Raw genomic sequence first — 56,123 nt, forward strand, 5'->3', positions numbered from 1 at the left:
CGCTCGCCGGTGGGCAGGCCGGACAGGTAGGCGCGCAGCAAGTAGCGGGCCAGGGGCGCGGATTCGGGCTCGGAGTCGAGGCGCGCGACGAAGGGGCGGGGGCGGGGGCGGTGGGTTTTGAGCATGGTGATGTGCCTCAAGGGGAGTGCTGGGGGTGGTGGTCAGCCGAGGGGGCGGGGGTGCCCTGGAAGGCGGAGGTACTTGTGCTCAACTCTGCTCTGGGTGTGGCGGGTTGAATTTCACAGCGAGCGGGGATCTTCGCCGGATCAGGGCGGCCAGGGAGGCCGGTGCAGGGTAGGGCGCAGTGGCTCATGCATGGGAAACCCCCGGCGGGCACGGCAATAGAACAGATCACCGAGGGTGCTTGCATGGCAACTCTTGGTGAGCGCGCTGCTACGGTCTCGCACTCGGGGCGGAATTGCAACACGTGTCGCTACCGTCAATTGACGGTAGCGACTAACTGGCGCTCAGCGCTGGCGGACGGCAGACTTGACGAGGCATCAGTGACAGCTGATAGGGGTGAGGCATGGACGAAGAGGTCACAAGCGAAGAGCAGGACGAGCGGCCCTCCGGCGTGCCGTTCCTTCGACATCTCCTTGGCGGCCGGCTCCGCCGGATCCGCGAGCGCAACAAGCTCACCCGCGAACAGCTCGGCGATGCCCTCGGCCTGTCGGCTGCGATCGTTCGCCGTCTGGAGACCGGCCAGAACATCATCAAGGTCCACGATGTGAACTCGTGGGTCACGCAGTTCAGCCTGGACCAGGCCACTGCCGACTCGCTCAGGGCGATGGCCAAACAGAGCAAGGAGCACGGCTGGTGGTCGGCGCTCGATGTTCATCCCTCGTTCGGTGCCCTTGTCGAGGCCGAGAAGCTCGCCAGGCTCGTCAAGAACTGGGAGCCAGGCATCATTCCGGGCCTGTTGCAGACCGCGGACTACACCGAGGCGGTCATCGCCAGCGCCAGGTTCCGCTGGAAGGAAGACAATCCGCTGCCGCTCGACAAAGCCGTCGAGCGCGCGGAGCGACGCAAGCAGGTACTTTTCGGGGAAGGTTCGCCGAAGGCCTGGTTCATTCTCGGCGAGGCCGCGCTGCGGATGTGTGTCGGTGACGCCAACCTGATGCGTGCCCAGATCGAGCATCTGATCGAGGTGTGTGCGTTGGACAACATCACGATCCAGGTTCTCACTGATAGCTCCGGCTACCACGTGGGAACCACTGGGCCGTTCGCCGTTTACCTGTTCAGTGACTTGCCTGGTGACGGCGTGGCCTATGTCGAGCAGGAAATGACTTTCAAGGACCAACCGGCAAAGCTCGCTCGCCATAACCGTCAGTTCGAGCTGCTTATGTCCCAAGCGCTCGACCCGCAGGCGACGCGGTCATACTTGCAGGCAACCCTGACGAACAGTACGAGTTGGGGACAACTGAGAGGATGACCATGCACGACGGCACCACCCTCGACCAGGGCGGCTACGGCTGGGCCAAGTCCAGCTACAGCAGCAGCGAGAATGGCAACTGCGTCGAGGTCGGGGTGACCCCGGCCGGCACCATCCCGGTGCGCGACACCAAGCAGCACCGGCGTGGCCCGGTCTTGGAGTTCACCCCTGCGGCGTTCCAGAACTTCCTTGACGCCGTCAAGGCGGGCGAGTTCCCGATCCAGCCGTAGCGGTGAATGACGGGTGGGTGGGCCCCGGCGAAAGCGCCGCCGGGGCCCACCCACCTCTTACATACCACCTGTCAGCGGCACTGAACGCAAGTAGCCCCACAACAATTTCGGCAAGCCCACCTAAATCGTCAACTGACGCATAGCCGACGCTCTCTGGGCGTTGGCCGAGTCATGGGCGGGTAGAGAAGTCCGGAAACGCGATCGACTCCAGCCTGAGAGGAACGTCGTGACCCCTGGTGTGGATCTGTCTGGCGCTGCATGGTTCAAGAGCAGTTTCAGCAACAACGGCGGCAGTTGCGTCGAGGTGGCACCCGGCTTCCCCAGCGTGGTGCCAGTCCGCGATTCCAAGGACCCTCAGGGCCCGGCCCTGATCTTCGCTGCCGAGGCCTGGGGGTCGTTCGTCACCGCAATCCGCAGTGGCGAGTTCGGTGAACTCTGAGAGGAGCATCATGGCTGACGGCGTAAACCTGTCCGGCGCCCGGTGGTTCAAGTCCTCCTACAGCGACAACGGCGGGACTTGCATCGAGGTGGCCCCCGACTTCCTCGGCCTGGCCCCCGTCCGCAACTCCAAGGACCCCCACGGCCCGGCCCTCACCTTCCCGGCCGAGGCCTGGAGTTCGTTCGTCGCCGCAGTCCGCAGTGGCGAGTTCGGCGACCTCTGATCCTCAGTCACCGCAGGCCCGGACCGTCCCTCGGTCCGGGCCTGCGGTCCGTTCAGCGGCCCTGCGCCATCCGGATGGTGTTGCGGCCGACGAGGCTTAGACATCGAGGCGAGCACGCAATCAGATGGTTGCATGTGGTCCCACGCGAGCGGCTCCTCATTCCGCATTCGCAGCCTTCCCCCTTTCTCAGGAGAAGCGTTGGAACCAATGACTCGACGGCGGCTTCGCCGCGTCGGCCTGCCCGTGGCGGTTGCCGCCCTCCTCGCCACCGCGTTCACCGTGGACGCCCAGGCGGGCGGTGGATCCGGCGGCGGCCACGGCTGCGACCACCCCTGCTCCAACCCCGGGGTGCCCGGACCTCCCGGACCTCCCGGACCTCCCGGACCTCCCGGTCCGCCTGGTCCGCCCGGCACCCCCGGTGCGACCGGCCCGCAGGGACCCGCCGGCCCGCCCGGTCCGCCCGGTCCGCCCGGCCCGCCTGGTACCGGGGGAGCGATCCAGCCGACCCAGATCGTCTCCCAGACCTTCTCGACGGCAACCACCCTCACCGGCTCCGTGCAGTGCCCCGCCGGCACCACCATCACCGGCGGCGGCGTCAACTCCAACGGCATCGAGGCAGGCGACAGTTACCCCTCGGGTAACAACACCTGGACCGCGACCGTCTCCACCATCAGCGGACTCGGGGACATCACGGTCTACGCGGTGTGCCTGCCGCTCGCGACGTAGACGCTCCGACCGAACCCGCAGGCCCGGACCGTGCATGCGGCCCGGGCCTGCGACCCTCCCCGTCAGGGCACCGTCACCAGCGCGGCGACCAGGCGGCGGACCAACTCCGGGTTGTCATCAGGCAGCGCGCTGCCGTGCATCCGCAGATGGTGCACCGTCCCCGTGATCGCCAGCGCGAGCATCGCCCCGTCAACCTCCGCCGCCATCCGGCCGAGGCGCTGCTCCGCCTCCACGTACCGCGCCATCGCCTCCTCGACCGCGCCCGGCCCCGGCGCCCCGCCCTCCCACGCCTGGCGCACCCGCTCCGCGACCGCGCTCCGCGACAGCGCCGCCGCCGCGACCGCCGGCCCGTTCGTCCCCAGCAGCGCGAGCGCCGCGCCCGTCAGGTTCTCCCGAACCTCCCCGCTCCCCGCCCGCTCCGGCAGCCCCGCGACCTCGGCGGCGATCGCCTCGAAGCGGTCCAGCACCAGCTGCGCCACGAAGTCGTCCAGGTCCGCGAAGTGGCTGTACAGCAGCCCCTTCGCGAGCCCCGCCTCCTCCGTGACGGCCCGGTTGGTCAGCCCCGCCGCCCCCTCGCGGGCGAGCACGCGCTCGGCCGCCGCGAACAGCCGCTCCCTCACGTCCGGGATCGCTACGCCGCGCGGTGACATCAGGGGACCTCCAGAACACGCTTGCCAGTATGGGCGATCGCCCATACCTTGAATGGGCAGATGCCCATACTAGCTCTCCGGCAGGAGCGACCCACCATGCGTCAGCCCGTCAACTCCGCACAGTCCCAGGCCTGGAACGGCGACGAAGGCCAGTACTGGAGCGACCACCACGACCGCTGGAACGCCGTCAACGAAGGCTTCGACCAGCCCCTGCTCGCCGCCGCCGCGATCGCCCCCGGCGACCACGTCCTCGATGTCGGCTGCGGCGCCGGCCAGACCACCCGGCTCGCCGCCCGCGCCGCCGCACAGGGCGCCGCCCTGGGCCTGGACCTCTCCGCGCCGATGCTCGCCCGGGCCCGCGCCCTGGCCGCCGAGGACAACATCTCCTTCGAACAGGGCGACGCCCAGGTCCACCCCCTGCCGCCCGCCGCCTTCGATGTCGCGATCAGCCGCTTCGGGGTGATGTTCTTCGAGGACCCCGTCGCCGCCTTCGGCAACATCGCCCGCGCCCTGCGCCCCGGCGGCCGGCTCGCCTTCGTCTGCGTCGCCGACCCGAAGCGGTGCGAGTGGATGCGCGCGTACGACGCGGCGTACGCCGCCCTGCCCCTCCCACCGCAGGAGGCCGCCTCGGGGATGTTCTCGCTCGCCGACCCCGCCGAGATCCGCCGCGTCCTCGGCGCGGCCGGCTTCACGAAGGTGCGCACCGAAGCTGTCGACGCCGCCGGGCACTTCGGCCGCGACGCCGCCGACGCCGCCGGGCACCTCCTCGGCTCCGGCCCCGGCCGGCACCTGGCGAGCCGGCTCGGCGAAGCCGACGTCCGCGCCGCCCTGATGGCCGCCCTCGCCCCGTACGAACGGCCCGCCGGCGTCCACCTGCGCACCGCCGCCTGGCTGGTCACCGCCACCCGCCCGTGAACGCCCACCGCCCGGGCCGACGAAACCCCTTGGACGGAAAGGGAATTCGCCTGCTGAAATGACAGAAGACCGAGCGTGGGAGCCGAAGGGGGAGCGGCGATGACCGAGATCAGGTTCCGGCTGTCGGTCCGCGACCTGACCCACGCGGACCTGCCGTCCTGCGGCTGGGCCGGCGACGCCCTGCACGTGCGCCAACTCGCCGACCAGCTCCGCCGCGCCGAGGCCGGCGAGATCGACTACCTGGCGGTCTGCACGCCGGTCGGCTTCCCGGTGGCGGTCTGCGGCGTCGACTACACCGTCAAGCCCGGCGCCGGCGAGATCTGGCAGCTCGGCGTCCACCCGGCGCTGCGCTCCTGCGGCATCGGCACCCTGCTGATCCGCTCCGCCGAGCGGCGGATCACCGCCCGGGGCCTGGCCCGCGCCGAACTCGGCGTGGAGGAGGACAACCCGCGCGCCCGCGCCCTGTACGAGCGCCTGGGCTACCGCGAGTACGGCCGCGAGCCGGACTCCTGGAACGTGGTGGCCGAGGACGGCACGGTCCGGCGCCACGAGACGGTGTGCGTCCTGATGCGCAAGCGCCTGCCCTGACGCCGCAGCCTGGCCGGTAACCGCCGGCCGCTGTCACCCCGGATGAACCCGCGGGCCCGGACCGCACGTTGTCGTAGCGGTCCGGGCCCACAGCCTTACGAGCCGGCGGTGGCCGCCTCCAGCGTCGTCGCCATCACCGGGCTGGTGAAGGTGTTCGTCGCGTCCCCCGAGGAGAGGTGGTACGAGCCCCACTTGAGGTAGTTGCGGTCGCCGTCCCAGGTGGTGCCCGTGAACGTCCCCGAGCCCGTCGTGAAGGTCTGCTTCACCCCGTCGAACCAGAAGTCGATCGTCCCGTCCGTGCGCCCCAGCCGGATCTTGAGCGCGTACGAGTGCCATGTGTTGTTGGCCGTCTGCGCCGTCCACAGCGAGTGCGAGGCGTGGTTGATGTCCCACTCCTGGAGCCGCAGGCGCCCGTTGAGGATGTCGATCTCGATCGGGTGGTTGGCCGTGTCGGTGCTCGGCGAGCACTTGAGCTGGAAGACGTAGCGGCTCTCGGTGTCCTTGACGTCCATCTTGGACGACCAGCCCAGGTAGAAGGTGTCGCCCTCCTTCAGGTCCGGGCTGAGCGTCTCGCAGCGCTCCTCGCCGGCCGCCTGGAAGGCGTGCCACACGCTGCCCTTGACGGAGTCCTTCACCACTCCGAAGTTGCCGGCCGCGCACTGGACCGCCGAGAACGAGGACGGGCCCTTGCCGGTGCTCGGCGTCCACAGGACGGTGCCGGCCGCGCTGCTGGGCGTCACCCCGGCCCAGGTGATCGCGAAGGTGGCGACGGCGGCCGCGGCAGCGGCCTTGCGGCGGTGGGACAGAAGGGACATGCCTCTCCCCGGGGGATGAGTGCCGATACGGACGGGCAGTGATTCGACCACCGACCGACCCCGCCCGACCAGACGAAGAGGCCGGCGGAAGATCCTTTTCGGACACTTCCGCCGGCCTCGTTCGACCCCGCCGCGAAAACCGGCTACGAGGGCTTCTCCTCGTCGTACGAGGAGGTGCCCTCGTCCAGCAGCGGCTCCTGCGCCTTGAGGTGCGCCGGGGCCAGCGCCCGCAGCGTGTGGTAGCCGGTGATGACCACCAGGGTGCCCAGCGCGATGCCACTGAGGCTGAAGGTGTCGGTGAACTTCATGGTGACGTTGCCGATGCCGATGATGATGCCCGCCGCGGCCGGCACCAGGTTCAGCGGATTGCGCAGGTCCACCTGGGCACGGGTCCAGATCTGCGCGCCCAGCAGGCCGATCATGCCGTACAGGATGACGGTGATCCCGCCGAGCACCCCGCCGGGGACCGCGGCCACGATGGCGCCGAACTTCGGGCACAGGCCGAACAGCAGCGCGAAGCCGGCCGCGCACCAGTAGGCGGCCGTCGAGTAGACCCGGGTGGCGGCCATGACGCCGATGTTCTCCGAGTACGTGGTGTTCGGCGGGCCGCCGACCGCGGTGGAGAGCATCGAGCCGATGCCGTCCGCGGAGATCGCGGTGCCCAGCTTGTCGTCCAGGTTCGAGCCGGTCATCTCACCGACCGCCTTGACGTGCCCGGCGTTCTCGGCGACCAGCGCGATCACCACGGGCAGCGCCACCAGGATCGCCGACCACTGGAAGGACGGGCCGTGGAAGGTCGGCAGGCCGAGCCAGTCCGCCTTGCCGACGCCCGACAGGTCCAGGCGCCAGTGGTCGGTCATGTGCCCGCCGCCGTCCACCGAGTGGATCTTCCCGAAGACCCGGTCGAACAGCCAGGAGATCCCGTAGCCGAACAGCAGGCCCAGGAAGATCGCCACCCGCGACCAGAAGCCGCGCAGGCACACCACGGCCAGACCGGTGAACAGCATCACCAGCAGCGCCGTCCACTGGTCCTGCGGCCAGTACGTCGAGGCGGTCACCGGGGCCAGGTTGAAGCCGATCAGCATGACCACCGCGCCGGTGACGATCGGCGGCATCGCGGCGTGGATGATCCGCGCCCCGAACTTCTGGACCGCCACACCCACCAGGAACAGCGCCACACCCACCACGAACACCGCGCCGGTCACCGTCGCGCTGGTGCCGCCCTGCGCCCGGATCACCGCCGCCACGCCCACGAAGGACAGCGAGCAGCCCAGGTAGCTGGGCACCCGGCCCTTGGTGGCCAGCAGGAAGATCACGGTTGCCACGCCGGACATCATGATCGCGAGGTTCGGGTCCAGCCCCATCAGCACGGGCGCCACGAAGCTCGCCCCGAACATCGCCACCACGTGCTGGGCGCCGAGCCCTACCGTGCGGGGCCAGGAGAGCCGTTCATCGGGGCGGACCACCGCCCCCGGTGCGGGCGTGCGCCCGTCACCGTGCAGCTTCCAGCGCACGCCGAGATCCATGGTGAGGTATCGCTTTCTCTGTACTTCCGAAGAACCGTTCGCACCATTTTCCCGGCCGCCGGGAGTTCCGGCGATCACACGCACCCGCGTGAGCTGCGCAGACGTGCGGTGGGGGCCGGACGGGGCCTGATGCTTGGGGGATCTTACGGCCACCACACGCGGACCACGGCCCCGGCTGCGCCTCAGCCTCCGCGATGGCTACGGCCCGGCCCCCACAGAGCCTCGGGCCCGGCCCGCCGCGCGACACCGACCGCGCGACGCTCCGCGTTCGCCAGATCGCCTACTGTCATATGCTTGTCGTCTTTCACCTGGGGGGTGCGTGGAGTTCCGACTGCTGGGCTCGGTGGCCGTCCTGGCCGCGGACGGCCGGGAACTCGCCGCCGGATCCGCCAAACGCCGCAGCCTGCTGGCCATGCTGCTCCTCAACCCCGGAGCGCCGGTCACCGTCGAACGGCTCACCGAAGCCCTCTGGGACGAAGACCCGCCCCGCCACTCGCGCACCGTCATCCACAACCACGTCTCCGCCCTGCGCGCCCTGCTCACCACCCACGACGCCCCCGCCGCCGGCATCGAACTCGTCACCGCGGGCGGCGCCTACCAGCTGCGCACACCCGACGCGGCGGTGGACACCACCCGCTTCGAGCACCTGACGGCCCGCGCCCGCACCCAGAGCGACACCCAAGCCGCCGCCACCCTGCGCCAAGCCCTCGCCCTGTGGCACGGCCCCGCCCTGGCCGGCACCACCGCCGGCCTGCCACTGCGCTGCGCCGCCCGCGCCCTGGAAGAACAACGGCTGACCGCCACCGCGGACCTGGCCCGCGCCCACAGCCGCCTCGGCGACCACGGCACCGCCGCCCACCTGCTGCACACCGAAGCCACCGCCAACCCGCTGCGCGAGCCGCTCGTCGCCGACCTGATCCACGCCCTCGGCCGCGCCGGACGCCGCTCCGAGGCCCTGGACTGGTTCCACCGCACCCGCAAGGCCCTGGCCGAGGAACTCGGCATCGACCCCGGGCCGGAACTCACCCAGGCCTACGACCACCTGCTGCGCACCGGCACCCCGACGCCCCGCCCCGCCCCCGCACCGCAACCCGGACACCCCGCCACCCCCGTACGGCCCCCCACCCCCTGGCCCTTCCCCCGCCGCCCGCGCGGCTTCGCCGGCCGCCAGGACGAACTGGACGCCCTCGACCGGGCCACCGCCACCCCCGGCGCCGTCGCCGTGCTCACCGGCGGCGCCGGCGTCGGCAAGACCACCCTCGCCGTCTACTGGGCCCACCACCGCCGCCAGGACTTCCCCGACGGCCGGCTCTTCGTCGACCTGTGCGGCCACAGCCCGCTGCCCGAACGCGACACCGCCGCCGTCCTGCGCGAACTGCTGCTCGCCCTCGGACTGCCCGCCGAGCAGATGCCCGCCACCCCCGAGGCGATGGCCGCCCGCTACCGCGAACTCACCGCCACCCGCCGGATGCTGATCGTCCTGGACAACGCCCGCCGCTCCGAACAAGTCCGCCCGCTGCTGCCCGACGGCGACCACTGCGTCACCCTGGTCACCAGCCGCGACCGCCTCGGCGGCCTCGTCGCCTCCGACGCCGCCCGCCCCGTCCCACTCGCCGAACTCTCCTCCCCCCAGGCCGTCACCCTGCTCGCCGCCACCCTCGGCCCCGACCTGGTCGCCGCCGAACCCGAGGCCGCCGAACGCCTCACCCGCCTGTGCGACGGCCTGCCGCTCGCCCTGCGCCTGGCCGCCGCCCGCCTGGCCACCGGCCCCGCCCGCGACCTGGCCGCCCTCGCCGACGAACTCGCCGACGAACAGGACCGCCTGGACCTCCTGGACGTCGAGGACACCAGCGTCGCCGCCGCCCTCGCCCTGACCGTCCAACACCTCAGCGAGGACGCCCGCCGCACCTTCCGCCGCCTGGGCGCCCACACCGGCACCACCCTCGACAGCCGCACCGCCGCCGCCCTGGCCGGCTGCCGCCCCGACCAGGCCGCCGACGCCCTCGCCCAACTGGCCACCGCCCACCTGATCGTCCAGATCGGCCGCGACGCCTACACCCTGCACGACCTCGTCCGCCTCTACGCCCGCAGCCTGCCCGGCGACACCGACACCGACGTCCTGCCCCGCCTGCTCGACCACCTCCTCAACACCCTGCTCACCGCCTGCGCCGCCGCCGAACCCGGCAGCGAACCGTGCTGCGCCCTGCCGCCCGGCACCCGCCGCCCCGCCGAGGTGCGCCCCTTCCCCGACCGGGCGAGCGCCCTGGCCTGGTACGCCGCCGAACGCGACACCCTGCGCGGCGCGGCCCTGGCGGCCGTCGCCGCCGGACTGCACGACCGCGCCTGGCGCCTGGTGCTGCTCCAGTGGCCGCTGATCGTCTGGCAGGTCCGCGACGGCTGGGTACCGCTGCTCGAACACGGCCTGGCCGCCGCCGAAGCCGACCGCGACCCCGGCGCCCAGTCCCGCGCCCGGGCCCTGCTGGGCTGGGTCCTGCTGGAGGAAGGGCACCCCGAGCAGGCCCTCGTCCACCTGGAACGCGCCCCCGACCTCGCCGCCCGGGCCGGCGACACCACCGCCCAGGCCGTCGCCCTGGTGAACCTCGCCCTCGCCCTCGCGCGCCACGGCGAGGCGCACGCCCGCACCCGGGTCGCCGGCCTGCTGACCCAGGCCCTCACCCTCGCCGAACACGCCGCACGCGCCGACCTCGTCGCCCTCGCCCGCCTCCACCTGGCCGGCCGCTGCCTGGCCGACGGCGCCCCCGAGGAAGCCGCCCACCACGCCGCCCACGGCCTGGCCGTCGCCGACCCGCCCTTCCCGGTCACCCGCCGCATCGTCCTCCAGACCCTCCACGGCCGGGCCCTGGCCGCCACCGGCCACCACCGGGAAGCGGCCCGCCAACTCGACGCCGCCCTGCGCCTGGCCCAAGCCCACCAGTACGGGGAGGGCGAGGCCCAGGCCCGCGCCGCCCTGGACGCCCTGCCCGCCCCGCCCGCCCTCACGGACCGGGGGAGGCCGGCGCCCCCGCCGTGACCAGCCCCGTCTCGTACGCCGTCACCACCGCCCGCGCCCGGCCCTTCTGTCCGCGCCCTGCCCTTCCGCCCCATGGCATGTGCAGCACTGGCGGGGCGGCGGGGCGGGAAGGATGGAGGCATCGGGGGAATCCGGCACACCATCTGCCGAGGGAGTGTGCGATGACCACGCCGCCGGAGCCGGGCCGTCGGTCCGAACTGATGGAGCTGTACCTGCTCGCCGTGGAGATGACCGACCGGGTCTCCGAGCGCCGGGGCAGCGCCAACACCTTCTTCCTGTCCGTCCAGACCGCGCTGGTCACCCTGATCGGCTTCGGCATACCCAAGCTCTCCGAGTCCCCGTGGTGGGTGGCGACGGCCGTGGCGCTGGCCGGCATCACCCTCTCCGGCGCCTGGTGGATGCAGCTGCGCAGCTACCGGGACCTCAACGGCGCCAAGTTCCTGGTCATCAACCGCCTGGAGAAGAAGCTGCCGGCGCAGATCTACACCGACGAGTGGGACATCCTGCGCAACCCCGAGGCGCCCGGGCGCCTCCACCACCGGCACTACACCGAACTGGGCACCACCGAACGGGCCGTGCCGATCATCTTCGCGGCAGCCCACCTGATCCTGCTCACCGGCACCCTCGCCGGCGGCACACTGGCCGCATGAGCCACCTCGACCCGATCGCCGACCTGATCCGCGCCTGCCTGCCCGCGGAAGCCAGACCCCCGGCGGGCTGTGACGACCTGTTCCGCATCTACGCCGTGCTGCTCCAGGCCAAGGGCGAGCAGGTCACCGACGAGGACGTCCACAACGCCTGGACGGCCTGGACCCAGACCACCGACGACACCCACAAGTCCCTGGTGCCCTTCGACGACCTCGACGCCGCCACCCGCGCCCTGGACGCCCCGTACACCCTGGCCATCCGCACCGCCGCCCGCCGGCTCCGACAACCCTAGGACTCCGCAGGCTCCGGGTCGTACTGGGCCAGGCCGTGGCCCAGCGACCAGTCGATCGGCGCGTTCTCGGTGAGGACGACGAACACGTTGCGCGGCTCGGTGCCCGCGTACGCGTGGGCGAGCTCGGCGATCCGCCGGTACAGGGCCCGCTTGAGCTCCGCCGGGCGCCCGGCCCGCAGCGTGATCGACACGTACACGATCCCCTCGTCCCGCCGCACGCCCAGGTAGTCGCCGAAGCGCAGCGTGCCGGTGACGCCGTCGTGGCCGACCAGCACCTGGAAATGGTCGTCGGGCGGGATGCCGATCGTCTCCGTCAGGGCCTGGTGCACGGCGCGCCCGAGGGCGTCCAGCCGCTTCGGGTCGGCTCCCAGCGCATCGATGCGGACGAACGGCATGGAACGGCTCCCTCTCCGAGACTCACCCGTACATACCAGTAGGTACAGGCCCCGGGCCGGGCACCGGCGGCGGATTCACCAAACCTCCACGCGGGTGGGCTGCATCGATCGGCCCGTACGGGGTAGCCGGGGCGTTCGACCGTGCCGACCCCCGAGGAGAGGAAACCCATGGCCGCGACCACCGGTGAACTGCCCGCCTGCGCCGCTTCCTCGGCGCAGGACCCGTCCCGCACGGCCGCCCCCGCCGAGGCGGCGCCCGACCTGCCGCGCGATCAGCTGCGCGACCTGCTGCCGCCCGAGCTCGCCGCGGCCGACGACCTGACGGAAGTCACGCCCGCCGACGCCCGCGAACTCACCCGGGTACTGCTGCGCCGCCTGGCCGCGCTGGAAGAGGGCACCCGGGAGTACTCCTACGTGCGGGCCACCCTGGTGGAGATGAACCTGTCCCTGGTCCGGTTCGCGATCCGCCGCTTCAACGCGCACCGCGAACCGCAGGAGGACCTGCTCCAGGTCGGCGCGGTCGGCCTGATCAAGGCCATCGACCGCTTCGACCCCGACGTCGGCGTCGAGTTCACCACCTTCGCCCTGCCCACCGTCCTCGGTGAGATCCGCCGCCACTTCCGCGACACCACCTGGGCCGTGCACGTGCCCCGCCGCCTCCAGGAGCTGCGGATCGTCCTGGCCAAAGCCCAGGAACGCCTCGCGCAGGAGCTGGACCGGGCCCCCACGGTGGCCGAGCTGGCCGCCCACCTGGACATCCCCCAGGAGGAGGTGGTCGAGGGCCTGACCGCGGCGAACGGGCACACCGCGGGCTCGCTGGACACCGGCACCGAGGACGACGACCGCCCCGGCCCGCTGGGCGAACGCCTGGGCGAGGACGACCCGGAGCTGTCCCGGGTCGAGGACCTGGTGGCACTCAAGCCGCTGGTCGGCGCCCTGTCGGAGCGCGAGCGGCTGATCCTGTCGATGCGCTTCTGCGAGGACCTGACGCAGTCGCAGATCGGCGCCCGCCTGGGGCTGTCCCAGATGCACGTCTCCCGCCTGCTCGCCCGCACCCTGCGACGCCTGCGCGAGGGCCTGGAAGAAGACTGAGGCGGGGCCCCTGCTTGGCCGCCGGGCGCCGCCTTTCGTAAGGTCGGAGGGCACGGACATGGAGGGGACGACGATGATGCCATCCGACGACGACCAGCGGGGCTTCGCGCCGGCGGCCTCCCCCTACCGCGCGGAGCTGGCCGTGCGCACCCGCCCCGCCGCCGCCGGCGCGGTGGTGTGCGCCCTGGCCGGGGACCTCGACATCGAAACACTCGCCCCCGCCGCCGACACCCTCACCGCCCTGCTCGCCCAGCGGCCCGGCACCGTGGTGATCGACCTCGCCGACGTGGGCTTCTGCGACTCCTCCGGCCTCAACCTCCTGCTCAAAACCCGCATCGCGGCGGGGGAGGAAGGCGTACGGCTGCACCTGGCCGCCGTGCCGCCCACCGTGATGCGGGTCCTGGAACTGACCGGCACCCGGGCGGTGTTCTCCATCCACGAGACCGCCGAGTCCGCCCTGGCCGCCTGAACCACGCGCACCGCACGGGCGTCCACCCGGCCCACGGGCAGGCATAATCCCGAAAGCGCCGGGAAACCGACCATGCGAACCGCCGTCGATCCGAAAGGGTGCCCTCACATGACGATGAGCCGGGGAACCCTGGACGGCGACGCGCACCAAGCAGGCCCCGCGCTGCCGCCCGGCGGCCAGCGCCGACGCCTGCCCCTGGCCGGGCTCCCCAAACCGGTCGCCCGAGCCCGCGCCTTCACCACCGAGGCCGTCGGCGACTGGTACCCGCCCCACGCCGCGATGGACGTCGTCCTCCTGGTCGCGGAACTGGTCGCCAACGCCATGCTGCACGGCGACGGCCCCCTCGAACTCGTCCTGGACGCCACCGCCCGGCGCCTGCGGGTGGAGGTCAGCGACCGCAGCCCGGCCCTGCCCGCGCTGCGCCTGCCGCACGAACCGGCCCTACCCGGCGGCCACGGCCTGTTCATCGTCCAGCGCACCGCCGACCGCTGGGGCGCCGAGCCGCACGGCCAGGGCAAGACGATCTGGGCCGAGTTCGACACCGGGCGCCTCACCCGCGACTGACCCGCGCCCACCCCTCCTCCCACGGCAGGCACGACTACCGCCACGACCACCGGGGCAGGACACCGGCAATGACCGACACCACCACACCCGCCGGCCGCGCCGTCCACCTCCACGACCGCTACCCCACCCTCACCGAACTCACCGACACCGCCCACCAACTGGCCCACCGACGACCCGACCGGTGCCGGGTACGCACCATCGGCACCTCCCGCGCCGGCCGCCCCCTCACCCTGCTCACCGTCGGCCACGGCCCCCACCACATCCTCGTCGTCTCAGGCGCCCACGCCGACGAATTCGCCGCCCGCGCCGCCACCGCCGACCTCGCCCACCACGCCCTCACCACCCCCCACCCCGACCTCACCTGGCACTTCCTGCTCTGCCTCGACCCCGACGGCGCCCACCTCGCCGAAGCCAGCCGCCACGCCCGCACCCTGTCCGCCTACTACGACCACTACTACCGCCCCGCCGCCGACGAACAGCCCGAATGGGCCCCCGCCATCGGCATCGACCTCCCCGAAAGCCGCACCCTGCTCGACCTGATCGACGAACTGCGCCCCACCCTCCAGTTCTCCCTCCACAGCACCGACATCGGCGGCACCTTCCTCCAGGCCACCGACGACCCCACCCCCCTCACCGCCCCCTTCACCCGCTCCGCCGCCCACCACGGCATCCCCGTCGAAGCCGGCAACTACGACACCTTCCACCTGCACGAATCCGCCCCCGGCCTCTACCTGATGACCCCCCACCACATCGACCACCAGGAGAGCAGCACCGGCATGCTCACCCCCACCGCCCACACCGACGGCGGCCGGGCCGGCACCTGGTTCGCCCCCCGACGCCACGGCGGCCACAGCGTCCTGATCGAAGTCCCCGCCTTCACCAGCACCCGCCTCGGCGACACACGCCCCGCCGAAGCCGCCCCCCACCACCTGCGCACCCACGCCGACCGGCTACGCCGACGCGGCGCCCACCTCACCGCCCTCCTGGACGCCGCCCGACCCCACCTGCCCACCCCCGACACCCCCCTGCTGCGCGCCGCCCGCACCCCGCTCACCGCCCTGGACCAACTCGCCGACGCATGGGACCCCGACGTCCACGGCCACCGCCTCCTGCGCACCCCGATGACCGACTCCCGCCTCACCGGCATCGACCTGTGGTCCCACCGCCTGCCGGTACGCGCCGCCGCCCTGCTGCGCCGCGCCCTGCGCGCCGCCCACGCCCCCCAGGCCGCCCTCTTCGACCACCTCCTGAACGACTGGCGCACCCGCTACCAGCAGCGCTTCCACCCCGTCTGGCTCCCCGTCGCCCGCCAAGCCGCCCACCAGGCCACCACCGTCCGCGCCGCCGTAGCCCTGCGCCACCCGAGGCGCTGAACGTCCGCGCCCTCGGTGTCGATATGCGCCTGCACCCGCCCGACCGGCCCGGCGCGCTCTTCCCGAACGGGACCCTCGCACCAGCGGCCCGGACGCCGCAGCGCCCCGGACGCCGCAGCGCCCCGGACGCCGCAGCGCCCCGGGGGAGGCCGGGGCGGAGGGGGCCGGGGGGAGGGGCGGGCGGACGGACGGCGGCATGGACGGCTCCCGGGTCTCCTGCGCGGCGGCACGCCGATCCGGCGCGGCATCCCCGTCCGCCCGCTCCCGTCCCACCGGTGGCGGCGGGTGGTCGCCCCTCCGGCTCCGGAAGCCCCGGAAGCCCCCGGAGGCCCTGCGGCCCCGGGGGTCTGCGGCGGGGTGTCAGCCGATCAGGCGCAGCGCGGCGGTGGCGAAGGCGTGGTCCTGCTCGGGGGCGGCGCCGCCGATGCCGATGGCGCCGATCAGGCGGCCGTCGCGGTGGACGGGGACGCCGCCGGGGATGAACAGCAGCGGGCGGTCCAGGGCGGTGGGCAGGGTGTGGAACGGGCCGTCGGGCTTGACCAGCTCGACCAGGTCGGCGGTCGGGGCGTTCGTCTGGAGGGCGGTGTAGGCCTTGCGGGTGCTGGTCTCGCCGGATATCAGCACGGCCCGGTCGTCGCGGCGGAAGGCGAGCAGGTGGCCGCCCGCGTCCAGGACGGTGACGCTGACCGTGACCCCGGCGGCCTCGGCGGCGGCGTGGGCGGCGGTGACGAGGGTCTCGGCGTCGGCGGTGGTCAGCGGGGCGACGGCGGTGGCGGTGTTCACGAGTGGTTCTCCTGGTGGGGTGTCAGTGGTGGGCGAGGACGGGGGTGGCCTCGGCGGCCTCGGGGGCGTGGCCGCGGCGCTCCAGGGCGGCGGACCACAGGGCCAGTACGAGGGCCGAGGCGGCGAGGGCGGCGCCGACCCAGTTGGGGGCGGTGTAGCCGAGGCCGGCGGAGATGACGAGCCCGCCGAGCCAGGCGGCCAGCGCGTTGCCGAGGTTGAAGGCGCCGATGTTGACGGCGGAGGCGAGGGTGGGGGCGCCGTGGGCCTGGTCCAGGACCCGCTTCTGGAGCGGGGGGACGGTGGCGAAGCCGAGGGCGCCGACCAGCAGGATGGTGACGGCGGCGAGCACCTTGTTGTGGGCGGTGAGGGTGAACAGCGCCAGTGCCACGGTGAGTCCGCCGAGGGTGGTGTAGAGCATCGGCATCAGCTTGCGGTCGGCGTAGCGCCCGCCGAGCAGGTTGCCGAGGAACATGCCGACGCCGAGCAGCACCAGCAGCCAGGTGACGGAGCCGTCGGCGTAGCCGGCGACGTCGGTCATCATCGGGGCGATGTAGGTGATCGCGGCGAAGACCCCGCCGAAGCCGAGGACGGTCATCGCCATCGCGAGCAGTACCTGCGGGTTGCGGAAGGCGGTCAACTCCCGGCGCAGGTGGGCGCCTTCGGGGCGGGGCAGGTCGGGGACGAGCCTGGCGATGCCGAACAGTCCGATCAGGCCGAGCGCGGCGACGGCGGCGAAGGTGGTGCGCCAGCCGACGGCCTGGCCGGTGAAGGTGCCCAGCGGCACGCCGACGATGTTGGCGACGGTCAGCCCGGTGAACATGGTGGCGATGGCGCCGGCCTTCTTCTGCGGGGCGACGAGTTCGGCGGCGACGACGGAGCCGATGCCGAAGAAGGCGCCGTGGGCGAGCGAGGTGACGATGCGCCCGGCCAGCATCACGGCGAAGGAGGGGGCGGCGGCGGAGAGCAGGTTCCCGGCGGTGAACAGGCCCATCAGCAGCATCAGCATGGTCTTGCGGCCGATCCTGGTGCCCAGGGCGGTCATCAGCGGCGCGCCGAGGACGACGCCGAGGGCGTAGCCGGTGACCAGCAGGCCCGCGTGGGGGATGGAGACGCCGTAGTCGCCGGCGATCTCGGGCAGCAGACCCATGATCACGAACTCGGTGGTCCCGATCCCGAATGCGCCGATGGCCAGGGCGATGAGAGCGAGAGGCATGGGCCCAGCCCTTCCTGTGATTGCTTGAGTAAGCGCCTTGCGTGCTTGAACAATAGTTGCACACGCGCGATAAGTGCAAGCGCAGGTAAGGGGTGCGCGGTACGGGAAGGGTGGGTGAACGCGACCGGGCCCGGCCCGTCCCGAACCATGCGGTTCGGGGCGGGCCGGGCCCGGGGGAGGGGCCGGTGCCGGCTACGGCGCGGCGTCCACCGCCTCCACCGCCCTGACCAGCGAGGCCAGTTCGGGGTTGCGGGCGGCCTCGTCGAGCGCCTCGCGCAGGGCGGCGTCATTGGTCGGCCGGGCCCGCTCCAGCAGCTTCAGGCCGTCCTCGCTGACGTCGGTGTAGATGCCGCGGCGGTCGGTCGGGCACAGGTAGCGCGCCAGCAGGCCGCGGTCCTCCAGCCGGGTGACCAGGCGGGTGGTGGCGCTCTGGCTGAGCACGACCGCGTCGGCGACCTGCTTCATCTGGAGGTGCCCGCCGTCGCCCCCGTGCTGGCGGCTGAGCACGTCCAGCAGCGAGTACTCCCGCACGCTCAGGTCGTGCTCGCTCTGGAGGGCTCGCTCGATGTGGGACTCGATCCTGCCGTGCAGGAGGGACAGGGCGCCCCAGCCACTGGCGAGGGCGGTGAGCGCGGGGTCCGTGGCGGTCATGGCCTGGCCTCCTTGCAGGTGCGACTGGGGCCAGGATAAGCCATGGGGCGAAATACCGGCCAGAGCGCATAATGCGCTCGCACAAGCACCTCTCGTGTCGGGCACTGCCCAGTAACCGCGGGGTTTTGGCGCAAATGGTTCAGACCATTGACGCGAGGGGAAAGCAGATCCTACGGTGTCGGGCAACCGGCCTGGCGCGGGCATGCCATGTCTTGGGCAGGCCGCCGTGCGCACCCCCACGCGCACGCGCACGCCCCGCGCCGGGCGCACACTCCATCCACCCCCACGGAGGAGCACCATGCGCAAGCGCCACCTGTTCGCCACCGCACTGGCCGCGGTCGTCCTGCCGGTCGCCGCCGCCCTGCCGGCCCAGTCGCACGGCTTCATCAACCTGCCGCCGAGCCGCTCCGCGCTCTGCGGCGCGGGCGCCGTCCCGTGGGACTGCGGCGACATCCAGTGGGAGCCCCAGAGCGTCGAGGGCCCCAAGGGCTTCCCGAGCCGCGGCCCGGCCGACGGCACCATCTGTGCCGGCGGCGACGCCCGCTGGGCCCCGCTGGACAACCCCCGCGCCGGCGCCTGGCCGACCACCAAGGTGACGGCCGGCCAGCAGCTCACCTTCACCTGGGAGATCGAGGCCCGGCACTCGACCACCAACTTCAAGTACTACCTGACCAAGCCCGGCTACGACGCGAGCCAGCCGATCACCCGCTCCGCCCTGGACCTGACCCCGTTCCTGACCGTCCCCTACAACGGCCGCCAGCCCGACGCCACCACCACCCACACCGCGACCCTGCCCACCGGCCGCACCGGCCACCAGGTGATCGTCGCCGTCTGGGAGATCGCCGACACCGCCAACGCCTTCTACTCCTGCACCGACGTCCAGTTCTGACGGCTCCCGCCGCCACGACGGCCCCGGCCACCCCCCCCGCCGGGGCCGTCACCCCCGCAAGAGCCCCCGCCGTAGACCCCGACCCCGTGCTCGCGCGCGCCGCAAAAGCCGTAAATGGGTACATTGACGACATTTGGCAGCGCTGCCCGCCAGGCTCCGCGCCCCCAGGCTCCGCGCGTCCACGAAAGAAGGCCGACCGCCTTCGGAAAGGGTCTCCATGCGCCCCGACCTCAGCCCCGCCGTCCTCGCCGAGCTGCGCCGGCCGCGGCCCTACCCGGCGGTGTCGATCCTGATGCCCACCCACCGCCGCGAGCCGGACAACACCCAGGACCCGGTCCGGCTGCGCAACCTGCTGGCCGAGGCGAAGGAGCGCGTCCAGGCCGACCCGAAGGTCTCCCGCGCCGTACGCATCGACGTGCTGGAGCAGCTCGACCAGGCCCTCGCCGAGGTCGACCTGGTCCACGCCGAGGACGGCCTGGCGATCTTCGCCGCACCCGGCGAACACCAGGTCTGGTCACTCGGGCGCACCGCCCCCGCCCGGGTGGTCCTCTCCGACACCTTCCTGACCCGCAACCTGGTCGCCGCCCACGCCGCCGAACGCCCGCACTGGGTGCTCGCCGTCGCCGCCGACAAGGTCGTCCTGTGGGGCGGCACCAGCGAGAAGGTCACCGAGGACAAGGACCACGGCTTCCCCCTGGTGCGCGTCTTCGACAACCCCGACCCCGAACGCCAGGAGCAGATCGGCGACACCCCCAGCACCTTCCGCGACGAGGCCACCAAGACCTTCCTGCGCCAGGCCGACACCGAGGTCGGCAAACTGCTCGCCGCCGCCCCCCGCCCGCTCTACGTGGTCGGCGAGGCCGCCGCCCTCGCCCTGCTGGACGCCGTCGGCCCGATCGCCAGGGAAGCCGCCGCCCAGCTCCCGCACGGCGGCCTGGCCCAGGCCGACGCCGAGACCGTCCGCAAGGTGGTCGAACCCGCCGTCCGCGCCCAGGCCGAACGCGAGGTCGCCGAGAGCCTGGCCCGCCTCGACAAGGCCCGCGGCGCCCAGCAGTACGCCGCCGGCCTGGACGAGCTCTGGCAGACCGTCGGCGAAGGCCGCATCGACCGCCTGGTCGTCGAGGAGAACTACCGCGCCACCGTCCGCGACGACGGCGACCACCTCGTGCCCGCCGAGGCCGACCAGGAAGGCGCCCGCGAGGACATCGTCGACGAGGTGATCGAACGCACCCTGGACACCGGCGGCCAGGTCGGCTTCGTCCCCGACGGCACCCTCGCCGACAGCGACCGCATCGCCGCCGCCCTGCGCTACTGACCCACCCACGGGCGGCCGCGCACCCGCAACCGTCGCACAGCGCGACCGACACCGCCGGCGCGGCCGCCCCGCGAACCGAGCCCCAACCCCACCCGCCCCACCCGTACGGAAACGAACCGGCCAACCATCGCAAGGAATACGCCAATGTCGCCCACCGCACGCGCAATGGTCACGAACGGTTTTCGAATACGTGGCACCCGGTTCGGCCATCGTCCCTAGCCTGCGCGCATGACACAGAGTCACCACGCCCCCGCGGGCCGCCGCACCGGCCCGCTCGCCGCCGCCGTCGCCGCCTGCCTCGCCCTCACCGCCGTCGCCCTGAACGCCCCCAGCGCCGTGTCCGCCGAACCCGCAGCACCCGCCCCCGCCGCGACCGCCGCCCCGGCCCCCGGCCAGGTCGTCCTCGACGAGCACTTCGACGGCCCCGCCCTGCCCGCCGGCTTCACCGCCGTCGAAGGCGACTGGAAGGTCGAGAACGGCCGCCTCGTCGGCACCTCCGCCAACGCCGGCCAGCAGAGCCGCATCACCTTCGGCCGCCACCTCGACGACTTCCGCATCGAGGCCACCGCCCGCTTCGAGACCGCCCAGGACACCGCCCGCTGGACGGCGCTCGGCCTCGACATCCCCGCCTCCGGCGCCACCCCCTGGTCCATCGCCACCATGCGCACCGGCACCACCGCCGGCAACGGCCTCGAATTCGCCCAGCGCACCCCCGCCAACGCCTGGAACGTCACCAACACCGCCGCCGCCCCCACCGCCGCCGGCACCGGCCGCGACGTGCGCATCGCCATCGAGGTCCACGGCACCACCGCCCGCTGGATCTTCGACGGCAAGGAGGCCCTGCGCACCACCCAGGTCGCCCGCACCCCCGACGGCGGCCAGGCCTTCATCGTCAACGGCGCCAAGGTCTCCTTCGACGACCTCAAGGTCACCGCCCTGGCCCCCGGCGGCTGGCTGCGCCCGGCCGGCTCCCCGCTGACCGTCTTCGCCCACCGCGGCGCCTCCTCCGCCGCCCCCGAGAACACCCTGGTCTCCGACGAGATCGCCCGCCGCGGCGGCGCCGAATGGATCGAGAACGACGTCCAGCCCAGCAAGGACGGCGTCCCCTACGTCCTGCACGACGACACCGTCGACCGCACCACCAACGGCAAGGGCCGCATCCGCGACCTGACCGCCACCCAGCTCGACTCCCTGGACGCCGGCTCCTGGTTCGGCCCCGTCTACGCCGGCACCCGCATCCCCACCCTGGCCGCCCAGCTGGAGGACCTGCGCACCCGCGGCGGCAACCTGCTGCTGGAGATCAAGGGCCCGCACAGCCGCGACGAGGTCGCCCGGATCGTCAAGGAGATCCGCGACCACCGGATGACCGGCCGCGTCTTCGTCCAGAGCTTCGAGGTCGACGCCCTGCGCCACACCCGCGAACTGGCCCCCGAACTCCCGCTCGGCCTGCTGCGCGGCGACCTGGACGCCGACCCGGTCGCCATCTCCAAGGAACTGGGCCTGTCCGCCTACAACCCCTCCGACGGCGGCCTCGCCCCGCGCCTGAACGTGGTCAAGGACCTGCACGCCGCCGGCGTCGCCGTCAACGTCTGGACGGTCGACTCCGCCACCCGCTGGAAGGCCCTGGAGGCCGCCGGCGTCGACGGCGTCATCACCAACCGCCCCGCCGAACTGGCCGGCTGGAACACCGCCTGGCTCCAGGGCACCACCACCCCCGTCCAGCCCGCCGCGCCCACCGTCGCGATAACCTCCCCGGCCGCCGGCGCCACCCTGGACCGCGCCCAGCAGCCGGTCACCGCCGTCCAGGCCACCGGCGCCGACACCGTCCGCCTCACCCTGGACGGCAAGGACCTGGCACCCGGCACCGCCCTGGACACCACCGCCCTCGCCCTCGGCAAGCACACCCTGCGCGCCGAGGCCACCGGCCCCGGCGGCCGCGCCGAGACCACCGCCGAGTTCACCGTCGCCGCCACCCCCACCGGCCTGGCCGCCCTGGTGCTCACCTCCGGCGCCGACCGCAACGCCGTCGCCACCCTGACCGTGATGCTCGGCCAGGGCCAGTACCAGCCGCTCGCCCAGTGGGCCGACAACCAGTCCGGCCGCGGCATCCCCGCCGAGCGCGCCCGCCTGATCGCCGCCGAGGCCCGCGCCCTGGACACCGCCACCCGTAGCTGACGCCCCCTCGGCGCCGCTTCGGCACCCCCTCGGCACTCCTTCGGCCCCGTACCGTCCGCGCCGGTGCGGGGCCGTTCGTCCGCTGCCAAGCAGTAGGTGGTAGACGATCGATCAACGCAGACGGACCGCATCGCGACGGCCGCCCCGCGCCCGCCCGCCGCACCGTCCACCACGCGTCTACCGCCGCCCGCCAGAGTCATGCCCGTTCCCGAAGCGGGCCGCCCGACGGCGCCCGGCAGACAACCCCCAAGAGAGACGCACATGTTGCTTCGCAAGGTTCTCGGAACCGTGGCCGCCGCCGTCACGGCGGCCGCCGGCCTCACCTTCGTCACGCCGACCACGGCCTCCGCCGACATCACCAGCGGGGTGCAGTGCCGCCAGTTCTTCGGCGGGATCAGCACGCCCGTCGTCTCGCAGTCGGGGCCCATCACGAGGAGTTCGGGAGGAGCCGGGGGCATGGACCCGGGCGCGCTGCTCGGCGGCATCTTCTCGGGCGCCCAGTTCATCAAGTCGCTGATCGACGAGGCCAACAAGGCCGCCCAACTCCGCGAGAACCAGGCCGGGTTCGTGGAGAGCCTGGAGAAGAACCTGGAGTACCTCACCAGGGGCGAGTACAACATCAGCATCGTCCGCGCGGGCAAGGGCTTCTCGGAGAACATCCTCCAGAAGGCCAACTGCTTCGGCACCGTCAAGTACGAGGGCGGCTCCGAGGAGACGGCGCTGTACGACGTGTACGTCTTCGACGGCGACGGCCAGGTGTGGAGCAACAACGGCGCCTACGGCTACCAGAACTGGCGGCACTACGGCTTCACCCACTCCACCGGCACGGCCGGCAGCACCACCGACAAGTACACCTACTGGTTCCCCACCACCATCCAGAAGTCCGCCCACGACGCGGCCGACGCCCGCAACCGCGGGTCGGCCGGCAAGCCCGCCCACGGCAAGGTCGTCTCGCTGATCTCCGACAACGGCCTCGCGGTCGACCTCGCGGACGGCAAGACCTTCGCCGGGAACAAGATCCAGGCCTACGGGCCGAACGGCTCCCAGGCCCAGAAGTGGGCGCTGTGGGACAAGGGCAACGGCAACTGGCAGATCGAGACCGACTTCCGCGGCAAGATGCTGGTCGACGTCATCCCCAACAGCTGGTACACCCACCTGGTGCAGGACAACGGCGGCACCAACCAGCTCTGGCGCTTCGAGGACTACGGCAACGGCTGGTACCGCATCCGCGGCGTCTACAACATGCAGAACGGCTACCCCAACGGCGGCTGCCTCACCGCCGACTCCCAGGGCGTCCAGCTGGCCGCGCTGGACTGCAACCGGCCCACGGGCGGCGGCCAGCTCTGGAAGCTGATGTAACACCCCCCTGTCAGACCCTGGGCCCCGTACCGTCCGCCGACGGTACGGGGCCCGGGCGCGCGCCCGGCAGATGCCGACACACCGTCAAATGACGGATGCCGGACCGCCACCGCGCGGACCACACTGGGCGGCGCACGACGCCACCGCACCAGGAGGAACCGGCATGATCGACAGGCGCACCTTCACCAAGGCCGTCGGACTCGGCGCGGGCACCACCGCCCTGTCCCTGACCGCCCTGCCCCAGGCCGCCGAAGCCGTCCCGGGCGAAGTCGCCCTGACCGCCCCGGCCGCCCCGGCCGTCTCGGTCGCCTCGGCCGCCTCGGCCGTCGAAGCCGCCCCGGGCACCCCCGTGGTCCGAGGCGGCTTCGCCCGTACGGCCCACATCCGGGCCGGCCTCCTGGACGTCGGCTACGCCGAGGACGGCCCCGCCGACGGCCCCGCGGTGATCTGCCTGCACGGCTGGCCGTACGACATCCACAGCTACACCGACGTCGCCCCGCTGCTCGCCGCCCGCCCGAAGACTGCGGTGCCCACCGTCGCCCTCGTCTCCAGTCGCGACCCGTTCGCCGTCCCCGGCTACCACGACTTTTTCACCTGATTCCGGCGAGGAATCAAGGGCTTCAGTCTCGGGTGGAATTGGCTCCTTGGGCTGGCGCCACGAAGGTGGCGGAGTTGTCTTTTCTATGCTCTGACCTGCCGATTTGATTGTTCGATTTTGGGCGAACTATCTTTCCCTACATGAAGGTTGTCGTCCGGGTGAAGCTTGAGCCGTCGCCGTGTCAGGCGGACGCGCTCGCTGCGACGCTGCGGGCGTGCAACCGGGCCGCGAACCACATCTCCCGCGTCGCCTTCGAGAAGAAGGAGACCCGGCGCAACGGCTTGCAGCCGCTGGTGTACCGGCACGTCAAGGACGAGTACGGTCTGGGCGCGCAGGCTGCTGTCAGGTCGGTGAAGAAGGTCTGCGACGCCTACGCCACCCTGCGGGCGAACCTCAGAGCCGGCAACCTGGGCCCGAAGGGATCGAAGCGCCGGAACAAGGCCGAGTCCAAACCGATCGGCTTCCGCGACGACGCCGCGCAGCCGTTCGACGACCGGATGCTGACGTGGAACACCGATATGAGGACCGTGTCCGTCTGGACGACGGCGGGGCGGTTGAAGGGCATCGGGTTCCGCTGCTCGCAGGATGCGCTCAAGATGCTCGTTGACCATCGGCGGGGCGAGTCGGACCTGGTGTTCCGTGACGGCCGGTGGTACCTGTTCGCGACCTGTGACATCCCCGAACCTCCGGTCGCCGAGCCGGTCGACTGGCTCGGGGTGGACCTCGGGATCGTCAACATCGCCACCACCTCCGACGGCGTGGTCATGTCCGGACGCCGCCTGGAGCGCTACCGCAAGCGCATGCGCGCGGTGACGGCGAAGCTCCAGGCCAAGAAGACCAAGAATGCGAAACGCCGGCTGAAGGCGATCCGCCGCCGCGAAGCCCGGTTCGCCACCGACACCAACCACCGCATCTCCAAGACCCTCGTCACCACCGCTGAACGCACCTCGCGCGGAATCGCCCTGGAAGACCTCACAGGCATCCGCGAGAGGGTCACGGCCAAGCACGACCAGCGGTACCGCCTCCACTCCTGGGCGTTCGCCCAGCTCGGAGCCTTCGTGGAGTACAAGGCCCAGCGCGCCGGGGTCCCCCTCGTACGCGTCAACCCGGCCCACACCTCCCGCCAGTGCTCCACCTGCCGACACATCGACCGGCGGAACCGAGTGGACCAGGCCACGTTCGCATGCCGCTCCTGCGGAACGACCATGCACGCGGACATCAACGGCTCCCGCAACATCCGCCACCGCGCGGCTGATGCGTGGCAGCGGGGCGCAGTCAACCGCCCCAGCAGCGTCTGACACTGCTGAGACGAGGTGGCCACCGGCGGGGCAACTCACCGGACACACGGCCAACCTCAAGCCCGGCCCTTCAAGGCCGAGTCGTTGACCGGCCCCTACCTGCACCGCACGCTGCCCGAGGTCGGCCACAACGTGCCGCAGGAGGCGCCGGAGGCCTTCGTCCGGGCTGTTGTCGACGCCGACCACCTCTGAGCGGCGGACGGCTCAGGACCAGTACAGGGACCACAGCTGCTCGTACCCGCTGTCGCAGGTCCACTGCAACACCGGCGCGCCGACGGCCGCGCACAGGCCGCTGTTGAGGTTCTTGAGAGGGGAGTCCTCTACCAGCGCCTCGGGGCTACCGGTTGACCGGTTGCGCCCCTCGCCCCGGACAGGGCGAGGGGCGCCGGGCCATCAGGAGTGGTGGTCGAATTCGCCGGTCTTGATGTCGCGGAGGAGGGCGGCGAGGGCAGTTGGAGTGCTACGGAGGACGAGGTGGCCTTCGTCGGACTCGCGGAGTTCGAGCGTGCCGCTGACCGCGCGGACCTCCAGGCACGCGTTGTTTGAACCGGAGTAACTCGACTTCTGCCACACGGAGTTATTCATACTTGATCTCGATTTCCTTCTTGATTTGCCGGATGAACTCTCGTGACTCTTCCTCCGAGAGTGCGACGGACGCCATCCGGGCGAGCATCTCGCGATAGTTCGCGAGTGGTGCAGGAGAGTCGAGAATCAGACTGCTGTGGGTGGTGTCGATCTGAGCTGAGTCCAGCTCGGGTACAGCACCTTCTGCGTAGTTGAGGTTCTCGCTTGGGCCGGGCAGGGACTCGATGTCGAACGGGACTGCGCGGATCGAGACCTCCGGGGTCTCGGAGTGCCTGATGAGGGAGTCGAGTTGGTCGGCGAGAACCTTCGGTCCACTGAACTGCATGCGGAGTGCCGCTTCGTGGATGAATGCGCGGTAAGGCACCCCGCCTGGGCGGATGACTTGTTGCCGCTTCATCCGAAACTTCATTCGGACGTCGACCTCATGGTGAGGCAAGGGTGGGATTGCTCTTGCAAAGACTGAGGCAGCGTAGGCATCAGTTTGTAGAAGTCCTGGGACGAACGTGATCGTGTAGGCGGTGATCCTTGCTGCGGAGTGCTCAAACTCTGCGAGATCGAGCACGTCTGAGGCGATGGATCCGCGGAACTCCTCCCACCATCCTTTCGTGCGTTCAGTGGTCAACTCGGCAAGTGCGTCGATCAGGGGCTGGTTGCCGCACATGCATGCAGCGGCGATGGTTCGCAGTCGCTCGACGCTGATCCCGCCCTTCCCGCTCTCCATCTGCGTGATCTGTGCGGGCTGGATACCGAGCCTGCGAGCCAGCTCGCTGCCGCCGAGGCCAGCCTGCTCCCGCATCCTCCGCAGTTCGGTCCCGATCCGCCGCTGGCGAAGGGTTGGGTTTGGTCGTAGCGCCATGATTACCAGTTTGCCGCAGGTCGGGGCGGTGAGGATGCCACGATCGGGGGAACCTCCCGGACATCGGCTCAATTTTGAGACCACCTGCGCTAGGGTCGATCTCACCTCGATCCGACGGATCGTCAGTAATGCCTGCCAGCAGGCACCGCAGAGCAGCCATGTCCGATTCCTCCTGGCCTGGCTCACGGCGACATGTGTTCCGCCGGTTCCTCCCTATCTACGCCTCGGGAGATTTCCCATGCGTCACATCAACACCCCCACCATTGCCCTCGCCCGGCAGACCCTCCACAACGCCATGACGGGCATCGGCTGGTCCCCCTCCCCGATCTTCGACGCGCAGCTCGCCCTCGTCGAACTCCTCGTCAACGCCTGGCGCCACGGCGACACCCCCGCCCCGCTCGTCGAGATCGTCTCCGTCAACGACTCGCTGCGCGTCGCCGTCACGGACGAGAGCCCCGTCATCCCCTCCGCCCCACCCCTCTCCCTCCTCGCCGAGTCCGGCCGGGGCCTCCAGCTCGTCGCCGGTCTCACCCGCAGTTGGGGCGTCGACTCCCACGAGCGCGGCAAGTCCGTGTGGTTCACGATGGGACCGGTCGCGTGAGGCGCCCCCTGATGCTGCCGACCGATCCGCAGATCCGGCACTACACCGAGGACCACATCCGCACCCTCCTCGCCGAAGTCCAGGAGCGCGGACGGAAGTTCGGCCTGATCTTCCCCTCCGCGACCACCGGCCAGACCATCGACGGCCGCGTCCTGGTCTGCTTCAACACCGCCCCGGCCTCGACCCTCCTCAACCTCCTCGTCCTCCTCCTCGACGCCGAACGCGAATTCTTGTGAGACCGGTTCAGAGCTCGGCGGGCGGCAGACCGAGCTGCTCGTGCCACGCCCGGCGGCCTGCGGGCGTCACGAGGAGCGCGCGGCTGGTGCCGATGCGCGTCATCCATCCTGCGTCGAGTGCGTGGGCGCACAGGGCAGCGCCCACGGCGCCGCCCAGGTGGGGACGGCGCTCGGTCCAGTCGAGGCACGCACGCACCGGCGGTCGGCGTGAGCCGGCGGGCACCGCCACACCGGCCTCGGTGAGCCAGCGGGCGCCCTTGCCGGTCAGGCCCGGCTCGGGGCCCCACTCCAGCAGTCCGCGCTCGACCATCGCGTCGGTGACGGCCAGCGCGACGGTCCCGGCCAGGTGGTCGTAGCACAGCCGTGCACGGGCCAGCGCCTGCTGCCGGCCGGAGGCCGCGAGCGAACGCGGTGGGGCGCTGCGCCGGGGAGCCAGCGCGGCGAGGCTCTCGATCAGCTCGACCACCCTGGGGTCGGCCACCCGTACGTAGCGGTGGCGTCCGTGCCGCTCCTCGACGAGGAGTCCGCCGCCCACGAGCAGGTTCAGGTGCGAGGTCGCGGTGGACGGTGCGACGCCGGCGTGACGCGCGAGTTCGTTCGCCGTCCACGCCCGGCCGTCGAGCAGGGCCAGGCAGAAGGCGGCCCGGGTGTCGTCGGCCAGCAGCCTGGCCACGCCCGCCAGGTCCACGCCCACATCCCGACCTGCGCGCTGAACGTCCACGGTGCCCATTGTCGTCGACGTTCCTTCGACGTCCGTCGAAGTGTCCCCGTCCTAGCGTCGGTACCTCGTGCGGGGCCCGCCGGCCCCGCACCTGAATCCGCGCCCACGCACTGGAGCAACCATGCCCTCGTCCGACCCGACCGCCACCGCCTTCCACCCTCCAGGGCCCGGGCGGGAGCTGGTGGTCACCGACGCTCCCACCCCGGCGGACATCGCGGTGATCTCGGACGCGCTGGACCGCTTCAACACCGAGCACACGGGAGTCGCGGACCGCAGACGGCTCGCCGTCCTGGTCCGCGATCCCGGGACGGGCCAGGTGGTCGGCGGGCTGACCGGGCGGACCTCCCTCGGGCTGTTCTTCCTCGACCTCTTCCACCTGCCGCCCCGTCTGCGCGGCGGCGGGCTGGGTGCGGAGGTCCTCCGGCAGGCCGAGAACGAGGCCCGCGCCCGCGGCTGCCGCACGGCCGTGCTCTACACGATCACCTTCCAGGCCCCCGGCTTCTACGAGAAGCAGGGGTGGAGGCGTCTGGGAGAGGTGCCCTGCGACCCGCCGGGCAGCAGCCGGGTCTTCATGACCAAGGAACTCGCCGCCCCGAGCGGCGAACCGGTGCGGCCGCGGTGACGTCCGGCGCGCAGGAAGTCGGCGGGTCCGACGTCCTGCGCGCGGACCTCCCGTACGGACTACCGGCCGGCGCCCCTGGCGCGCAGGAGGTCCGCTATGCGGGCGTCGACCTGTTCGCGGTCGTAGCCCCGCCACCTGATCTGGAACGCCGGAGGGGCCGGCGGGGGACCGGCCTGGGACAGGGCGGCGAGATAGCTGTCGACCTGAGGGCGGTCGTAGCCGCGCCGCACCAGGTCGAAGCCGCGGAACTCGGATGGTGTCGACACGTCGTGGGTCCTCCGATCCGGCCTTCCCGACAAAGGCCTCAGGACTCCCGATCCTCACACGGATCGCGCCGGGAGCCGAGAGGCGGGGAGACCCGGTGCCCGCCCAGGCGGCACCCGGAGGCCTACGAGATCGCCGGGGAGAGGACGACACCGCACACGGAGTACCGTCCCGCCTGATCGATGATCGTCCGTATCCTCCGTGCGACCCCGCGGCCACCCACGCGCCGGGGGCTGCGGCACTGCGCCCACCCCGAAATGCGTCACGTCAACTCCGAGCGCAAGAGTGCGCAAACTGCGTGACAGGAGGGATGCCAATACCGCTACGGTTCTTTGGCATTGACCCGGAGACTGGCCGGGGGAACTCAGGAGGGCGTGTGATGAGTCAGAGCGTTCCCGGCTTTGCCGAGATGCTGAGCTCGGCGAAGAACTCGGCGGTTCACCTGGAACTGCGTGACCAGTACAGCGTCGCCGAGGAAGTCTCCGAACTCGCCAAGTGGCGTCGTGGCGAAGCCGTCGATGTGGACCCGGACTCGGAGTACTGGAGCGGGTGGAGCGACCTCATCCGCAGCGCCGTCGCCCGAGGGGTGCGGGTGCGTCGGGCCCGTGTCGTCTCGGTGCCTGTCACGGATTACGTTCGGTATGAACACCACATCACGGTCGTGAACCTGGCCATCGGTGAGCAGGTGCGTTGGCTGCCTCGCAGCGAGACATCGGGACTCGCCTTGCCGGGCAACGACTTCTGGCTGGTGGACGGGCGTGCCGTTCGCTTCAACCTGTTCGATGGTCCCGGTGCCGCGTTGGACCCGCAGTATTCCGAGGACCCTGCGGTGATCGAGCTGTGCGCCGGTGCCTTCGACGCGGTGTGGGAACGCGGCGTGGATCACAAGAAGTTCGCCGTCTGATTCTGCGGATACTGGACAGCCAGCTCATGTCGTCGTCACCGTCTTCCAGCACTGTCGCGGCACGGAAGGCCATCGCCGACCAACTGGTCGAGATCCGCAAGGACGCCGGAATCAAAGGGGGAGAGCTCTCCGCCATCTGCGGTTGGCACCCGGCCAAGACCTCCCGCATTCAGTCCGGCAAGTCCGCTCCGTCGGAAGGCGACATCAGGGCCTGGTGCACCGCCTGCTCGGCCGACGACCGGATTCCCGACCTGATCGCGGCATCCCGCGCCGCCGAATCGATGTACCAGGAGTGGCGGCGCCGGAACAGCTCCGGCCTGAGGCTCGCCCAAGAACGGGTCATCGGCGACTACGAGCGCACGAGGCTCTTCCGGATCTACGTCTCGAACGTGCTCCCCGGCTTCTTCCAGACCGCCGAGTACGCGACGGCGCTCATGCGGTCCATCACGGACTTCCAGGGCACCCCGGACGACGTCGCCGCGGCCGTACCGGCACGCCTGGCACGGGCGCAGCTCATGTACACGGGGGCGCACCGGTTCGCGGTCCTGATCGAGGAGTGGGTGCTGCGGACCAGGATCGGCAGCGCGCAGGACATGGCCGCTCAACTCGGCCACCTGCTCACCCTGATGTCGCTGCCGTCCGTCTCGGTCGGCGTCATCCCGCTCGGCCGCCCGCGAGTGATCTGGCCCCTCGAAGCCTTCTACCTGTTCGACGATCGCCGGGTGGCGGTGGAGAACCTGACGGCGAAGGTCAACGTGCTCCAGCCCAGGGAGATCACGGACTACCTGCGGGCCTTCATGGGCCTGTCCGGCATGGCCGTGTACGGGGCGAAGGCCAGAGCGCTGATCGCCGCCGCCATTGACTCTTTGGAGTGATGGCCCGCAAGAAGGCGCAAGTTCGTTGAGCGCGCGGCGCCAGGGTCCCTACGGTCTGTCATATATCTCCGCTGCGGTCCAGATGGGATCGCGCGGCCTGAACTCCCTTACCACCAGCATGAATTGGAGCACCGATGGCAATCGCACCGTGGGGCACCACCCGCATGGAGCCGTTCGCGGCCACCGTCCCGGTCCCGCAGTTCACACCCGTCATCGACCCCGAGACGCAGGTCGCCGTGTTCGTGGACGAGCGCGGCCGCACGGTGGACATGGGCGGTCACGGCACCAGCACCCCCGGTTTGACGCCCACGCAGACCACGCCCGACGGAAACCCGAAGAGCCCGACCGACGTCGACACCACCGAGTCCTACGACCAGGACCAGAGCAGCGACTGATGGGCGGCCGAAGCGGGTCGGTGCTGGTGCTGACCAATCCCTTTGACGTGACGGCGGACGTGGTACTGCGGGCGCTCGCCGAGCGCCGGGTCCCGGTGGTCCGTCTCGATCCCGGCACCGACCTGCACGCGGGTGCCTCGCTGACCGCCGCCTACCGCACGGGCGGTCGGCGGGGCATCCTGCGCACGGCTGATCGGGACCTCGACCTGTTGGCGGTCCGGTCCGTCTGGGTGCGCCGGGCCTCGCCCTACGAAGGCCCGTCCGAACTGGGCGGCCAGGAGCGCCGGTTCGCCGCCTCGCAAGCTCTGTGGGGCGCGGGCGGCATCCTCGCTTCGCTCCCCGCCGCCCACTACGTGAACCATCCGTGGGCCAACCGTGCCGCCGAGAACAAACCGGCGCAGCTCGCGGCCGCGCAGCGCTTCGGGTTTCCGGTCCCCGACACGGTGATCACGAACAGCGCGGACGAGGCCCGGGAGTTCGTGGCGGCCCAGGACTTCGGGGCGGTGTACAAGCCCCTGTGGAACACCCCCTACGCGGTCGACGGGCGCCCTCACGCCGTGTGGGTGCGCGAGGTCGATCCCGCCGACATCACCGGCGCCGTGTCCGCCTGCCCGCACCTCTTCCAGGCGAAGGTGCCGAAGGCGTTCGACGTGCGGGTGACGGCCGTCGGCGACCGTCTGTTCGGCGTCCGGATCGACAGCCCCGACCTCGACTGGCGGCGCCGCCAGGACCGGATGGCGTGCACGCCGATCGACGTACCCGAGCAGGTCGCCCGCCCGATCGCTGCTTACCTGGCCGAACTCCGTCTGGTCTACGGCGCGTTCGACTTCGCGGTGACCGCCTCGGGCGCCTGGTACTTCCTCGAATGCAATCCGAACGGCCAGTGGGCGTGGCAGCCGGCCGAGACCACCGACGCCATCGCCCACGCCCTCGCCGACCAGCTCCAGAAAGGGCCGTGACACGTGAGCACACCGGCCGAACTCCGCACCGCGCTCGCCGACCGGCTCGCCGGGGACGGCGTGCTGACCGAACCCGGGTGGGAGAGCGCCGCGAGGGCCGTTCCGCGGGAGCTCTTCGTCGGACGCTACTTCGCCCCGGTCGCCGGCAGTGTCCCGACCGCCTACCGGCCCGTGCGCGAGGGCGAGCCCGGGTGGCTGGAGGGGATCTACTCCGACGAGACGCTGGTCACCCAACTCGACGGCCGTATCAGGCCCGACGACGTGGCCGGAGAGGCCGCGACCGGCATCCCGTCCTCGTCGTCCACCCTGCCGTCCGTGGTGCTGCGCATGTGGCAGCAGCTCGGCGTCGAGGCCGGGCACCGGGTGCTGGAGGTCGGCACCGGGACGGGGTACTCGACCGCGCTCGGCGCCCACCGCCTGGGGGACGCCGACCTCACCAGTGTCGAGTACGACCCGGTGGTGGGCGCGGCCGCCGCGGCGGCGCTCAAGGCCGCCGGATTCTCCCCTCGGCTGGTCATCGGCGACGGGCTGCGCGGCGATCCGGAGGGCGGGCGGTACGACCGGCTCATCGCGACCTGCTCGGTGCGGTACGTCCCGTTGCCGTGGCTCCATCAGGTCAGGCCGGGCGGCCGGATCCTGGTCACCCTCTCCGGCTGGAGCTACGCGAACGCCCTCGCGCTGCTGGAGGTGACCGGCCCCGGCGAGGCCACCGGCCGGTTCCTCGCCGACCAGAGCAGTTTCATGATCGCCCGCCCGCACGACCGGCCGCCCCGCCCGACGCTGGACCTGCTGCCCGGCGAGGAGCGTGGGACCGGCCTCGACCCGGCGGTGCTCGACGGTCGGACGGGCGGCTGGGTGGCCCAACTCGCCGTACCCGGGGCCATCCGCACGGGAGTGGGGGAGCGGCAGATCCTGTGGGACCTCGCCACCGGATCGCAGGCCCGTACGGCACCCGGCCCTGACGGCGGGTGGGCCGTGACGCAGCGCGGGCCCGTGCGGCTGTGGGACCGGGTCGAGCGCGCCCTCCGGTGCTGGCAGGCGGCCGGTGCGCCGCCGCAGGACGGCTTCGGGCTCACCGTGTCGGCGGCCGGGCAGCGGGTCTGGCTCGGCGCCGAGGCCGGGCCGGGGTGGGACCTGCCGATCTGACCCGGGCAGGCCGGAGGACGACACCGGCACGCCCTCTCCCACGTGGGCATGTCGTCCGGTCAGAGGGGGTGCGGTCGACGCTGTGCTGTCCGGCGCTCCATCGACGGCGTCGCGGTCCCCGGTGTTTCCCTTGACTTTCCAGCACAGGAGAGCGTTGTCGAAGTCGAGCTGCTTCGAGACGGCCTCCGGTGGCCGCGCGCGCTGAGTCGCGGGAGGCTTCCGGAGGGTCGGTTAGGGTGGTCAGGCCCAGACGCTGACGACGAAACGATCTGGCCATCTCCAGGGGGTCTCTCGCGGTGCGCACGTTCGGTCTCAAGCCGTGGGCACGGCGAGTGGAAGCCGAAGGGCCCGGCGACGCTTCGGCGCCTGGGGGATCCAGATCCTGGACCGTCATGGCGGCTTGCGGAGCAGCGGTGTCACTGGCCGTGTTCGCGATCGTGCGTCACTTCCACGGGGCGTCCATGGTGGACATGCTCGTCTACAGAGCCGAGGGTGCCGCGGTCGTCCATGGCGAGGACCTCTACGCGATGCGGCTGCCGGGGTGGGACCTGCCGGCCACCTATCCGCCCTTCGCCGCGATGCTCTTCGTGCCGAGTACCTGGTTCGATGTCAGCACGCTGCGGGTCCTGGTGGTCCTCTCCAACCTCGCCCTGCTCGCTCTGGCCGTCCATCTGTCCTTCCGTCTGATCGGCTGGCCGCGAGAGCGCCACCGTTCGGCCGCCGTCCTTCTGGCCACGGGCCTCGGCGTCTGGCTGGAGCCGGTGTACACCACCTTCCAGTACGGTCAGGTCAATCTCGGTATCCTCTGCCTGGTCCTGTGGGATCTGACCCGCCAGGACAAGAACCGGTTCAAGGGCGTGGGCATCGGTCTGGCCACCGCCATCAAGATCACACCAGGCCTGTTCGCGGTGTACCTGCTCCTGACGGGCCGCATCAGGGCCGCCCTGGTCTCGGGCGGCACGTTCCTGGCGGCCGGCCTGGTCGGCGCTCTCGCGCTGCCCGACGCCTCCTACGGGTTCTGGACGAACTACCTGTGGGACCCGAGCCGCGTCGGTGTCACGGTCCTCATGGACAACCAGTCGCTCCGTGGAGCGGTCTGCCGGCTCCTCGACGTCAACGACCCGGGGCTGATCGGGTTCGCCGCCTCCGCTGTCATCGGGACGCTCGGTATCACCGTGGCCGTTCTCGCCGGGCGCTCCGCTCGGGTGCTGCGCCGAGCCGACGCCTGGGGCGCCGTCTGCACCGCCCTCACCGCGCTGCTGGTCTCACCGATCAGCTGGACGCACCACTGGGTCTGGTGCGTCCCTCTCATCGCGCTCCTGGTGGTGGAGGCACGGACGAGGGCGCGGCGGGCGCTGCTCTGTCTCACGCTGGCGGTGTTCCTCTCCCACGCCATGTGGATCCCGCCTCATCGGTGGGGACGCGGTGTCGCCTGGTACTGGCAGCTGCCGGGTTCGATCTACCCGCCCCTGGGCATCGCCGTTCTCGTCGTGGTCGGGTCCAGGCTGTACCGCACACGGCGTCAGGCCGGTGCCGGGTCCAGGGGAGGCTGGGCCTCCCCGCCCAGCAGGACCGATCACGACGCCGCGCTGACGAATCAGACCTGACATGACCACTCAGGCCGAACCGGCGTTGCCGCCGCTCGCCGACACGCCCGGCACGCGTGAACGGTCCTCGACCGTCGCCCTCACGCCGGCCCGGCGCACCGCGCTGCTGAGCGTCCTCTGCTTCGCCGTCATGCTCGCCATCGGTACGCAGGGCTGGACATCCGTCTCGCTCGGCGGATTCGATCTCGGCATCTTCGACCAAGGCGTGCGCGGGTACGCCCACCTCGGGCTGCCCGTGTCTTCTCTGAAGAGCTACCACCACGAGTTCCCACCCGGCTTCTCCCTGCTGGGCGACCACTTCTCCCCGGTCCTGGCCCTGCTCGCGCCGCTGTACTGGATCTGGGACGACCCGCGCTCGCTGATCATCGGCCAAGCCCTGCTCTTCGCGGCCGGCGTACCCCTGATCCGGCGGATCACCGCCTACTGTTTCGCCCACGCCGAGCACAGGACGGCGCGCCGTGCCGGCGACCTGGCCGGACTGGTCTACGCGCTCGGCTGGCCGCTGCTCGTCGCCTCCCGGGTCGGGTTCCACGAGGTCGCCTTCGCGGTCCCGCTGACCCTGCTGATGCTGGAGCGCGGCCTCGCGCGGAAGTACGGCACGGTGGTGCTCGCCGCCGTCCTGCTCTGCTGCACCAAGGAAGACCTGGGCCTCATGGTCGGGGCGTACGGCCTGGTCCTGCTCCTACGGGCCCGCGGCTCGAAGGACCGTGCCGGTCGCCTCACCGGGACGGGCCTGCTCCTGGGCGGCCCGCTCGCCTCGGCGGTGACGGTCACATGGCTCATCCCCGGGATGGGAGGCGAGCCGGGCTACTACTGGAACTACGGCTCGCTCGGCCCCGACGCCGGTGGCGCGCTCCGTAACCTGCTGCACGACCCGCTGCTGCTGGTGCAGGCGGCGTTCGACCAGCCGCTCAAGCCGCTGCTGCTGCTCTGGCTCTTCGGCACGATGCTCCTGCTGCCACTGCGGTCGGCAACCGTGCTGTGCGCCCTTCCGCTCCTGGCCGAGCGGATCCTCTCCAGCAACCCCAACCACTGGTCGATCGCCCGCCACTACGACTCCATGCTCTGGCCGATCATGCTGACGGCCACCATCGAGGTACTGGGCAGGCTGAGCGCCGACGAGAAGACCGCCCGACGTGCCCGCGCACTGGGCCTGGCAACGGCAGGCTGCATGCTGGTCACCGCCGTACCGATCGGGCTGGTGAACCTCGTCGTGCCCGCCTACTGGCAACCCAAGCCGAGCGAGGCCGCCCTGGTACGGGCAGCCGCGCTCATCCCCGACGGCGCGGGGGTCGAGGCGGACAACCAGATCGCGCCGCGACTGACCGCGAGGGCCGACGTGGTGCTGGTGGACGAAACTCCGCGAGGACGTGAGTACGTGCTCACGAGGTCCGACAAGCGGTCATTCCCCTTCGCCACGGACAAGCAGCAGGCAGGCCGCATTCAGCTCCTACTGAACCACGGGTACCGGCAGATCTGGGCCGAGGACGGAGTGGTCCTCCTCCATCGGGAAGGCACCGACCCCGTCCCCGGAGAACACGTGCCGGGCCCGGGCAGCACACCGGTTCAGGACAAGGTCCCGTCCGATGTGGGGCACAACCTGTTCCGCGGCTGACGGGTGCGGCGTGGGCGTCGCCGCGGACCGTGGCAGGCCTGTTGCACGCGAAGTGGCGCAGCTCACTGCCGTACGGCGGGTGGGCGTGATCGCATCACCGGATGCGCCAGTCCTCCATGTCCCGCCCTGTGCTGACGTCATGTCATATCGCCGTGGCCGCCCTGCTGTTGGCGGGCTGCGGCTCCGCCGCGCCCTCGGCCCCCGGTGATCTCCACCCCGCCCCGGCGGCCTCCGGCGGCCCCGGGCCGTGCGGCACGCCGCCGCCGAGCGCGCCCGGCCTGCCGCAGCCGACGAAGTTCGCCCAGGGCGGGGTGGAGATCACCGGGATCGGCCCCGACTGCGTCGCGTACCGGGTGGCCAATCCGAACCTCGAACCGTACGACGTCACCGCGGTGTTCGGCGTCCCCTCGGCGGTGGGGGCCGGGTCGGAGAACGTGTCCGAGGCCGTCACCGCGCTCGAACCCGGCGCCACCCGGCAGGGGCGCCTGGACTTCCACCCGGCCGCGGCCGACCGGCCCGGCGGCGGCCCGCAGCCCAGGCTCGTCCAGGTCCGCTCGGTGCCCACCGCCGAGGCGCCCGGCACCGGCGGCCCCTGTCCGGCCTCCGGTCTGCGGCTGTACGCCGACGAGGGCAGCGCCGCGATGGGCCTGCGGGCGGTCGGCCTGCACCTGCGCAACTGCGGCACCGCGGCCGTCACCCTGGACGGCTACCCGCGGGCGCAGCCGCTCGGCTTCGACCACCAGCCCGTCGACGGGGTGCGCATCCTGCGGGGCGGCGCCGAGATCGCCGCCGGCACCGGCGCCGACGACCCGCCGCAGAAGATCGTGCTGAACCCGGGGGAGGGGGCCCGGGCGACCCTGGTGTGGCGCAACACCACCGAGGCCGGCACCCCGGTCAGCGCCCCCTACGTCCGGGTGCGCGCCACCCCCGACGCGGCGCCGGTGATGGTCACCCCGGAGCTGGACCTCGGCACCACCGGACGCCTGGGCGTCGGCGCCTGGGTGCGGGAGGGCGTCGACTGACACGCGAAAGGCCGCCGGCCCGGCACGCTCCCCCGTGGCGTGCCGGGCCGCCGGCCCGTCTCCGCTGCTTCGCGCGGGCCCGGACCGGCCGTGCGCGAAAGCGGAGCGTGGTGTTCCGCAGTGCGGTGTCCCCTAGGGAGGATGCCAGGGCGCCACCGCGCCGTGTTGGCGCTGAGTGGACAGTTCTTGGCATCGCGTGCACGGGTTCGGCTTTCCCGCCCGCTCGTGCGCGCCGGGTGCTCACGGTGCGGGGTTTTCGCGCCCGTACGGCCGCCCGTACAGCCGCCCGTACGGCTACTCGCTACCCCGTCAGGGCCCGGTGGCGGTGCTCGCGGGGCGAGAGCCCGTAGGCGGCCTTGAAGGCCCGGCTGAACTCGGCGGGCCGGGGCAGGCCGCAGCGGGTGGCGACGGCGTGGACGGGCAGGGCGCGCAGCGCGGGGTCGGCCAGTTCGCGGTGGGCCTTCTCCAGGCGGCGCCGGCGGATGAAGGCGGCGACGGTCTCGCCGTCGGTGTGCCGGGTGAACAGGCGGTGCAGGTAGCTGACGGAGATGTGGTGGGCGGCGGCGATCGTGGTGGGGGACAGGTCGGGGTCGCCCAGGTTGCGGCCGATGTGGGCCCGGACGTGCTCGACCATGGCGCGCTGGCGGGTGTCGTCGGGGACGGCGGCCTCGGCGTCCAGTTCCCGGGCGAGCCAGGCGGCGACCAGGTCGACCACGACGCCGCCCAGGCGGGGGGTCTCGGCGGGGCTCAGCGCGCCGGCCTGCCGGTCGAGGCCCAGGAGGAAATCCGAGAGCAGCGCGCAGGTGCCCTCGCGGGTGGGGAAGCCGCGGCCGAGCAGCTGGTGCACCCGGTGGGCGGGCAGCGGCAGCAGGGCGGCGGGGAAGTCGATGCCCACGGCTTCGATCCGCTGGTCCTCGGGGGTCTGGGCGCGGGTGCTGAAGGCCCGCAGGTCGAAGGGGTGCGAGCTGTCGAGCATGTGGAGGTTGCCGGCGGCGAAGGTCTCGGTGCGCTCGGTGTCGCGGGTCAGGGCGAAGCCGCCGTCGAGCAGCAGGGTCAGGTGGAAGACCCCGCGGTCGCAGCGGCGCACCCGGCGGGCGGTGCGCTGGAAGCGGGTGGGTGGGAAGGAGGTGCGCAGGAGGGTCACCGGGCCCAGTTCCAGTCGGCGCATCTCGGCCCGGAAGTCGTGGGCGTGGGCGCTGGTCACCTCGCTGTCCCGGGTGCGGCCGACCAGCTCCCGCCAGTAGTCGAACCGTTCCTTCCCGGGCATGCCCTCGCTGCGGAACACGCTCTCCGTGCTCGTGGCCACTGTCCGCCCTTCCTTCCGGGGTCCTTCCCCTTCCCGCCCGGCTGGAGCCCTCCCTCCCCACCCGGCGTCACCGCTCCCTCGCGGCCGGTGACCACCGAAACCTACAAGGTCCGCTCCGGCCTCCCGCGCCCGGCCCCGGGGTTCGCCCGCCCTTCGCCGGCGCGCCGTCGCAACACCGCCGCATATCCCGCTCAACCCGCCCGCGGCCACCGGGCGTACCCGAACCCCTTATTTCGACAGTTGTTCATACAACCGTGGACTCGGTGAGCGGTCACCCTCGCCCGCCTGACCCATCCTCACTCCCGGTGCAACCGCACCGCACTGACGAGAAGTCGGGGAGCCCCCTGTTGCGCACCTCCCGTTCCACCGCCCTCGCCGCGGCCACCGTCGCCGCCACCGTGGCCGCGCTGATCCCGCTGTCCGCCACCGCTTCCCCCGCCACGGCCACGGCCGCCGCCGACGGCCCGTACCAGGGCCTGCCCAACGGCACCAAGCAGGCCAAGACCCTGGTCATCGGCGTCGACGGCACCCGCTACGACAAGCTGCTCACCGCCGACGCCCCCAACCTCAAGGCCCTGATGGCCGGCGGCATGACCGCCACCGGCAACCTCTACGCCAACCCGCTGGCCCCCACCCTCTCCGGCCCCGGCTGGTCGACCATCGCCACCGGCGTGTGGCCCGACAAGCACCAGGTCAAGGACAACGCCTTCACCGGCTCGCGCTTCGACCTCTACCCCGACTTCGCCACCCGCCTGGAGAGCGCCGACCCGGCCAACTCCACCCTGGTGATCGGCTCCTGGAACCCCATCGCCGGCAACGTCTTCAACGGCCGCGCCGACCTGCGCCTCCAGGAGAGCGAGAACGACACCAAGACCGCCGCCGACGCCGTCGACTACCTCGCCCACGGCAACCCCGACACCACCTTCCTGCACTTCGACCAGGTCGACGAGGCCGGCCACAACCACGGCGGCGCCTCCGCCGACTACCTGGCCGCCCTGCACAGCGCCGACGCCCTGGTCGGCCAGGTCCTGACGGCCGTCAAGTCCCGCCCCACGTACGCGTCGGAGGACTGGCTGGTCATCGTCACCACCGACCACGGCCACACCGACGCCGGCGGCCACGGCGGCAACAGCGCCAACGAGCGTCAGACCTTCCTGATCGCCGGCGGCGCCGGCTACACCCCCGGCTCGCGCCGCTACGACGTCAAGCCGGTCGACATCGCCCCCACCGTCCTCAAGCACGAGGGCGCGCCCATCGACCCCGCCTGGCAGCTCGACGGCCGCCCCATCGACGAGATCACCCCCGACGCCTTCGACGCGCTGCGCCCGAGCCTGCAGAGCCGCGTCGACGAGAGCGGCATCCCCGCCACCGTCAAGGGCTGGACCCACACCCCGCCGGCCGGCTGGAGCATCGACAACTCCAAGATGCCCAGCGGCGGTGTCACCGAGTGGCGCGGCTGGACCTTCGCCACCGACGAGTTCTGGACCGCCGCCGAGCTGAACCAGTCCCGCGAGACCAACGTGCGCGCCCGGGGCGTCTTCGCCGTCGCCGACTCCGACGAGTGGGACGACAAGGCGCACGGCGCCGGCCAGTTCGACTCCACCCTCATCAGCCCCGCCTACCCCGTCTCCGGCGCCGCCCGCGGCGTGCTGTCCTTCGCCACGAACTACAAGATCGACGGCCCGCAGACCGGCGACCTCTACGTCGTCTTCGACAACGGCGCCCCGCAGCTGGTCAAGTCCTACCGCGCCAACCTCAACACCGTCGAGAACCTCCCCCTCGCCATCCCCGCCGGCGCCGCCACCGCCCGCTTCCAGTTCCGCTACACCGGCACCAACAGCGCCTTCTGGACCGTCGACCAGGTCGCCTTCACCACCTCCTGACCCCCGCGAACGCCCGCGGGCCCCTGCCGCCCCGATGCGACAGGGGCCGCGCCGGCGGGTAGCTTCGATCCCGTGGACTACGGACTGGTGTCCTTCGGATCCGCGCTCGGAGAGCCGCTGGCCGTCGCGGACGCGGCCCCGCAGTACACCGAGGACACCGAACGCATCCAGGCGTACGGCTACCGCGCCATCCACCGCGCCCCGCCCGACGTCGGGCTCACCGACCTGGCCGCGAACGCCCGCGGGCCCCTGCCGCCCCGATGCGACAGGGGCCGCGCCGGCGGGTAGCTTCGATCCCGTGGACTACGGACTGGTGTCCTTCGGATCCGCGCTCGGAGAGCCGCTGGCCGTCGCGGACGCGGCCCCGCAGTACACCGAGGACACCGAACGCATCCAGGCGTACGGCTACCGCGCCATCCACCGCGCCCCGCCCGACGTCGGGCTCACCGACCTGGCCGCGGACGCCGCCCGCGCCGCCCTGGCCGAAGCCGGCACCGAGGCCGCGGACCTGGACCTGATCGTCCTCGCGATCACCGACATCCCCGAGTACCTGTACTGGGACGCCGCCGCGAGCCTCCAGGCCCGCCTGGGCGCCCACCGCGCCGAAGCCGTCCTGCTCACCCAGGGCTGCGCCGGCGGGGTCACCTGCTTCGACCTGCTCGCCGGCCGCTTCGCCACCCACCCCGACTACCGGCGGGCCCTGATCGTCGGCGCGAACCGCACCTGCGACGCCTACTGGAACCGGATGCACACCAACGCGCTGCTGTTCTCCGACGGCGCCGGCGCCGCCGTCGCCCGGCGCGGCCACCGGGAACTGCGCTGGCGGGCCAGCGAGACGATCAGCGACGGCCGCTACGCGGACCTGTTCCGGATGGACCAGGGCGGGGCCGCCGACCCCTTCCGCGGCGGCCCGGCCCCCGCACCGGCCCGCGACGCCTGGGGCCTGATGGAATTCTTCGACTACGACACCGAACGCTTCCAGGAACTCGTCGCCCTGATGAGCGAGCGCGTGCACGAGGTGATCGCCCGCGCCTGCACACGCATCGGCGCCTCCCCCCACGACCTGTCCAGGGTCGTGCTGCTCAACGACAACCGCGCCACCCTGACGAAACTCGCCGACCGCCTCGGCGTCCCCGTGGAGCGCACCAACCTCGACATCTCCCTGGAACGCGGCCACTTCGGCGCCGCCGACCACCTCCTCGACCTCCACCACCACCGCGCCGCGGGCCACTTCACCCCGGGCGACCTGATCGCCCTGGCCGGCATGGGCCGCGGCATGCACTGGGCCTGCACCCTCCTCGAATGCTGAGCGCGCCGCCCATCAACTACGGTGAACAAACGGAAGGTTGGCACTGTACATAGGCTGTTGCGAGCCAGGGGACCGTCCCTATACTGCCGTTGCCCGCCGACCAGCGCCCGGCCGCGGGCATCCGCTGCTGCGCCCGGCCAGGGCGGCCGGCCGCCTGCCCGTACGAGGGAGAACCGACATGGTCAAGCACTACCTCAAGTACGCCTTCAGCACCCTGACCGCCGCGATGTTCCTCCACATGGTCTGACCGGCCCGCTGACCCGGTAGACCCCGGCCGGGGCCGGGTGGCCCAACCGTCCGACCCTGGCCTGGGGGAATGCTTGTTCGCGACCGCACTGAGCCAACTACGCTACGCGGCGGCGATCCTGACGAACCGTCGGATCCGCCCGAAGGACCTGGAACGCCTCGCCCGCGACCTGGTCGCCACCATCGCCGAATTCGGCGAACCCGGCGAGGACTCCGCCCTGCTGCCCGGCCGCTCCGCACCCGTCGACCCCACAGTGCGCCGCGAGGTGGCCCGCCGCAGCCTGCGCGCCACCGCCACCACCGCGGCCCGCCACACCGCCCACTACCGCCGCCAGTTCGACCAACTCGACCTCGACCCCACCCAGTTGGAACCCGAAGACTGGCCCCGCATCCCCGTCACCCCCAAACAGGCACTGCGCGCCCTGCCCGCCGCCTTCGTCTCGGACACCGCCACCCCCGCCCTGATGGCCCTCACCACCGGCACCAGCGGCACCCCCACCGCCGTCTGGTTCTCCCGCGCCGAACTCGAATGCGCCATCGCCTTCAGCACCATCTCCGCCGTCCTCGGCCTGGGCCTGCGCCCACGCCACACCGTCGCCTACGCCGGCTGCTCCCGCGCCACCCTGCCCCTGGTCAACGCCGAGGAATCGGCCACCCGCGCCGGCGCCGGCTTCGTCCAGTTCGGCACCCTCACCCCCGCCGTGGCCCTCGACCGCCTCGCCGCCCCCCTCGGACTGCCCGGCAAGGACCCCCAGATCACCCACCTGACCACCTCCGCCTCCTACCTGGCCGCCCTCGTCCAGGAAGCCGAACACCACCACTGGCAACCCGGCGACTTCGGCCTCACCTCGATCAGCGTCGGCGGTGAAGTCCTCTCCGCCCCGCTGCGCCGCCGCGCCGAGGCCGCCTTCGGCGCCGCCGCCACCTCCGCCTACCTGATGACCGAGATCCTGCCCGCGGGCGCCACCCCCTGCGCCCACGGCCACCTCCACCACACCCCCGAGTTCGGCCACCTCGAAGTCCTCGACCCGCTCACCTGGCAGCCCACCGCCCCCGGCGCCACCGGCACCATCGTGCACACCCCGTACGTGCCCTACCGCGACTGCACCCTGCTGCTGCGCTACGCCACCGGCGACCTGGTCCGCCTGCCCGCCGAGCCGCCCACCTGCGAACTCGCCCACCTGCCCGCCACCTCCGAGATCCTCGGCCGCTGGAACGGCCCGCTCAGCGCCACCGTCACCACCCGCGAGATCCTCGACCTCGTCGAAGCCGAACCCCACGTCCCCCTGCCCGCCCGACACGCCCTCACCGAAGGCCCCGACGGCCCCGAAGGCCCCGCCCGCCTGCACCTGCTGGTCGACCGCCTGCCCGCCACCGCCCTGCGCGCCCGCCTGGAAGAACGCGCCCACACCGCCGGCCTGCGCCTGGCCGACATCGCGCTGTACGAGGACCGCGCCGCCATGCCGCCCACCACACCCCTGCGCGCCGACCTACGCGAACACACCTTCGAGACCTCCGGGAGGCGCTGACATGACCCCCGCCCCCGCCACCCTCGCCGCGCTCAGCGCCGCCGTCGCCACCGTGATCGCCCTCGCCGCCTGCTACCTCGCCCGCATCCGGATGCCCCGCCCCCCGGTCGGCGTCTACACCGCCGGCGACGTCGCCGCCCTGTGCACCGGCGTCGTCCTCGCCCCCCTCCTCTACACCGCCCTGCCCGGCGCCGCCGTATCCGCCCTCTTCGGCCTCGTCTGCTGCCTGGCCGTCCAGTTCACCCTCGCCCCGCTGCTCACCGGCCCCCGGTCCTGGGCCGCCGCCCTGGCCGCGACCGCCGCCACCACCCTCGCCGCCCTCACCGGCCACCCCGGCGCCGCCCGCACCGGCAGCGACCTGATGATCGCCACCGCCGTCGTCGGCGTCGCCAACCTGTGGACCCAGAGCGGCCTGCGCTCCACCCACACCGCCGCCCTGGCCGCCGCCCTCACCGCCTACGACCTGGCCGCCACCACCCTCACCGACACCACCGCCCGCTTCTTCACCCAGGTCCAGGACCGCCCCTTCGCCCCCCTGCTCGCCCTCACCGGCGGCCCCCACCCCGTCGCCGTCGGCCTCGGCGACCTGCTGCTCCTCACCCTGTACCCGCTGGTCGCCGCCAAGGCCCACGGCCGCACCGCCGCCGTGACCGCCGCCCTCACCGGCCTGGCGACCACCAGCGCCGTCAGCGCCTGCTTCGCCGCCGGCCGGCTCACCACCGGATTCCCGCTGCTCACCGCGCTCGGCCCGCTGATCGTCGCCCAGCACCTGTACTGGCGGCGCCGCTCCGGCGGCGAGCGGAGCACCGCCCAGTGGCGCACAGGCCACCCCCTTCCGCTGCCCGCACCCCGCCACACCGAACCCGCCGCCGCTCTGGCCGCCCCCGCCCCCGAGGACGCGCTCCCGGGCACCTGGCTCGCCCTCGCCGACGGCCGCGTCCTGGGCATCGGCCCCACCCCCGGCCAAGCCCGCCGCGACGCCCGCCGAAACGGCGCCGCCACCCCCACGACCGCCCGGCTGCTCTGACAGGCCGGCCGGCAACCGAGTTGATCATGGACGCCCCGCCCTGGCACCATCACCCGCACCAGACCAGGGCCACAGCAGGGAGAACAGGGTGGACACCGCTACCCGCACTCCTGGCCCAACCGGGCCGGGCGGCAGGTCACCGGCTTCCCGAAGAGCGCCCTGTGCCAGGCCTGCGACGACGGGGACCCGGCGGCCGCCGCCCTGCTCGCCCCCCTCCCGCCGACCTCGCCGCACTCACCCGCCCGTGGGTGCACGCCATCCGCCACCGCACCCCCGACCCGGCACACCTGGCCGAGGAAGCGGCCCGATGGCGCGACGGCGAACCGTGACCCGCCGGGCCGAAGCCCCCGCGCGCCGGTAGCCTCGTGCGCGTGGACCCCGAGGACCCCGAGGACCCCGCGGACGAGGAGCCCCCCACCCGCCGCAGCGTGCTCTACGAGCGCACCGGGCACATCGCCCGGGTGACCCTGAACCGCCCCCACGTGCTCAACGCGATGGACCAGCGGATGCACGCGGAACTCGGCGCCGTCTGGGACGAGGTCGAACGCGACGACCGGGTGCGCCTGGTCGTGCTCACCGGCGCGGGCGAGCGCGCCTTCTGCGTCGGACAGGACCTCAAGGAACGGGCCCGCCTCGACGCCGAGGGCGCCGAGGCGACCACCTTCGGCTCCCGCGGCCTGCCCGGCTCACCCCGCCTGACCGAGCGCTTCCACCTCACCAAACCCGTCCTCGCCCAGGTCCGCGGCTACGCGCTGGGCGGCGGCTTCGAGCTGGTCCTCGCCTGCGACCTGGTGATCGCCGCGCACAGCGCCGTCTTCGCCCTGCCCGAAGCCACCCTGGGCCTGGTCCCCGGCGCGGGCGGCGCCTTCCGCCTGGCCCGGCAGATCCCGCTCAAGGCCGCGATGGGCTACCTGCTGACCGGGCGCCGGATGAGCGCGCACCAGGCGCTGGCCTTCGGCCTGGTCAACGAGGTCGTCCCGGACGGGGAACTGGACGCCTGCGTCCAACGGTGGACGGCCGACCTGCTGCGCTGCGCGCCGCTGTCGCAGCGCGCCCTGAAGGAGGCCGTGATGCGCTCCCTGGACCTGCCGCTGGAACAGGCGTTCACCACCCGCTACCGGTGGGAGCAGGTGCGCCGCGCCAGCCAGGACGCCAGGGAGGGGCCGCGGGCCTTCGCGGACCGGCGCGACCCGGTGTGGCGCGGACGCTGAAAGGCCGGTCACCCACCGCTCTCGTTCTCGTCGTCTCCGCCGAACGCGGACTCGAACTCGTCGATGTCCTCCTGGCCCAGCGAGATCAGCGAGAAGTCCGAGGGGGTGTGCCCGCCGCCCTCGCCGGCGTGCCGCGCCAGGCCCTCCAGCACGGCCCGCCAGCGCGCCGCGAGGTCGCCGAGTTCCGCCTCGTCCAGCAGGGCGCTCGGCGACTCCAGGACGAAGGACAGCTCGGCCCCGCCCGGCAGGTCCCGCGCCGAGCCGTTGATCTCCAGCACGTGCCGCAGCGCCGCCGACGCGTCCACACCGCCGTCGGGCACCGCGTGCCCCACCGCCGGCGACCACGGCTGCGCACCCGCCGCGCCCGCGCCCGCACCCGTATCCGGGCCGGGTCCCGAACCGCCGAACCGGCCAAGGTAGTTGAACCCGACCTGCGCCGCCGCCAGCGGCTCCAGCACCGCCCGCGTGGCCGGGTTCAGATACCGCAGCAGCCCGTAGCCCAGACCGTCGCCCGGCGCCTGCCGCAGCTGCTCCTTGACCTGCTTGATCAGCCGCGCCGCGTCCGCCCCGCCCGCCCGGACCTCGGCGGTGTCGATGGCCCCGGTCTCCAGCCGCACCGGATGGACGGCCGTGAACCAGCCCAGGGTGCGCGTCAGGTCCATGTCCGCCGACAGCGGCTCCCGGCCGTGCGCCTCCAGGTCGACCACCAGGCCCTCCCGGGCCGGCCGGCCCCGCTCGCGCAGCCACTCCTGGAGCGCCGCCGCCAGCCCTGCCAGCAGCACGTCGTCGACACCCGCGTGGAACGCGGCGGGCAGCGCCCCCAGCAGCGCCTGCGCGGCCGGCGCCGCGACGGTCAGCTCCGCGCGGGACACACCGCCCGCCACGGTGTCGCGCTCCCGGTCCAGCGCCCGTCCGGCCAGCGGCGGCTCCACACGCTCCAGCACCCGCCGCCAGGCGGGCAGCTCGTCCACCGTCTGCTGCGCCCTGGCCCGCCGCGCCAGGGCGTTCGCCCAGCCGCGGAAGGAGGTGGCCTCGGCGGGGACGGCGGTGCGCGCGGCGTCGGCGCCGCCGGTCATCAGGGCGGTGTGGGCGTGGGCCAGGTCGGGCATCAGGATCCGCCAGGAGACGCCGTCGATGACCAGGTGGTGGGCGGTGAGCAGGACGAGGGCGTCGGCGTCGGGGCCGCGGTCGAAGAGCACGGCGCGCAGCATCGCCGCGCCGCGGGCATCGAGGGCGTCCCGGGAGGCGGCGGCCTGGGCGTCGATCTGGGCGGTCAGCCGGGCCTCGTCGAGGCCGGCGGCCTCCATGCGGGTGACCAGGTCGGCGGCGGCGAGGGCCGCAGGGGAGTGGGGTTCGGGGATCACCAGCTGCTCGGGCCCGTCGCCGTCCTGGTCGAGCCGGGCGCGCAGGACGTCGTGGCGGTCGATGACGGCCTGGAGGACGGCGGCCAGCGCGTCGGCGCTCAGGCCGGCGGGGGCGCTCAGCAGCATCGACTGGCTGCCCGCGTGGGCGGCCGAGCCGGTGCGCTCGGCGGTCTCGTGCATCACCGGGGTCAGCGGGGCCGGGCCCCAGGGGACGTCCCGGCCGCGCTCCTCCTGCTCGGTGTCGACCTTCTCGGCGACCCGGGCGAGTTCGGCGGGTGTGCGCAGTTCGAAGATCTGGCGCGGGGTGAGGGCCAGGCCGGCCTTGCGGGCCCGTCCGGCGAGCAGCATCGAGGTGATCGAGTCGCCGCCGAGGGCGAAGAAGGAGTCCTCCACGCCCGCCTTCTCCAGGTTCAGCACCTCGGCGAAGAGCCGGCACAGCACCTCCTCGGTGTCGGTGGCGGCCGCGCGGGTGGCGCTCTTGCCGGAGAAGACGGGCCGGGGCAGGGCGGCGCGGTCGACCTTGCCGTTGGCCGTCACCGGCAGGGCGTCCAGGACGGTCACCGAGGCCGGGACCATGTAGTCGGGCAGCCTCCCGGCGAGGTACTCCTCCAGGGCCCGCGGGTCCGGGGAGTGCTCGACCTCGGCGGGTACGACGTATCCGGCCAGGCGCTTGTGGCCGCCCTCGTCCTCGATCGCGACGACGAGGGCCTGGGCGACGTCGGGGTGGGCGGCGAGGACGGCTTCGATCTCGGCGGGTTCGATGCGGAAGCCGCGGATCTTGAGCTGCTGGTCGGCGCGGCCCAGGAAGAGCAGCTGCCCGTCGCGGGTCCACTGGGCCAGGTCGCCGGTGCGGTACATCCGGGCGCCCTCGCCTTCGCCCCGGGCGGGGTAGGGGCAGGCGACGAAGCGCTCGGCGGTCAGGGCGGCGTGCCCGAGGTAGCCGCGGGCCAGGCCCGCCCCGGCGAGGTAGAGCTCGCCGGTCATGCCGACGGGCACGGGCTTGAGGAAGGCGTCCAGGACGAGGAGCCGGGTGTTGTCCATCGGGCGGCCCAGCGGCACCGCGTCGGGGACGGCGTCGGGGTCGGTGAAGGGCAGCTGGGTGGCGAACGCGGTGGACTCGGTGGGGCCGTAGGTGGTGCGCACCACCAGGCCGGGGTGGGAGCGCAGCAGGGTGCGCACGGCGTTGGCGGAGACGACGTCGCCGCCGGTGGAGACCTCGCGGACCCCGGCGAAGATGTGCGGGGCGCCTTCGGCGAGGACCCGGAAGTGCCCGGCCGTGGCGTGGACGCTGGTCACCTTCTGGGCGGCGATCAGGCGGCCGCGCTCCACGGTGTCGAGGTCCCCGGGGGGTGCGAGCACCAGGCGCCCGCCGTGCAGCAGGGTCGTCCAGATCTCGTAGGTGGAGGCGTCGAAGGCGTGGTTGGCCTGCACCAGCACCCGCTCCAGGGTCTCGGCGTGCCAGCAGGCGTCGAGGCAGAACGCGAGGACGCTGCCGTAGGTGACCGCGACGCCCTTGGGGGCGCCGGTGGAGCCCGAGGTGTAGATGACGTACATGAGGTTCTCGGGGCGCACCGGGACCGGCTCGAAGGCGTCCTCGTCCCCAGGGCCGCGGTCCGCCTCCAGGCGCAGCACCTCGGCGGGGGCGAACAGCGCGTCGTCGGCAAGGCCGCGGCGGGCGTTCGGCCCGTCGACCAGGACGAGGGCCGCGCCGGCCTGCGCGGCCACGGCGGCGAGCCGGGCGGCGGGGTGGGTGCCGTCCATCGGCAGGTACGCGGCGCCGGCCTTCACCACGGCGAGCAGGGCGGTGACCAGTTCGGGCGAGCGTTCGGCGACCACCGCGACCAGGGTCTCGGGGCCGGCGCCGCGTGCGGCCAGGCGGCGGGCCAGGCCATCGGAGCGCCGGTCGAGTTCGGCGTAGGTCAGCTCGGTGTCGCCGGCGACCACGGCCACCGCCTGGGGGGTGCGGCGCGCCTGCCGCCGCAGGAGTTCGGCGAGGGTGGCGCCGGGCAGCTCGCGGCGCGTCCCGTCGCGGGAGCCGCCCAGGTCCTCGCGCTCGTCGCCGGTGCGCACGTCGAGGCGGCCCAGCGGCACGTTGGGGTCGTCGGCGACCTGGCGCAGCACCAGGAGCAGCCGGTCGACCAGGGTGCGGGCGGTGTGCTCGTCGAACAGGTCGGGCCGGTAGTCCAGGCGGATCTCGATGTCGTCGGTGGGGGTGACGACGACGGTCAGCGGGTAGTGGGCGGCCTCCTCGCCGCCGCCGGCGGAGACCCGCAGCCCGGCGGGGCCCCGCAGCTCGGGGGAGGGCGGCGCCCCCGGTGCCCCCGCCATCCGGGCCGGTGCGGCCGGCTCCCCGTCGGCGTCCGCCGCCGACGGCAGCGGCCCGCCGGCCTGCTCCCCGCTGCGCAGCGCGGTGCCGCCCAGGCCCTCGCCGCGCGGCGGGGCCGCGCCGGGCTCCGAGGGGCGGTCGGGGCGGGGTGTGGGGGCGGTCATCGGGCCGCGCGGGTAGTTCTGGAACACCATCAGGGTGTCGAACACGGCGCCGGGACCGCCGGCCCGCTGGATCTCGGGCAGGCTCAGCTGCTGGTGGTCCAGCAGGGCGCCCTGCTGGTCCTGCAACGCCACCATCGCCTCGCAAAACGGCCGGGACGCCTCCAGCGGCACCCGCACCGGCACGGTGTTGATGAACAGCCCGACCATCCGGTCCGCCTGCGCCACCTCGGCCGGGCGCCCGGAGACCGTCGCCCCGAAGACGGTGTCCAGGCGGCCGGACAGCTTGCCGACCAGCAGCGCCCAGGCGACCTGGAAGACCCGGTTGAGGGTGACCCCGGCCGAGCGGGCGGTCTCCCGCAGCCGCTCGGCGAGGTCGTCGCCGATCCGGTCGATCGCGTGCCGCAGCATCACCGGCGGCCCGCCGCGGTCGCCGGGGCCCACCAGGGTCGGCCCCTCGGTTCCGGCCAGCACCTCCCGCCAGGCCCGGCGCGCCGCGTCCTTGTCCCGACGCACCAGCCACGCCAGGTAGTCGCGGTAGGGCGGCACCGGCGGGAGCACCGAGGGGTCGGCGCCGTTCTCGTACAGGGCCCACAGTTCGCCGAAGACGATCGGCAGCGACCAGCCGTCCATCAGGATGTGGTGCATCGTCACCACCATCCGGTGGCGCCCGGGCCCGGCCCGCAGCAGCAGCACCCGCAGCAGCGGCGGCACCCCGAGGTCGAAGCGCCGCGCGTCGATCGCGGCCAGACGCCCGGCCTCGGCCTCGGCCTCCCGCTCGTCCAGGTCACCGAGGTCGGCGTACGTCCACGGCACCCGCACGCCCTTGGCGATCACCTGGACGGTGTCGCCGGCCGCACGGGTCCTGAAGCCGGCCCGCAGGCTCGCGTGCCGCTCCAGCAGCGCCTGCCAGGACGCCCGCAGCACCTCGGGCCGCAGCTGCCCGTCGAGGTTGAGGACGCGCTGGCCCACGTACACGTCCCGGGGCGCGTCCTGGTCGTACGAGGCGTGGAACAGCAGCCCCTCCTGCAGCGGGGACAGCGGCCACACGTCCTCGACCGTCAACTGGCTCATCATGCTCTCCGTTCGCTTCGGCCGGGGCCCGGCGCCGCGTCGGGCGGCTGCAGCCGGCGCGGTGGTCCTCCGCCGGGCGGCAGCGGGGGCAGCTGCCCGTACCCGTTCGCCGGCCCCTGCCCCGAGGACCGCGGGTCCTGCCCGGCGGTGTCCGGGTACGGCGCGGGCGGGCGGGCGAACTGGGTGCGGTACAGCTCCGCGTACAGGCCGCCCGCCTCGACGAGGTCGGCGTGGCGCCCGCGCTCCACCACCCGCCCGTCCTTGAGCACCAGGATCTGGTCCGCCTCGCGGATCGTGGACAGCCGGTGCGCGATCACCAGCGCGGTACGCCCGGCCAGCGCCGTCCACAAGGCCTTTTGCAACGCCGCCTCGGACTCCGAGTCCAGGTGCGCCGTCGCCTCGTCCAGCACCACCACCGACGGCCGCTTGAGCAGCAGCCGGGCGATCGACAGACGCTGCTTCTCACCGCCGGAGAAGCGGTAGCCGCGCTCGCCCATCACGGTGTCCAGCCCGTCGGGCAGCGCCCGCACCACGTCCCAGACCTGCGCCGCCTCACACGCCTCCACCAGCTCCGCCTCACACGCCTGCGGCCTGGCGTACAGCAGGTTGGCGCGGATCGTGTCGTGGAACATGTGCGCCTCCTGGGTCACCATCCCGACGTTCTCGCGCAGCGAGTCCAGCGACAGGTCCCGCACGTCGTGGCCGCCGATGCGCACCGTGCCCTCACTCGCCTCGTACAGGCGCGCCACCAGCTGGCTGACCGTGGTCTTGCCCGCCCCCGAGGGCCCCACCAGCGCGGTCAGCCGGCCCGCCGGTGCCCTGAAGCTCACCCCGCGCAGCGCCAGGGCCCCACCGGAGTGCTCCGGCCCCGGCAGCGACAGCGTCTCCAGCGAGGCCAGCGAGACCTCGCAGGCCGCCGGATAGCGGAAGGAGACGTCCTCGAACTCCACCTCCGGCGCCCGCCCCGCGCCCGCCGCCGGCAGCACGAGGGCATCGGCCCGCTCCACGATCAGCGGCTTCAGATCCAACACCTCGAACAATCGGTCGAAGGAGACCAGGGCCGTCAGATAGTTCGACTGCAAATTCGACAACTGGTTGATCGGACCGAACAACCGCGCCAACAACGTCGCCAACGCCACCAGCGAACCGATCTGGATCGCCCCACCCACCACCAGCTCACCCCCCACCCCGTACACCACCGCCGTCGCCAACGACGCCAACAACGTCACCGACACCAGCAGCATCCGCGCGTACACCGCGGTCACCACCCGCACATCCCGCACCCGCCCCGCCCGCTCCGTGAAACGCCAACTCTCACCCCCCGGCCGCCCGTACAACTTGACCAGCAACGCCCCCGCCACATTGAAACGCTCCTGCATCAACGAACCCAGCTCCGCGTCCAACTGCATCGACGTACGCAGATTGCGCTGCAACCGCCGCCCCACCACCCGCCCCGGCAACACGAAGAACGGCACCGTCACCAGCACCACCAACCCCACCACCCACGACAGGTAGAAGATCGTCGCCAACACCAGCCCCAGCACCACCACACTCGACAGCGCATTGGACAACAGCAGCGTCACCGCCTGCTGCGCCTCCATCACATCCGTGTTCAGCCGGCTCACCAGCGACCCGGTCTGGGTACGGGTGAAGAACGCCAGCGGCTGACGCTGCACATGCGCGAACACCTCGGTCCGCAGGTCGTAGATCAACCCCTCACCGACCCGCGCCGAACTACGGCTCACCCAGAACCCCACCAACGCCTGCACCAGCGCCAACCCCGCCACCGCACCGGCCGCCCCCGCCACCACACCCCGCTCCCGCGGCACGATCCCGTGATCGATCAACACCTTGAACAGCAACGGCGTCGAGACCGTGATCACCGCGTCCAGCACCGTCAGACTCAACAGCACCGCGATCAGAACGCGGTACGGCCGCAGGTACGGCAGGATCCGCCGCACGGTACCGGGCCGCACCTGCCCCCGCCCCGGCGCCTCCGTGCCACTACCGCCGTGCACCGTGATCAGCGGCCCCGGGCCGGCCATCATGACGCGGCGACCTCCCTGCCGTCCACGACCCGCGGCCGCTGATCGGTCCAGACACGGTCGACGTACGCCAGGCACTCCCGACGCGAACCCCGGCCGAACACGACCCGCCACCCGGGCGGCACCTGCGCGAACGCCGGCCACAGCGAGTACTGGCCCAACGCGTTGACCAGCACGAAGTACACGGCATCCGGGTCGTCGAAGGGACTGGTCATCTCGGGGTCTCCTAGTCCTGGAAAAGAGCCGAAAAAGGCAGGGACCGTCACACCGGTGGTCGCGCCGCGAAACGGCCCGCCTTGCCGAGCACATCCGCGGCGTGGATACGCAGCGCCTGCTGGACAGCGAACTCCGCCAGATACACCCGCAGCCCGTCCACCGGCTCCAACGCGAGGTTCACCATCCGCCGGTTGGCCGTCACGGCCTCCGCCCGCAGCAGCACCAGCGCCCGCTCGACAGCCCCGTCCAACTCACCGGGCTCGACGACCTCGTCGACGAGCGCCCGCGCCTCCGGCTCAGCCGCCCGCACCCGCCGCCCGCCCAGAATGATCTGCCGGGCCAACCGGACACCGGTCACCGCCGGCAGCCGAAAGTCCGCCGCCCCCGGAACGATCCCCTCCTGCGCCGCCGGCAGACTCACGTACGCGTCCGAGGCGGCGAGCACATGGTCCACCGCGAGCAGCAGCTGCATCCCCCCACCGATCGCGAACGCGTCCACCGCCGCCACCCACGGCATGTCCGTCAACGGATAGCGCCACGACGGCTCATCCGTGCGCAACCCCACCAGCAGCTTGCGCAGATACCCCAGCTCACGCCGCAACAGGAACCCCACCAACGTGATCTCACCCGCGTGCAGACGCTTCAGATTGATCCCGGCACTGAACACCCGCCGCCCCGCATACCGCGGATGCGTCATCTCCCCGCCCCGGATCAGCCCGATCCCACACCCCTCGTCCAACAACGCCAGATCGACCGCCGTCTCCATGTCGTCGACCTGCTGCTCGTCCTCAGCGTTCAACCGGTCCGCCGCACACATCGTGATCCGAGCCACCCCGTCACGACGCTCCAGCACCGTGCTCTCCATCCGCACCACACCCGTCGCCCCAAACCCCTCCAACAACCCCAACGCCCGCTCGGTAGGCCACAGCATCGAATCCATCAGATGCCGCCCCGCCACCGGACAACGCAGCACACCGCGCAGGAACACCCCCACATCCACCTCGTACCCCAGCCGCTGCTCCACCGGCAGCGCCCGCTCCACCCGCAACTGCTCCGCCGTGGGCACCAGACCCGGCACCACCGCCCCCACCCCCGCCACCAGCTCCTCCAACCGCGGACGCCGCGTGAAACCCTCGGTCAGCCGCCCGTACAACTCCTCCGCACAACCGTCCAGAAAAGCGGTGCGCTGCGCCCGGGCCACCTCCAACTCCCGCTCCGCCACAGCCCGCTGCCCACCCGTCCACGGCCCCGGCTCGGGCAGCGGCGCCAGCAGCCGCCCCGCCCGCTCCAAACCGCCCCCGACGGCCTCCCGCAAGGCGCCCGGCGCCCGCCCGTCCGACGCGCTCACGCCGTCACCCCCTGCGCCGCCCCACCCCGGCGAAGCGTTCGATCACAGGCCGCCAGATGCGGACCCAGCGCATCCTCGAAACTCATCCACTGGGCGTCGAACGCCAGCTGGCGGCGGATCGCCAGCTCCGGACCCGACAACCGGCGCAACAGCCGCACCGCCGCGGCCAGGCTGCGCCCGGGGTCCTCGCTCACCCGGTCCACCAGGCACCGCTGAAGGGCCTCACCGGCCGTGATCGGCACCCCGAAGAGCACCGCCCGGCGCGCCGAGGCCAGCCCGAGCTGCTGGACCAGCCGGAAACCCGCCATGCCCGGCCAGGTGCCCTGCCCGTGGAAGGCCAGCAGCAGCCGCACGTCCGGCGCCACGATGCGCACGTCGCAGGCCAGCAGCAGGTCCAGTGCCACCCCGCCGCACTCCCCGCTCGCCGCCGCCAGCGTGGGCAGCCGCAGCCGCTCGAAGCGCCGCACCACCCGCTCCCACTTGGTGACGGCGGCCACGTCGGCGACCTTCGCCACCGCCTCGCCGCTCGGCGCGCCGGACACGTACAGGGTCGCGAAGTCGGCCCCGGTGGACTCCGCCTCGTCGCACAGGCCGGCCACCGCGCCGGTCAGCTCGGCCGAGATCTCCCGGCGGCCGTCCACGTGCAGCACGGGGCCCGGGGGAAGGGCGTTGACGGGCATGGCGGTCTCCCTTGCCATCGCAGTCTGCCTTGCGCTGGGTCACCACTGGATGAGCGCGGACTCGATCGTCGAACCCGGCCCCATGGTCATGAGCACCCCGTAGTCGCCCGGGCGCACCACCCCCTCCCGCAACAGCCGGTCGTAGGAGAAGAGGAACGAGCCGCTGGAGACGTTGCCGAAGTCCCGCAGCACCGTGATCGTGTGCCGCAGGTCGTGCCGGGTCAGCCCCAGGTTCACCGCGACCGCGTCGATCACCTTCTTGCCGCCGGAATGCACCAGCCAGTGCGCCACGTCGTCACGG

The 56,123-nt window shown here is 72.6% G+C and carries 56 protein-coding genes and 1 pseudogene (1 of these 57 running past the window's edge); 39 read left to right on the forward strand and 18 right to left on the reverse strand.

All coding sequences use genetic code 11. The features are described from left to right. The first annotated feature begins 526 nt into the window (after nt 1–526). The 5 genes from QWJ13_RS33745 (at nt 527) to QWJ13_RS33765 (ending at nt 3,050) form a co-directional block, all read left to right on the forward strand. Nucleotides 527–1,432 (forward strand): helix-turn-helix domain-containing protein, encoded by a 906-nt coding sequence (locus QWJ13_RS33745; RefSeq protein WP_316529490.1) that lies wholly within the window; start codon nt 527–529, stop codon nt 1,430–1,432. Beyond that, nucleotides 1,429–1,662, forward strand: coding sequence for a DUF397 domain-containing protein (locus QWJ13_RS33750; RefSeq protein WP_316529491.1), 234 nt, complete (start codon nt 1,429–1,431; stop codon nt 1,660–1,662). The genes QWJ13_RS33745 and QWJ13_RS33750 overlap by 4 nt, the downstream gene beginning before the upstream one ends. Nucleotides 1,663–1,888: 226 nt before the next feature. After that, the gene (locus QWJ13_RS33755; RefSeq protein ID WP_316529492.1) at nt 1,889–2,101 is read left to right on the forward strand and encodes a DUF397 domain-containing protein; all 213 of its coding nucleotides are present in this window, start codon (nt 1,889–1,891) and stop codon (nt 2,099–2,101) included. Nucleotides 2,102–2,111: 10 nt separating this feature from the next. Then, the gene (locus tag QWJ13_RS33760) at nt 2,112–2,324 is read left to right on the forward strand and encodes a DUF397 domain-containing protein (RefSeq protein ID WP_316529493.1); all 213 of its coding nucleotides are present in this window, start codon (nt 2,112–2,114) and stop codon (nt 2,322–2,324) included. A gap of 555 nt (nt 2,325–2,879) precedes the next feature. Continuing rightward, the gene (locus QWJ13_RS33765; RefSeq protein WP_316529495.1) at nt 2,880–3,050 is read left to right on the forward strand and encodes a hypothetical protein; all 171 of its coding nucleotides are present in this window, start codon (nt 2,880–2,882) and stop codon (nt 3,048–3,050) included. Nucleotides 3,051–3,112: 62 nt separating this feature from the next. Here QWJ13_RS33765 and QWJ13_RS33770 read toward each other — a convergent pair whose 3' ends face one another. Continuing rightward, the gene (locus tag QWJ13_RS33770) at nt 3,113–3,670 is read right to left on the reverse strand and encodes a TetR/AcrR family transcriptional regulator (RefSeq protein WP_316529497.1); all 558 of its coding nucleotides are present in this window, start codon (nt 3,668–3,670) and stop codon (nt 3,113–3,115) included. 126 nt (nt 3,671–3,796) lie between these two features. On the opposite strand from QWJ13_RS33770, the gene QWJ13_RS33775 reads away from it, so the two are divergent. Further along, nucleotides 3,797–4,615 (forward strand): class I SAM-dependent methyltransferase, encoded by an 819-nt coding sequence (locus QWJ13_RS33775; RefSeq protein ID WP_316529500.1) that lies wholly within the window; start codon nt 3,797–3,799, stop codon nt 4,613–4,615. A 99-nt stretch (nt 4,616–4,714) separates the two neighbouring features. Then, on the forward strand, nt 4,715–5,203 hold the full coding sequence (locus QWJ13_RS33780) for a GNAT family N-acetyltransferase (protein ID WP_316529502.1): 489 nt from the start codon (nt 4,715–4,717) through the stop codon (nt 5,201–5,203). Nucleotides 5,204–5,298: 95 nt separating this feature from the next. Here QWJ13_RS33780 and QWJ13_RS33785 read toward each other — a convergent pair whose 3' ends face one another. Continuing rightward, nucleotides 5,299–6,018: a polysaccharide lyase family protein gene (locus tag QWJ13_RS33785; RefSeq protein ID WP_316529504.1), complete on the reverse strand. Its 720-nt coding sequence runs from the start codon at nt 6,016–6,018 to the stop codon at nt 5,299–5,301. A gap of 143 nt (nt 6,019–6,161) precedes the next feature. Continuing rightward, entirely contained in the window at nt 6,162–7,544 is a 1,383-nt protein-coding gene (locus QWJ13_RS33790) for a uracil-xanthine permease family protein (RefSeq protein ID WP_316529507.1), read from the reverse strand. Nucleotides 7,545–7,863: 319 nt separating this feature from the next. Here QWJ13_RS33790 and QWJ13_RS33795 point away from each other — a divergent pair, with 319 nt between their 5' ends. The 3 genes from QWJ13_RS33795 (at nt 7,864) to QWJ13_RS33805 (ending at nt 11,515) form a co-directional block, all read left to right on the forward strand. Beyond that, nucleotides 7,864–10,575, forward strand: a complete 2,712-nt coding sequence (locus QWJ13_RS33795; protein ID WP_316529509.1) for an AfsR/SARP family transcriptional regulator — start codon at nt 7,864–7,866, stop codon at nt 10,573–10,575. Nucleotides 10,576–10,736: 161 nt separating this feature from the next. Continuing rightward, complete coding sequence (locus QWJ13_RS33800; protein ID WP_316529511.1) at nt 10,737–11,225, forward strand: RipA family octameric membrane protein; 489 nt, start codon at nt 10,737–10,739, stop codon at nt 11,223–11,225. Next, nucleotides 11,222–11,515, forward strand: a complete 294-nt coding sequence (locus QWJ13_RS33805) for a DUF7701 domain-containing protein (RefSeq protein WP_316529512.1) — start codon at nt 11,222–11,224, stop codon at nt 11,513–11,515. The genes QWJ13_RS33800 and QWJ13_RS33805 overlap by 4 nt, the downstream gene beginning before the upstream one ends. On the opposite strand, the gene QWJ13_RS33810 is transcribed toward QWJ13_RS33805, so the two are convergent. Further along, nucleotides 11,512–11,910: a tautomerase family protein gene (locus tag QWJ13_RS33810; RefSeq protein ID WP_316529514.1), complete on the reverse strand. Its 399-nt coding sequence runs from the start codon at nt 11,908–11,910 to the stop codon at nt 11,512–11,514. The genes QWJ13_RS33805 and QWJ13_RS33810 overlap by 4 nt on opposite strands. 168 nt (nt 11,911–12,078) lie before the next feature. Here QWJ13_RS33810 and QWJ13_RS33815 point away from each other — a divergent pair, with 168 nt between their 5' ends. The 4 genes from QWJ13_RS33815 (at nt 12,079) to QWJ13_RS33830 (ending at nt 15,408) form a co-directional block, all read left to right on the forward strand. After that, nucleotides 12,079–13,002: a SigB/SigF/SigG family RNA polymerase sigma factor gene (locus tag QWJ13_RS33815; protein ID WP_316529516.1), complete on the forward strand. Its 924-nt coding sequence runs from the start codon at nt 12,079–12,081 to the stop codon at nt 13,000–13,002. 73 nt (nt 13,003–13,075) lie between these two features. Then, the gene (locus QWJ13_RS33820; RefSeq protein WP_316529518.1) at nt 13,076–13,471 is read left to right on the forward strand and encodes an STAS domain-containing protein; all 396 of its coding nucleotides are present in this window, start codon (nt 13,076–13,078) and stop codon (nt 13,469–13,471) included. Nucleotides 13,472–13,579: 108 nt separating this feature from the next. Continuing rightward, nucleotides 13,580–14,035 (forward strand): ATP-binding protein, encoded by a 456-nt coding sequence (locus tag QWJ13_RS33825; protein ID WP_316529521.1) that lies wholly within the window; start codon nt 13,580–13,582, stop codon nt 14,033–14,035. A gap of 68 nt (nt 14,036–14,103) precedes the next feature. Further along, entirely contained in the window at nt 14,104–15,408 is a 1,305-nt protein-coding gene (locus QWJ13_RS33830) for a M14 family zinc carboxypeptidase (RefSeq protein WP_316529522.1), read from the forward strand. A 360-nt stretch (nt 15,409–15,768) separates the two neighbouring features. Here QWJ13_RS33830 and QWJ13_RS33835 read toward each other — a convergent pair whose 3' ends face one another. The 3 genes from QWJ13_RS33835 to QWJ13_RS33845 all read right to left on the reverse strand — a co-directional run bounded on the left by QWJ13_RS33835 (nt 15,769) and on the right by QWJ13_RS33845 (nt 18,055). Then, nucleotides 15,769–16,191 (reverse strand): GlcG/HbpS family heme-binding protein, encoded by a 423-nt coding sequence (locus QWJ13_RS33835; RefSeq protein ID WP_316529524.1) that lies wholly within the window; start codon nt 16,189–16,191, stop codon nt 15,769–15,771. A gap of 22 nt (nt 16,192–16,213) precedes the next feature. Next, complete coding sequence (locus tag QWJ13_RS33840) at nt 16,214–17,404, reverse strand: MFS transporter (protein WP_316529526.1); 1,191 nt, start codon at nt 17,402–17,404, stop codon at nt 16,214–16,216. A gap of 192 nt (nt 17,405–17,596) precedes the next feature. Further along, complete coding sequence (locus QWJ13_RS33845; protein ID WP_316529528.1) at nt 17,597–18,055, reverse strand: MarR family winged helix-turn-helix transcriptional regulator; 459 nt, start codon at nt 18,053–18,055, stop codon at nt 17,597–17,599. Nucleotides 18,056–18,353: 298 nt separating this feature from the next. Here QWJ13_RS33845 and QWJ13_RS33850 point away from each other — a divergent pair, with 298 nt between their 5' ends. From QWJ13_RS33850 to QWJ13_RS33880, 7 genes and pseudogenes are all read left to right on the forward strand, one after another. Then, nucleotides 18,354–18,944, forward strand: coding sequence for a lytic polysaccharide monooxygenase (locus QWJ13_RS33850; protein ID WP_316529530.1), 591 nt, complete (start codon nt 18,354–18,356; stop codon nt 18,942–18,944). A gap of 217 nt (nt 18,945–19,161) precedes the next feature. After that, complete coding sequence (locus QWJ13_RS33855) at nt 19,162–20,259, forward strand: baeRF3 domain-containing protein (RefSeq protein WP_316529532.1); 1,098 nt, start codon at nt 19,162–19,164, stop codon at nt 20,257–20,259. A gap of 228 nt (nt 20,260–20,487) precedes the next feature. Continuing rightward, entirely contained in the window at nt 20,488–22,434 is a 1,947-nt protein-coding gene (locus tag QWJ13_RS33860) for a glycerophosphodiester phosphodiesterase family protein (RefSeq protein ID WP_316529534.1), read from the forward strand. A gap of 261 nt (nt 22,435–22,695) precedes the next feature. Next, a complete protein-coding gene (locus QWJ13_RS33865) occupies nt 22,696–23,793 on the forward strand; it encodes an RICIN domain-containing protein (RefSeq protein WP_316529535.1) in 1,098 nt (365 codons plus the stop codon). Nucleotides 23,794–23,956: 163 nt separating this feature from the next. Next, nucleotides 23,957–24,391 (forward strand): hypothetical protein, encoded by a 435-nt coding sequence (locus QWJ13_RS33870; RefSeq protein WP_316529537.1) that lies wholly within the window; start codon nt 23,957–23,959, stop codon nt 24,389–24,391. A gap of 107 nt (nt 24,392–24,498) precedes the next feature. Next, the gene (locus QWJ13_RS33875; protein ID WP_316529539.1) at nt 24,499–25,689 is read left to right on the forward strand and encodes an RNA-guided endonuclease InsQ/TnpB family protein; all 1,191 of its coding nucleotides are present in this window, start codon (nt 24,499–24,501) and stop codon (nt 25,687–25,689) included. A gap of 78 nt (nt 25,690–25,767) precedes the next feature. Then, nucleotides 25,768–25,881, forward strand: a pseudogene (locus QWJ13_RS33880) (alpha/beta hydrolase); the annotation flags it as partial. Nucleotides 25,882–26,082: 201 nt separating this feature from the next. Here QWJ13_RS33880 and QWJ13_RS33885 read toward each other — a convergent pair. Next, the gene (locus tag QWJ13_RS33885) at nt 26,083–26,262 is read right to left on the reverse strand and encodes a DUF397 domain-containing protein (RefSeq protein WP_316529541.1); all 180 of its coding nucleotides are present in this window, start codon (nt 26,260–26,262) and stop codon (nt 26,083–26,085) included. A gap of 4 nt (nt 26,263–26,266) precedes the next feature. Further along, nucleotides 26,267–27,130, reverse strand: coding sequence for a helix-turn-helix domain-containing protein (locus tag QWJ13_RS33890; protein WP_316529543.1), 864 nt, complete (start codon nt 27,128–27,130; stop codon nt 26,267–26,269). Nucleotides 27,131–27,368: 238 nt separating this feature from the next. On the opposite strand from QWJ13_RS33890, the gene QWJ13_RS33895 reads away from it, so the two are divergent. Both QWJ13_RS33895 and QWJ13_RS33900 read left to right on the forward strand, forming a co-directional pair. Further along, complete coding sequence (locus tag QWJ13_RS33895) at nt 27,369–27,731, forward strand: ATP-binding protein (protein WP_316529544.1); 363 nt, start codon at nt 27,369–27,371, stop codon at nt 27,729–27,731. Then, nucleotides 27,728–27,967, forward strand: coding sequence for a hypothetical protein (locus QWJ13_RS33900; protein WP_316529546.1), 240 nt, complete (start codon nt 27,728–27,730; stop codon nt 27,965–27,967). Before QWJ13_RS33895 ends, QWJ13_RS33900 begins: the two co-directional genes overlap by 4 nt. Nucleotides 27,968–27,974: 7 nt before the next feature. On the opposite strand, the gene QWJ13_RS33905 is transcribed toward QWJ13_RS33900, so the two are convergent. Continuing rightward, nucleotides 27,975–28,697 (reverse strand): ArsR/SmtB family transcription factor, encoded by a 723-nt coding sequence (locus QWJ13_RS33905; protein WP_316529548.1) that lies wholly within the window; start codon nt 28,695–28,697, stop codon nt 27,975–27,977. 112 nt (nt 28,698–28,809) lie between these two features. On the opposite strand from QWJ13_RS33905, the gene QWJ13_RS33910 reads away from it, so the two are divergent. After that, the gene (locus QWJ13_RS33910) at nt 28,810–29,310 is read left to right on the forward strand and encodes a GNAT family N-acetyltransferase (RefSeq protein ID WP_316529550.1); all 501 of its coding nucleotides are present in this window, start codon (nt 28,810–28,812) and stop codon (nt 29,308–29,310) included. Nucleotides 29,311–29,369: 59 nt separating this feature from the next. Here the strand turns inward: QWJ13_RS33910 and QWJ13_RS33915 are convergent, their stop codons facing one another. After that, nucleotides 29,370–29,576 (reverse strand): hypothetical protein, encoded by a 207-nt coding sequence (locus tag QWJ13_RS33915; RefSeq protein WP_316529553.1) that lies wholly within the window; start codon nt 29,574–29,576, stop codon nt 29,370–29,372. 377 nt (nt 29,577–29,953) lie between these two features. On the opposite strand from QWJ13_RS33915, the gene QWJ13_RS33920 reads away from it, so the two are divergent. From QWJ13_RS33920 to QWJ13_RS33955, 8 genes are all read left to right on the forward strand, one after another. After that, nucleotides 29,954–30,478, forward strand: a complete 525-nt coding sequence (locus tag QWJ13_RS33920) for a DUF6879 family protein (protein WP_316529554.1) — start codon at nt 29,954–29,956, stop codon at nt 30,476–30,478. Between the two features lie 26 nt (nt 30,479–30,504). Then, nucleotides 30,505–31,353, forward strand: a complete 849-nt coding sequence (locus QWJ13_RS33925) for a helix-turn-helix domain-containing protein (RefSeq protein WP_316529556.1) — start codon at nt 30,505–30,507, stop codon at nt 31,351–31,353. 134 nt (nt 31,354–31,487) lie between these two features. After that, complete coding sequence (gene tgmA, locus QWJ13_RS33930; protein ID WP_316529558.1) at nt 31,488–31,748, forward strand: putative ATP-grasp-modified RiPP; 261 nt, start codon at nt 31,488–31,490, stop codon at nt 31,746–31,748. Then, entirely contained in the window at nt 31,748–32,707 is a 960-nt protein-coding gene (gene tgmB / locus QWJ13_RS33935; protein ID WP_316529559.1) for an ATP-grasp ribosomal peptide maturase, read from the forward strand. The genes tgmA and tgmB overlap by 1 nt, the downstream gene beginning before the upstream one ends. Nucleotides 32,708–32,710: 3 nt before the next feature. Next, the gene (gene tgmC / locus QWJ13_RS33940; protein WP_316529561.1) at nt 32,711–33,853 is read left to right on the forward strand and encodes an ATP-grasp peptide maturase system methyltransferase; all 1,143 of its coding nucleotides are present in this window, start codon (nt 32,711–32,713) and stop codon (nt 33,851–33,853) included. Nucleotides 33,854–34,266: 413 nt separating this feature from the next. Further along, entirely contained in the window at nt 34,267–35,460 is a 1,194-nt protein-coding gene (locus tag QWJ13_RS33945) for a glycosyltransferase 87 family protein (RefSeq protein WP_316529563.1), read from the forward strand. Between the two features lies 1 nt (nt 35,461). After that, nucleotides 35,462–37,075 carry a DUF2079 domain-containing protein gene (locus tag QWJ13_RS33950; RefSeq protein WP_316529565.1) on the forward strand — a complete coding sequence of 538 codons (1,614 nt, stop codon included), beginning with the start codon at nt 35,462–35,464 and terminating at the stop codon, nt 37,073–37,075. A gap of 101 nt (nt 37,076–37,176) precedes the next feature. Then, a complete protein-coding gene (locus QWJ13_RS33955; protein WP_316529567.1) occupies nt 37,177–38,097 on the forward strand; it encodes a DUF4232 domain-containing protein in 921 nt (306 codons plus the stop codon). A gap of 301 nt (nt 38,098–38,398) precedes the next feature. Here QWJ13_RS33955 and QWJ13_RS33960 read toward each other — a convergent pair whose 3' ends face one another. Next, nucleotides 38,399–39,364, reverse strand: coding sequence for a helix-turn-helix domain-containing protein (locus QWJ13_RS33960; RefSeq protein ID WP_432277660.1), 966 nt, complete (start codon nt 39,362–39,364; stop codon nt 38,399–38,401). A gap of 386 nt (nt 39,365–39,750) precedes the next feature. On the opposite strand from QWJ13_RS33960, the gene QWJ13_RS33965 reads away from it, so the two are divergent. The 7 genes from QWJ13_RS33965 to dpgD all read left to right on the forward strand — a co-directional run bounded on the left by QWJ13_RS33965 (nt 39,751) and on the right by dpgD (nt 46,608). Beyond that, entirely contained in the window at nt 39,751–41,286 is a 1,536-nt protein-coding gene (locus QWJ13_RS33965; protein ID WP_316529570.1) for an alkaline phosphatase family protein, read from the forward strand. Between the two features lie 72 nt (nt 41,287–41,358). Continuing rightward, nucleotides 41,359–41,574 carry a hypothetical protein gene (locus QWJ13_RS33970; protein ID WP_316529572.1) on the forward strand — a complete coding sequence of 72 codons (216 nt, stop codon included), beginning with the start codon at nt 41,359–41,361 and terminating at the stop codon, nt 41,572–41,574. Nucleotides 41,575–41,584: 10 nt separating this feature from the next. Continuing rightward, entirely contained in the window at nt 41,585–42,595 is a 1,011-nt protein-coding gene (locus QWJ13_RS33975) for a 3-oxoacyl-ACP synthase III family protein (protein ID WP_316529574.1), read from the forward strand. A 320-nt stretch (nt 42,596–42,915) separates the two neighbouring features. Then, complete coding sequence (locus QWJ13_RS33980; protein WP_316529576.1) at nt 42,916–44,370, forward strand: phenylacetate--CoA ligase family protein; 1,455 nt, start codon at nt 42,916–42,918, stop codon at nt 44,368–44,370. A gap of 1 nt (nt 44,371) precedes the next feature. Next, entirely contained in the window at nt 44,372–45,397 is a 1,026-nt protein-coding gene (locus QWJ13_RS33985) for a hypothetical protein (RefSeq protein ID WP_316529578.1), read from the forward strand. Between the two features lie 48 nt (nt 45,398–45,445). Beyond that, a complete protein-coding gene (locus QWJ13_RS34465) occupies nt 45,446–45,862 on the forward strand; it encodes a DUF6300 family protein (protein ID WP_432277661.1) in 417 nt (138 codons plus the stop codon). Then, the gene (gene dpgD / locus QWJ13_RS33990; protein ID WP_316529580.1) at nt 45,769–46,608 is read left to right on the forward strand and encodes an enoyl-CoA-hydratase DpgD; all 840 of its coding nucleotides are present in this window, start codon (nt 45,769–45,771) and stop codon (nt 46,606–46,608) included. Before QWJ13_RS34465 ends, dpgD begins: the two co-directional genes overlap by 94 nt. An 8-nt stretch (nt 46,609–46,616) precedes the next feature. On the opposite strand, the gene QWJ13_RS33995 is transcribed toward dpgD, so the two are convergent. The 6 genes in view from QWJ13_RS33995 to dpgA are tightly spaced (at most 47 nt apart) and all read right to left on the reverse strand, a layout consistent with a single transcriptional unit that may run on beyond the window. Then, nucleotides 46,617–51,533 carry a non-ribosomal peptide synthetase gene (locus tag QWJ13_RS33995; RefSeq protein ID WP_316529582.1) on the reverse strand — a complete coding sequence of 1,639 codons (4,917 nt, stop codon included), beginning with the start codon at nt 51,531–51,533 and terminating at the stop codon, nt 46,617–46,619. After that, nucleotides 51,533–53,581 carry an ABC transporter ATP-binding protein gene (locus QWJ13_RS34000; protein WP_316529583.1) on the reverse strand — a complete coding sequence of 683 codons (2,049 nt, stop codon included), beginning with the start codon at nt 53,579–53,581 and terminating at the stop codon, nt 51,533–51,535. The genes QWJ13_RS33995 and QWJ13_RS34000 overlap by 1 nt, the downstream gene beginning before the upstream one ends. Then, entirely contained in the window at nt 53,578–53,793 is a 216-nt protein-coding gene (locus QWJ13_RS34005; protein ID WP_316529584.1) for an MbtH family protein, read from the reverse strand. Before QWJ13_RS34005 ends, QWJ13_RS34000 begins: the two co-directional genes overlap by 4 nt. 47 nt (nt 53,794–53,840) lie before the next feature. Further along, nucleotides 53,841–55,142 (reverse strand): (3,5-dihydroxyphenyl)acetyl-CoA 1,2-dioxygenase DpgC, encoded by a 1,302-nt coding sequence (gene dpgC / locus QWJ13_RS34010; protein ID WP_316529585.1) that lies wholly within the window; start codon nt 55,140–55,142, stop codon nt 53,841–53,843. Further along, nucleotides 55,139–55,822 carry an enoyl-CoA-hydratase DpgB gene (dpgB, locus tag QWJ13_RS34015; RefSeq protein WP_316529587.1) on the reverse strand — a complete coding sequence of 228 codons (684 nt, stop codon included), beginning with the start codon at nt 55,820–55,822 and terminating at the stop codon, nt 55,139–55,141. The genes dpgC and dpgB overlap by 4 nt, the downstream gene beginning before the upstream one ends. A 39-nt stretch (nt 55,823–55,861) precedes the next feature. Then, nucleotides 55,862–56,123, reverse strand: the end of a protein-coding gene (gene dpgA, locus QWJ13_RS34020) for a 3,5-dihydroxyphenylacetyl-CoA synthase DpgA (RefSeq protein WP_316529589.1). It continues 845 nt past the right edge of the window; 262 of the gene's 1,107 nt are visible here — the last part of the coding sequence; its start codon lies off the right edge, out of view; it ends in the stop codon at nt 55,862–55,864.

This window comes from Kitasatospora brasiliensis (assembly GCF_032654805.1).
In the GTDB taxonomy this organism is placed as follows: domain Bacteria; phylum Actinomycetota; class Actinomycetes; order Streptomycetales; family Streptomycetaceae; genus Kitasatospora; species Kitasatospora brasiliensis.

Bases quoted from the DNA above. Each gene is read 5' to 3' on its own strand.
- QWJ13_RS33745 (WP_316529490.1), top strand. From the start codon at position 527: ATGGACGAAGAGGTCACAAGCGAAGAGCAGGACGAGCGGCCCTCCGGC.
- QWJ13_RS33750 (WP_316529491.1), top strand. From the start codon at position 1,429: ATGACCATGCACGACGGCACCACCCTCGACCAGGGCGGCTACGGCTGG.
- QWJ13_RS33760 (WP_316529493.1), top strand. From the start codon at position 2,112: ATGGCTGACGGCGTAAACCTGTCCGGCGCCCGGTGGTTCAAGTCCTCC.
- QWJ13_RS33775 (WP_316529500.1), top strand. From the start codon at position 3,797: ATGCGTCAGCCCGTCAACTCCGCACAGTCCCAGGCCTGGAACGGCGAC.
- QWJ13_RS33780 (WP_316529502.1), top strand. From the start codon at position 4,715: ATGACCGAGATCAGGTTCCGGCTGTCGGTCCGCGACCTGACCCACGCG.
- QWJ13_RS33785 (WP_316529504.1), bottom strand. From the start codon at position 6,018: ATGTCCCTTCTGTCCCACCGCCGCAAGGCCGCTGCCGCGGCCGCCGTC.
- QWJ13_RS33790 (WP_316529507.1), bottom strand. From the start codon at position 7,544: ATGGATCTCGGCGTGCGCTGGAAGCTGCACGGTGACGGGCGCACGCCC.
- QWJ13_RS33800 (WP_316529511.1), top strand. From the start codon at position 10,737: ATGACCACGCCGCCGGAGCCGGGCCGTCGGTCCGAACTGATGGAGCTG.
- QWJ13_RS33805 (WP_316529512.1), top strand. From the start codon at position 11,222: ATGAGCCACCTCGACCCGATCGCCGACCTGATCCGCGCCTGCCTGCCC.
- QWJ13_RS33810 (WP_316529514.1), bottom strand. From the start codon at position 11,910: ATGCCGTTCGTCCGCATCGATGCGCTGGGAGCCGACCCGAAGCGGCTG.
- QWJ13_RS33815 (WP_316529516.1), top strand. From the start codon at position 12,079: ATGGCCGCGACCACCGGTGAACTGCCCGCCTGCGCCGCTTCCTCGGCG.
- QWJ13_RS33820 (WP_316529518.1), top strand. From the start codon at position 13,076: ATGATGCCATCCGACGACGACCAGCGGGGCTTCGCGCCGGCGGCCTCC.
- QWJ13_RS33825 (WP_316529521.1), top strand. From the start codon at position 13,580: ATGACGATGAGCCGGGGAACCCTGGACGGCGACGCGCACCAAGCAGGC.
- QWJ13_RS33830 (WP_316529522.1), top strand. From the start codon at position 14,104: ATGACCGACACCACCACACCCGCCGGCCGCGCCGTCCACCTCCACGAC.
- QWJ13_RS33840 (WP_316529526.1), bottom strand. From the start codon at position 17,404: ATGCCTCTCGCTCTCATCGCCCTGGCCATCGGCGCATTCGGGATCGGG.
- QWJ13_RS33845 (WP_316529528.1), bottom strand. From the start codon at position 18,055: ATGACCGCCACGGACCCCGCGCTCACCGCCCTCGCCAGTGGCTGGGGC.
- QWJ13_RS33850 (WP_316529530.1), top strand. From the start codon at position 18,354: ATGCGCAAGCGCCACCTGTTCGCCACCGCACTGGCCGCGGTCGTCCTG.
- QWJ13_RS33855 (WP_316529532.1), top strand. From the start codon at position 19,162: ATGCGCCCCGACCTCAGCCCCGCCGTCCTCGCCGAGCTGCGCCGGCCG.
- QWJ13_RS33860 (WP_316529534.1), top strand. From the start codon at position 20,488: ATGACACAGAGTCACCACGCCCCCGCGGGCCGCCGCACCGGCCCGCTC.
- QWJ13_RS33865 (WP_316529535.1), top strand. From the start codon at position 22,696: ATGTTGCTTCGCAAGGTTCTCGGAACCGTGGCCGCCGCCGTCACGGCG.
- QWJ13_RS33870 (WP_316529537.1), top strand. From the start codon at position 23,957: ATGATCGACAGGCGCACCTTCACCAAGGCCGTCGGACTCGGCGCGGGC.
- QWJ13_RS33890 (WP_316529543.1), bottom strand. From the start codon at position 27,130: ATGGCGCTACGACCAAACCCAACCCTTCGCCAGCGGCGGATCGGGACC.
- QWJ13_RS33895 (WP_316529544.1), top strand. From the start codon at position 27,369: ATGCGTCACATCAACACCCCCACCATTGCCCTCGCCCGGCAGACCCTC.
- QWJ13_RS33905 (WP_316529548.1), bottom strand. From the start codon at position 28,697: ATGGGCACCGTGGACGTTCAGCGCGCAGGTCGGGATGTGGGCGTGGAC.
- QWJ13_RS33910 (WP_316529550.1), top strand. From the start codon at position 28,810: ATGCCCTCGTCCGACCCGACCGCCACCGCCTTCCACCCTCCAGGGCCC.
- QWJ13_RS33920 (WP_316529554.1), top strand. From the start codon at position 29,954: ATGAGTCAGAGCGTTCCCGGCTTTGCCGAGATGCTGAGCTCGGCGAAG.
- QWJ13_RS33925 (WP_316529556.1), top strand. From the start codon at position 30,505: ATGTCGTCGTCACCGTCTTCCAGCACTGTCGCGGCACGGAAGGCCATC.
- tgmA (WP_316529558.1), top strand. From the start codon at position 31,488: ATGGCAATCGCACCGTGGGGCACCACCCGCATGGAGCCGTTCGCGGCC.
- tgmB (WP_316529559.1), top strand. From the start codon at position 31,748: ATGGGCGGCCGAAGCGGGTCGGTGCTGGTGCTGACCAATCCCTTTGAC.
- QWJ13_RS33950 (WP_316529565.1), top strand. From the start codon at position 35,462: ATGACCACTCAGGCCGAACCGGCGTTGCCGCCGCTCGCCGACACGCCC.
- QWJ13_RS33955 (WP_316529567.1), top strand. From the start codon at position 37,177: ATGCGCCAGTCCTCCATGTCCCGCCCTGTGCTGACGTCATGTCATATC.
- QWJ13_RS33960 (WP_432277660.1), bottom strand. From the start codon at position 39,364: ATGCCCGGGAAGGAACGGTTCGACTACTGGCGGGAGCTGGTCGGCCGC.
- QWJ13_RS33985 (WP_316529578.1), top strand. From the start codon at position 44,372: ATGACCCCCGCCCCCGCCACCCTCGCCGCGCTCAGCGCCGCCGTCGCC.
- QWJ13_RS33995 (WP_316529582.1), bottom strand. From the start codon at position 51,533: ATGAGCCAGTTGACGGTCGAGGACGTGTGGCCGCTGTCCCCGCTGCAG.
- QWJ13_RS34000 (WP_316529583.1), bottom strand. From the start codon at position 53,581: ATGATGGCCGGCCCGGGGCCGCTGATCACGGTGCACGGCGGTAGTGGC.
- QWJ13_RS34005 (WP_316529584.1), bottom strand. From the start codon at position 53,793: ATGACCAGTCCCTTCGACGACCCGGATGCCGTGTACTTCGTGCTGGTC.
- dpgB (WP_316529587.1), bottom strand. From the start codon at position 55,822: ATGCCCGTCAACGCCCTTCCCCCGGGCCCCGTGCTGCACGTGGACGGC.